The sequence below is a fragment of the bacterium genome (assembly GCA_031082185.1).
Lineage (GTDB): Bacteria > Sysuimicrobiota > Sysuimicrobiia > Sysuimicrobiales > Humicultoraceae > VGFA01.
In genome coordinates this window covers 1-48,854 of sequence record JAVHLI010000018.1, presented here as the reverse complement: position 1 = coordinate 48,854, position 48,854 = coordinate 1, and the positions used below count along the sequence as shown (strand labels likewise).

At 66.8% G+C, this 48,854-nt stretch carries 39 protein-coding genes, 1 tRNA gene, 1 other RNA gene and 1 pseudogene; 9 read left to right on the top strand and 33 right to left on the bottom strand.

The window, feature by feature from the left end; translation table 11 throughout:
• The 24 genes and pseudogenes from RDU83_12990 to RDU83_12875 all read right to left on the bottom strand — a co-directional run.
• Nucleotides 1-3,154, bottom strand: a 3,154-nt coding sequence (locus RDU83_12990; GenBank protein ID MDQ7841917.1) for an LAGLIDADG family homing endonuclease, incomplete at its 3' end; no start/stop codon positions are given.
• A 27-nt stretch (nucleotides 3,155-3,181) separates the two neighbouring features.
• Entirely contained in the window at nucleotides 3,182-3,703 is a 522-nt protein-coding gene (gene nrdR / locus RDU83_12985) for a transcriptional regulator NrdR (GenBank protein ID MDQ7841916.1), read from the bottom strand.
• A 125-nt stretch (nucleotides 3,704-3,828) separates the two neighbouring features.
• On the bottom strand, nucleotides 3,829-5,046 hold the full coding sequence (locus tag RDU83_12980; GenBank protein MDQ7841915.1) for an ABC transporter permease subunit: 1,218 nt from the start codon (nucleotides 5,044-5,046) through the stop codon (nucleotides 3,829-3,831).
• Between the two features lie 9 nt (nucleotides 5,047-5,055).
• Complete coding sequence (locus RDU83_12975) at nucleotides 5,056-6,147, bottom strand: site-2 protease family protein (protein MDQ7841914.1); 1,092 nt, start codon at nucleotides 6,145-6,147, stop codon at nucleotides 5,056-5,058.
• Nucleotides 6,148-6,159: 12 nt separating this feature from the next.
• Nucleotides 6,160-7,215 carry a cell division protein FtsZ gene (gene ftsZ, locus RDU83_12970; GenBank protein MDQ7841913.1) on the bottom strand — a complete coding sequence of 352 codons (1,056 nt, stop codon included), beginning with the start codon at nucleotides 7,213-7,215 and terminating at the stop codon, nucleotides 6,160-6,162.
• A gap of 42 nt (nucleotides 7,216-7,257) precedes the next feature.
• Nucleotides 7,258-8,496, bottom strand: a complete 1,239-nt coding sequence (ftsA, locus tag RDU83_12965; GenBank protein ID MDQ7841912.1) for a cell division protein FtsA — start codon at nucleotides 8,494-8,496, stop codon at nucleotides 7,258-7,260.
• Between the two features lie 60 nt (nucleotides 8,497-8,556).
• Nucleotides 8,557-9,321, bottom strand: a complete 765-nt coding sequence (locus RDU83_12960; protein MDQ7841911.1) for an FtsQ-type POTRA domain-containing protein — start codon at nucleotides 9,319-9,321, stop codon at nucleotides 8,557-8,559.
• 15 nt (nucleotides 9,322-9,336) lie between these two features.
• A complete protein-coding gene (gene murB / locus RDU83_12955; protein MDQ7841910.1) occupies nucleotides 9,337-10,257 on the bottom strand; it encodes a UDP-N-acetylmuramate dehydrogenase in 921 nt (306 codons plus the stop codon).
• Nucleotides 10,254-11,633 carry a UDP-N-acetylmuramate--L-alanine ligase gene (gene murC, locus RDU83_12950; GenBank protein ID MDQ7841909.1) on the bottom strand — a complete coding sequence of 460 codons (1,380 nt, stop codon included), beginning with the start codon at nucleotides 11,631-11,633 and terminating at the stop codon, nucleotides 10,254-10,256. The genes murB and murC overlap by 4 nt, the downstream gene beginning before the upstream one ends.
• Entirely contained in the window at nucleotides 11,630-12,784 is a 1,155-nt protein-coding gene (murG, locus tag RDU83_12945) for an undecaprenyldiphospho-muramoylpentapeptide beta-N-acetylglucosaminyltransferase (GenBank protein MDQ7841908.1), read from the bottom strand. Before murG ends, murC begins: the two co-directional genes overlap by 4 nt.
• Nucleotides 12,781-13,905, bottom strand: coding sequence for a putative lipid II flippase FtsW (gene ftsW / locus RDU83_12940; protein ID MDQ7841907.1), 1,125 nt, complete (start codon nucleotides 13,903-13,905; stop codon nucleotides 12,781-12,783). The genes murG and ftsW overlap by 4 nt, the downstream gene beginning before the upstream one ends.
• A gap of 2 nt (nucleotides 13,906-13,907) precedes the next feature.
• Nucleotides 13,908-15,398, bottom strand: a complete 1,491-nt coding sequence (murD, locus tag RDU83_12935) for a UDP-N-acetylmuramoyl-L-alanine--D-glutamate ligase (protein MDQ7841906.1) — start codon at nucleotides 15,396-15,398, stop codon at nucleotides 13,908-13,910.
• The gene (gene mraY, locus RDU83_12930; GenBank protein MDQ7841905.1) at nucleotides 15,395-16,378 is read right to left on the bottom strand and encodes a phospho-N-acetylmuramoyl-pentapeptide-transferase; all 984 of its coding nucleotides are present in this window, start codon (nucleotides 16,376-16,378) and stop codon (nucleotides 15,395-15,397) included. Before mraY ends, murD begins: the two co-directional genes overlap by 4 nt.
• Complete coding sequence (murF, locus tag RDU83_12925; protein ID MDQ7841904.1) at nucleotides 16,375-17,808, bottom strand: UDP-N-acetylmuramoyl-tripeptide--D-alanyl-D-alanine ligase; 1,434 nt, start codon at nucleotides 17,806-17,808, stop codon at nucleotides 16,375-16,377. Before murF ends, mraY begins: the two co-directional genes overlap by 4 nt.
• Entirely contained in the window at nucleotides 17,792-19,264 is a 1,473-nt protein-coding gene (locus tag RDU83_12920; protein ID MDQ7841903.1) for a UDP-N-acetylmuramoyl-L-alanyl-D-glutamate--2,6-diaminopimelate ligase, read from the bottom strand. Before RDU83_12920 ends, murF begins: the two co-directional genes overlap by 17 nt.
• Before the next feature lie 50 nt (nucleotides 19,265-19,314).
• Nucleotides 19,315-21,132, bottom strand: coding sequence for a penicillin-binding protein 2 (locus RDU83_12915; protein MDQ7841902.1), 1,818 nt, complete (start codon nucleotides 21,130-21,132; stop codon nucleotides 19,315-19,317).
• Nucleotides 21,129-21,596: a hypothetical protein gene (locus RDU83_12910; protein ID MDQ7841901.1), complete on the bottom strand. Its 468-nt coding sequence runs from the start codon at nucleotides 21,594-21,596 to the stop codon at nucleotides 21,129-21,131. Before RDU83_12910 ends, RDU83_12915 begins: the two co-directional genes overlap by 4 nt.
• 143 nt (nucleotides 21,597-21,739) lie before the next feature.
• Nucleotides 21,740-22,678: pseudogene (rsmH, locus tag RDU83_12905) on the bottom strand (16S rRNA (cytosine(1402)-N(4))-methyltransferase RsmH).
• Complete coding sequence (gene mraZ / locus RDU83_12900; protein MDQ7841900.1) at nucleotides 22,675-23,097, bottom strand: division/cell wall cluster transcriptional repressor MraZ; 423 nt, start codon at nucleotides 23,095-23,097, stop codon at nucleotides 22,675-22,677. Before mraZ ends, rsmH begins: the two are co-directional and overlap by 4 nt.
• Nucleotides 23,098-23,318: 221 nt before the next feature.
• Nucleotides 23,319-24,047, bottom strand: a complete 729-nt coding sequence (locus RDU83_12895) for a hypothetical protein (protein MDQ7841899.1) — start codon at nucleotides 24,045-24,047, stop codon at nucleotides 23,319-23,321.
• Nucleotides 24,048-24,123: 76 nt separating this feature from the next.
• Nucleotides 24,124-27,696, bottom strand: a complete 3,573-nt coding sequence (locus RDU83_12890) for an AAA family ATPase (GenBank protein ID MDQ7841898.1) — start codon at nucleotides 27,694-27,696, stop codon at nucleotides 24,124-24,126.
• 95 nt (nucleotides 27,697-27,791) lie between these two features.
• The gene (locus RDU83_12885; protein MDQ7841897.1) at nucleotides 27,792-29,030 is read right to left on the bottom strand and encodes an HD-GYP domain-containing protein; all 1,239 of its coding nucleotides are present in this window, start codon (nucleotides 29,028-29,030) and stop codon (nucleotides 27,792-27,794) included.
• Complete coding sequence (locus RDU83_12880; protein MDQ7841896.1) at nucleotides 29,027-30,331, bottom strand: HD domain-containing protein; 1,305 nt, start codon at nucleotides 30,329-30,331, stop codon at nucleotides 29,027-29,029. Before RDU83_12880 ends, RDU83_12885 begins: the two co-directional genes overlap by 4 nt.
• Before the next feature lie 300 nt (nucleotides 30,332-30,631).
• A complete protein-coding gene (locus tag RDU83_12875; protein ID MDQ7841895.1) occupies nucleotides 30,632-32,209 on the bottom strand; it encodes an MFS transporter in 1,578 nt (525 codons plus the stop codon).
• 104 nt (nucleotides 32,210-32,313) lie between these two features.
• Here RDU83_12875 and RDU83_12870 point away from each other — a divergent pair, with 104 nt between their 5' ends.
• The gene (locus RDU83_12870) at nucleotides 32,314-33,528 is read left to right on the top strand and encodes a DUF1343 domain-containing protein (protein MDQ7841894.1); all 1,215 of its coding nucleotides are present in this window, start codon (nucleotides 32,314-32,316) and stop codon (nucleotides 33,526-33,528) included.
• 1 nt (nucleotide 33,529) lies between these two features.
• On the opposite strand, the gene rnpB is transcribed toward RDU83_12870, so the two are convergent.
• Nucleotides 33,530-33,898: RNase P RNA component class A (gene rnpB / locus RDU83_12865), an RNA gene on the bottom strand.
• Between the two features lie 520 nt (nucleotides 33,899-34,418).
• On the opposite strand from rnpB, the gene RDU83_12860 reads away from it, so the two are divergent.
• The 3 genes from RDU83_12860 to ggt all read left to right on the top strand — a co-directional run bounded on the left by RDU83_12860 (nucleotide 34,419) and on the right by ggt (nucleotide 37,578).
• On the top strand, nucleotides 34,419-35,144 hold the full coding sequence (locus tag RDU83_12860) for a 4Fe-4S binding protein (protein MDQ7841893.1): 726 nt from the start codon (nucleotides 34,419-34,421) through the stop codon (nucleotides 35,142-35,144).
• Nucleotides 35,145-35,213: 69 nt separating this feature from the next.
• Entirely contained in the window at nucleotides 35,214-35,831 is a 618-nt protein-coding gene (locus tag RDU83_12855) for a hypothetical protein (protein ID MDQ7841892.1), read from the top strand.
• A 34-nt stretch (nucleotides 35,832-35,865) separates the two neighbouring features.
• Complete coding sequence (gene ggt, locus RDU83_12850) at nucleotides 35,866-37,578, top strand: gamma-glutamyltransferase (GenBank protein ID MDQ7841891.1); 1,713 nt, start codon at nucleotides 35,866-35,868, stop codon at nucleotides 37,576-37,578.
• A 15-nt stretch (nucleotides 37,579-37,593) separates the two neighbouring features.
• On the opposite strand, the gene RDU83_12845 is transcribed toward ggt, so the two are convergent.
• From RDU83_12845 to RDU83_12810, 8 genes are all read right to left on the bottom strand, one after another.
• Nucleotides 37,594-38,898, bottom strand: coding sequence for a M20 family metallopeptidase (locus RDU83_12845; GenBank protein ID MDQ7841890.1), 1,305 nt, complete (start codon nucleotides 38,896-38,898; stop codon nucleotides 37,594-37,596).
• Between the two features lie 46 nt (nucleotides 38,899-38,944).
• The gene (locus tag RDU83_12840; GenBank protein ID MDQ7841889.1) at nucleotides 38,945-39,787 is read right to left on the bottom strand and encodes an ABC transporter permease; all 843 of its coding nucleotides are present in this window, start codon (nucleotides 39,785-39,787) and stop codon (nucleotides 38,945-38,947) included.
• Nucleotides 39,788-39,819: 32 nt separating this feature from the next.
• Complete coding sequence (locus tag RDU83_12835; GenBank protein MDQ7841888.1) at nucleotides 39,820-40,761, bottom strand: ABC transporter permease; 942 nt, start codon at nucleotides 40,759-40,761, stop codon at nucleotides 39,820-39,822.
• Nucleotides 40,762-40,764: 3 nt separating this feature from the next.
• Complete coding sequence (locus tag RDU83_12830) at nucleotides 40,765-42,264, bottom strand: ABC transporter substrate-binding protein (protein ID MDQ7841887.1); 1,500 nt, start codon at nucleotides 42,262-42,264, stop codon at nucleotides 40,765-40,767.
• Nucleotides 42,265-42,419: 155 nt separating this feature from the next.
• Complete coding sequence (locus RDU83_12825; protein ID MDQ7841886.1) at nucleotides 42,420-43,532, bottom strand: transposase; 1,113 nt, start codon at nucleotides 43,530-43,532, stop codon at nucleotides 42,420-42,422.
• A gap of 104 nt (nucleotides 43,533-43,636) precedes the next feature.
• Entirely contained in the window at nucleotides 43,637-44,944 is a 1,308-nt protein-coding gene (locus RDU83_12820) for a serine hydrolase (GenBank protein ID MDQ7841885.1), read from the bottom strand.
• The gene (locus RDU83_12815) at nucleotides 44,944-45,657 is read right to left on the bottom strand and encodes a hypothetical protein (protein ID MDQ7841884.1); all 714 of its coding nucleotides are present in this window, start codon (nucleotides 45,655-45,657) and stop codon (nucleotides 44,944-44,946) included. The genes RDU83_12820 and RDU83_12815 overlap by 1 nt, the downstream gene beginning before the upstream one ends.
• 4 nt (nucleotides 45,658-45,661) lie before the next feature.
• Nucleotides 45,662-46,372: a hypothetical protein gene (locus tag RDU83_12810; GenBank protein MDQ7841883.1), complete on the bottom strand. Its 711-nt coding sequence runs from the start codon at nucleotides 46,370-46,372 to the stop codon at nucleotides 45,662-45,664.
• Nucleotides 46,373-46,644: 272 nt separating this feature from the next.
• Between RDU83_12810 and RDU83_12805 the strand changes: the two genes are divergently transcribed.
• The 5 genes from RDU83_12805 to RDU83_12785 form a co-directional block, all read left to right on the top strand.
• A tRNA-Val gene (locus tag RDU83_12805) sits at nucleotides 46,645-46,719 on the top strand.
• Between the two features lie 403 nt (nucleotides 46,720-47,122).
• Nucleotides 47,123-47,722: a hypothetical protein gene (locus RDU83_12800; GenBank protein ID MDQ7841882.1), complete on the top strand. Its 600-nt coding sequence runs from the start codon at nucleotides 47,123-47,125 to the stop codon at nucleotides 47,720-47,722.
• Between the two features lie 157 nt (nucleotides 47,723-47,879).
• Nucleotides 47,880-48,401 (top strand): hypothetical protein, encoded by a 522-nt coding sequence (locus RDU83_12795; GenBank protein ID MDQ7841881.1) that lies wholly within the window; start codon nucleotides 47,880-47,882, stop codon nucleotides 48,399-48,401.
• A 47-nt stretch (nucleotides 48,402-48,448) separates the two neighbouring features.
• A complete protein-coding gene (locus RDU83_12790; GenBank protein MDQ7841880.1) occupies nucleotides 48,449-48,613 on the top strand; it encodes a transposase in 165 nt (54 codons plus the stop codon).
• Between the two features lie 100 nt (nucleotides 48,614-48,713).
• Nucleotides 48,714-48,854, top strand: a 141-nt coding sequence (locus tag RDU83_12785) for an SDR family NAD(P)-dependent oxidoreductase (GenBank protein MDQ7841879.1), incomplete at its 3' end; no start/stop codon positions are given.

Genomic DNA, 48,854 nt, shown 5'->3' with positions numbered 1-48,854 from the left:
TGGAGTCGCTCCCCAGGTAGAGAACCTGCTCCCTCTTGCTGCCGTAGCGGTAGACGGTGATGCCCTTGCACCCCGACTTCCAGGCCATGAAGTAGACCTTTTCAACGTCCTCGTGCGCCGCGTCCTGCGGCAGATTGACCGTGGACGAGATCGCGTGGTCAATGTGGCGCTGGATCGCGGCCTGCATCCGGACGCGCATCTCGGGGCGGATCTGGTGTGCGGTAACGAACCAGTCGGGCAGGTCGCTCTGGCGCTCGATTCCGAAGCGGTCCATGAACTCCCGGACGAGCGTGTGGTAAACGGTAAAGAACTCCTGCGAGAGGGACTCCGACCGCCGGACGTACGAAAGGTCGAAGATGGGTTCGATGCCGCTGGTGACGCCTGCCAGCGCCGCCCCGCTTCCCACGGGGGGAACGGTCAGCAGCGCCACGTTGCGCAGCCCGTGGCCGTGGATTCGCTCCTGGACCTTGGGGCAGAGCATCCGAACGAACGCCTGGCTCGTGTGGGATCCCGCGTCGTACCCCGGAAACTGGCCTTTCTCGACGGCCAGGTTGACGCTTTCGTCGTAGACGACGTTCTTGATCCGATCAAAGATCCCGTCCGCGAAGGCGATCGCGGGCTCGGAATCATACCTCAGGCGCAGCATCACCAGCATGTCGCCCAACCCGGTGAAGCCCACGCCGATGCGGCGCGAGTATAGACTCGCCTCCCGGTGCTGGGGCAGGGGATGCCTCTCGGCGTTGTAGTCGAGCACGTTGTCGAGAAAGCGCACGGCATAACGCAACGCCCGATCCAGTTGCTCCCAGTCCACGCGCGCCGATGAGTTGAACTCGTCCCGCACGAAGCGGGCGAGGTTGATGCTGCCCAGGCAGCAGTTCCCGTAGGGTTCGAGGGGTATCTCGCTATTTGACACAATGAGCCCGTTGGCGATAAACGACTTGGTGTCGAGCACGGTGAGATCGTAGACGGGTTCAGAAACGCCCTCGTCCACGACACGCGCGACTCGCGTCACGCTGGTCACCCTGCGAAGTGCCATCTTGGGCGAAGTCCGCAGGGCCTCCAGCATCTGCTGCTTCCGCGGCAGGGCGCTACCGATGCACTCCGCAAATCGCTCGATGGATGGGAATCCCCCGATGCACAGCTTGTAGCTATCGTGCACGCTCTGATACTCGCGCCGCTCGCCGCCCTTGGTGACGTAGGTAAGCCCGGAGGTGCGGGTCGCGTTCTTCACATCCGCGCGGTATGTAGTGATTGTTGAGAACACCCCGAATTGAAGGAGCAGCAACTGCACCTGCTGGATCAGCGTTCGGGATGTGGAAGAGAGCGATACCATCGGCTGCTCTCCGGGATGGGAGACGGTCCCGTCGGCGTCGAACAGGCCGCGCAGGAAGCCGGCCGTCGCTTCCTTTGGGGCGGTCAGGATGGATTCGGGCACCATCTTCTCGTGCGCGACGGCGGGCCTCAACCCGAGCGCCCCCAACATGCGCAGAAACGCCGCAGAATGCACAGACACCCACGCGTGGTTCGTCCCTTCCCGCACCTGGAGGGGGTAGTCGATCTCCGCCACCACCGTCCCGCCACCTGCAGGCACGCGCTCGCGTCGGTATCGCAGGCAGCTAGCGGTCACGCGGTCGATGATCGGCTTCACATGCGGGGCGTCCTTGACGTGCATGTGGACGTCCAGCCGGTTCGCGCTCTCGGCGCGGCTGGAATGCCTGGTGTACGATCCGTCGCCGACCGCGTACCCCAGCAGGTAGGCCAGGTCGTCGTCCCAGACCTCCGGGATGTCAACGAGGCGGTAGTGCGCGTCACGCCGGCGAGGCTGGATCCGCTCGGCGTCGAGGTGGAGATATGGGGAGCGATCACGGAAGACCGTCTCGACCAGCGACGGGTCGTTCAGGTCCATAACCGCAAGTACATCCCCGGAACGCAGCTCGTCGATGCGCTTCCATCCTGTAGATCCATGCTCCGGGTCGTGGGTGTCATCGTTGAGCACTTTGACCTTGTGGTCCCCCGTGCCGCGGACCCCAAAGCCGCTGCTCGTCTCGACCCGATAGATCCGCTTGACCCCTGTGAACGCCAGTGCATCCGCCTTGACCGCGGCCAGGCCCTGATTGTCGGCCGCACGCCGGTCAATCACGACCTCGGGGTTCACGCGGTCGGTAACCGCCTGGCTCACGAGGGCATCCAGCCGGTGAATGCCGCTTGGAGTCATCACATATGTGGACCCAACCAGCGAGCAGGGGTTCGTGGTTATCACGCCCATGCCGTTGTACTCGGAGGTGGACCAGCGCTTGACCGCGTCCCAGAAGATCACGCCGGGCTCCGCGAAATCGCGGGCCCCGCTGACCAGGTCCCGCCATACCTCCCGGGCCTTCACGGTTCGCCGCATGGTGGCGCGCTCGTTCTCAAAAACGAGGTCGTGGGTGCCGTCATCCTCGACCGCGCGCATGAACGCATCGGAGATCCGGACGCTGAGGTTGGCGTACCGAACCTTCTCCAGATTGCGCTTCACCTTGATGAAGTCCAGCACATCGGGGTGGTTGTCGGCGATGGTAATCATGAGCGCCCCGCGCCGTCCCGACTGCCCGATCGTACCCGTGGTCAGCGAGAAGAGCTCCATGAACGATACCGATCCCGTGCTGCTGCGGGCGGCGTTGTTCACCGACGCGCCGCGCGGCCGCAGCACGGAGATGTCGGTGCCCACACCGCCGCCCAGGCTGTAGGTGCGGGCCGCCTGCTTCATCCAGTCGAAGATGGACTCGATCGAGTCGTCCTTGACGGGGATGACATAGCAGTTGAGCGCGGTTACGCGCCGCGAGTTGCCCGCGGCGTGCATGATCCGACCGCCGGGTATGAAGCGGAACCCGCCCATCAGCCAGTTGAAGTTCTCCGTCCACTCCGCCCGGCGGTCCGGGTGCTCAACCGATGCGATCTCCCGCGCAATGCGGTGCCACATCTGGTCAGGCGTGCGCTCCACGACGTTTCCGTCGCGGTCCCGCAAGGCATACTTGTCATGGAAGACGCGGGCGCGTAGCTCGTCACCCCCAAAAGCGGAAAGCGTCTCGGCGGAGATGTCTGATGCTGCGGTCGGCCCCGGAAGATCGCCTGACAGGGCCGGGGGCTGGGTCGAAGAGAACGATGCGCCTTCCATGCAGGTCACCCCCGGGGGAGCGTAGTGTCATCGAGCGATTTGTGAGTCGGTGAGCGTGATAAGGGGAACCTGATCGCGAAGAGCGTCCTCCCGGCGCTTGCGTTCCTTGAGGGTCTCTATCTCCTCCGCTATCGAGTCCACGTCGCGGAACCGACGGTACTCAGAGGCGAACCGGACATAGGCGACATCGTCTAGTCCGCGTAGGCGTTCCATTACGAGGTCTCCGATCGTGGCGGTCGCCACCTCGGGGTTGCCGGGCCGGCGGACCTCGCGTTCCACCTCTTCCACCAGCGCATCCATCGCCTCCACCGAAACAGGCCTCTTCCCGCAGGCGCGTATGACGCCACCCAGCACCTTGGACCGATCAAAGGGCTCGCGCCGTCCGTCGCGCTTCACGACCATCAGGGGAGAAGGGTCGGCCCGTTCGTAGGTGGTGAACCTCCTGCTGCAGTCCAGACACTCCCGCCTCCGGCGTATAGATCGCCCATCCAGCATGGGTCGGGAGTCAAGGACCTTACTCTCTTCGTGGCCACAGAGCGGGCAGCGCATTACGACACCACCGGTAGAGGCAGGGTGATTCTAGAATCCCACATCTTGCGTGTCAATGTCCGCGGCAGCCGCCTTGCTCGCGCGCACGCTCCCGGACGGCCGCTTGCTCTCCCGCGGGTGCCCGATCATCGAATCCGTCCTTCAGGGCCGACCAGCGCCCGGGTCCCCAGGCACAGGACCGGCACGGTCAGGACCGCCAGCGAGCCGGCGGTCCAGGCCAGGGCAGAGAGTGGGGTCGCGCCCACCAGAATGCCCCGGAAGACCACCACGGCGTTCACCACGGGCACGAACACCACCCATGGCTGGGAGACCTCCCCCAGGAGGGGAATCAGCATCACGGGCAGGGCAACCACCAGGTAGAGGGCGGTGAATCCCTGCTGGGCCTCGCGCAGCGACCTGGCCCGGAGGCTGACCCAGAGCTGGCAGGCCGACAGGAACCCTCCCAGCATGGTCGCCACGAGCAGGAGCTTGAGCGCGGTCCCGGCCGGGAGAGAGACCTCAACCGGGTTGGTTGTGAGCAGGACGGAACCGAACCGTAGCGTGGCGACGCCTGCGGCCAGCATGAGACCCACCGCCATCACAGCCGGTGCCAGCACGGCCAAGAACTTCCCGGCAACGACCGCCGATCGCGGCGCCGGTGTGGTCAGCAGGGCGTCCATGCTGCCCCGTTCCCTCTCCCCCACGCCCATGTCGAGGGCGGCATACTGCCCGCCCAGGAGCAGCCATACCGCCAGGAAGAACGGCAGGGCCGCGGCCAGCAGCGCGCCTCCCATCCGCTGCGGCGAGGCCGCATTCCGGGGCTCGATCACTACCGGCACGAGCGCCGCCGGGTCCACGCCCCGCTCCTGCGCCGCGGACTCCAGATCGCGCAGCACGAGCTTGGCCGCCACCTGGGCAACGCGCTGGACCGCGGCGCGGGAGGCGGGCCTGGATTCGTCGTACCACACGGCCACGACCCGGGGGCTGCCGCCGGCCGGCGCCCGGTCAACCAAGACCGCCTCGATCTCGCCCTGGAGCAGCGCCGCCTGCGGCTCGGGCACCGACATCAGGCGGAAAGCCCCCTCCCTGGAACCGAGCGCGGCCAGCCCGCCGGCATCCCCCCCTTGCAGGACGATGCGCACCGGCCGGTCGCGCAGGGCCTCCTGCTGGCGCGCCGCCAGGACCGGCATCACCAGCACCACCAGGGGCATGGTCAGTACAGGAAGCAGCACCGCGGCCACCAGGGTCCGGCGGTCGCGCAGCGTCTCGGCCGCCTCCCTACAGAAGACGGCCGTGGCGGCGCGCCGCCACAGGCCGGGGCGGCCGGCGGAAGATCGGGAAGGCGAGTCGCCGGGGGTGCCCATGGGCCGGCGCTAGAAGGGCGGCGGGAAGACGACGGCGCTCAGCAGGAAGACGGCGATCAGGACCGCACCGACCAGCCGGCGGGAGGAACTCAACGGGGACAGGTCATCCAGCGGTCCCACGTGCCCCCGGCGCATCAGCAGCGCTATGAGTATTGCCATCGGATAGAACCCCATCAGCACGGCAACGGCCACGCCCGCGTACGAAAGCAGGGCGTGAGCGCGGGGGCCGAACGCCGCCCGCACCGCGTGCCCTCCGTCGAGCATCCCGGCCGGCAGCAGGTTGATGCTGGTCACGACCAATCCAATCCACCCGGCGAACAGCACCGGATGCCCCAGCACGGCATGGCCGGATGGTGGGTCGAGAATCAGGCGGATCATGGCTTGAATCAGCAGCGGATCAGGGATGGAGACCATAGCCCCAAGGCGCTCGGGGTGCACGATGAACGATCGGCTGACCCCGTAGAGCAGCACCGGGACGGCAACCAGGAACCCGGCGATGGGACCCGAGGCGCCCAGGTCCATCAGGCCGTCCCTGTTGGGCGCCGGGGTGCGCGTCACGATGACGGCGCCCATTGTGCCTATCGGGGGAGCCATTGGAAGGAAGTACGGCAGGCTGGCATCAATGCCGCGGCGGACGGCCACGAGCTTGTGACCCATCTCGTGGGCTCCCAGGATCACCAGGACGGATAGCGAGAACGCGGCCCCACCCGCCACCGCGCTGTCCAGAAAACCGGCCCTAACCAGCGCCGCCGACTGCAGGTAGCCTGCGTAGAAGGTTGTGGCAACGGTGGCGAGCAGGAGCAGTAGACTTGTTTGCCAGGCCCACCGGCCCGGCGGGGGAGTGGGCACGAGCAAGAGCGCCGGGCGGCCGGAGTGAGTGCGCAGCATCGGCGTCAGGCCCAGCGGCGCCAGCCGGCCCCGCAGGGCCATGAACCGCTCCCCCAGCCCCGTGCCTGTCGCAAGCAGGTAGAGCGGCTGCGGCCCTTCGGCCGCCATCGCCCCGGGTAGAAGCGTCTCGACATGCCGCCTGGCAAGATCCAGCCGCGCGTCGAGGTCGGCCGGCTCCTGCTGCGATGCCCCCGGCAGGCCGTTGTATCCCACGCGGGGGACGCCCTACCGTCTCCGGAGGAACGCAGGAATGTCGAGGTCGTCAATCAGCCTGACCGGTTCCTTGGTCCGGTCGTCCTGCGTCGCCTCCACCATCTCGACACGGCGCGCAGCCTCGAATCCGGTTGCGATCACCGTGATGCGGACCTCGTCGTGCACCTTCTCGTCAATCACGGCGCCGAAGAAGATGTTGGCGTCCGGATCGGCCGCGTCGCGCACGATCTGGGCAGCCTCGCTCACCTCCAGCAGGCCCAGGTCGAGCCCACCGGTGATGTTGATGAGCACCCCGCGCGCGCCTTCCATTGAGGTCTCCAGGAGCGGGCTGTTGATAGCGGACTGCGCCGCGCGGGTCGCCCGATCCTCACCCGAGGCAACCCCGATTCCGATGAGCGCGCTGCCGGCCTCGGCCATGATGGTCCGAACATCGGCGAAGTCCAGGTTGATCAACCCGGGAATCGTGATGAGATCGGCAATCCCCTGCACGCCCTGGCGCAGCACGTCGTCGGCCGTGCGGAACGCCTCCACCACGGTGGCCTGCCGGTCAATGATCTGCAGCAGCCGGTCGTTGGGAATCGTTATCAGGGTGTTGACCTTCTGCTTGAGCGTGCGGACCCCTTCGTCGGCGGTGGCGGCGCGCCGCTTGCCTTCAAACCCAAACGGACGCGTCACAACGCCGACGGTCAGCGCACCCAGCTCGCGTGCCACCTCGGCAATCACCGGCGCGCCTCCGGTACCGGTCCCGCCGCCCATGCCGGCGGTGATGAAGACCATGTCCGCGCCGACCAGGGCCTCGCGGAGCTCCTCCTTGTTCTCCTCGGCGGCCGCCCGGCCCACCGTGGGGTCACCGCCGGCGCCCAACCCCTTGGTGGTTTTCGCGCCGACGTGGATCTTCTTATCGGCGGAAGACAGGGCCAGCGCCTGGACGTCGGTGTTGACCGTTATGAACTCCACACCACGCAGCCCGGCGGAGATCATGCGGTTGACGGCGTTGTTGCCCCCGCCTCCCATCCCGATGACCTTTATCGCCGCATAACGCTGAAGGTCCCGCTCCATGTTGGCCATCACCGCTCCTCCCCACCTAGCGTGGTATGCCCGGCTCCCGCCTCACCCACCCGCCAGCAGATCGCGAATCCACGCGCGGGTCCGATCCCATAAGGAACTCGTGCCGTCCCGGTGGGCGGCGCCCGCCCTCGTCCGGCCGCGCGCTCCGAACAGCGCGAGCCCGACGCCCGTGCTGAAGGCCGGGCTCCGAACCGTCTCCACCAAGCCGGTGATCTGGTCGGGCGCACCGAGGCGGGCAGGAAGCCCAAGCCGAACCTCGGCGTGCTCTATCAGTCCATCGAGAAGTGCGGTCCCACCGGTCACCACCACGCCCGCCGGCACGCGGTGCGTGTAGCCGCTGCGGCGGATCTGGACCTGAACGAGCGAGAATATTTCATCCAACCGCGGCTCGATGAACTCCGCCAGGATCCGGCGTGGGATCACGCGCGGCTGGCGGCCTCCCACGTTGAACACCTCGATCATCTCGCCCTCGGATACGGCCGCCGGCGATGCCGCGCCCCAGCGGACCTTCAGCTTCTCCGCCTCGGCCATCGGGGTCCGCATCCCCACCGCGATGTCGCTGGTAATGTGGGCGCCGGCCACAGGGAGAATCGCCACGTGGCACAGGCCGCCGTTGGCGAATACCCCTATGCTCGTCGTGCCGCCGCCTATGTCCACCAGGATCACGCCGATGTCGCGCTCCGACGGCGTGAGCACGGCCTCCGCCGAAGCCAGCGGCTCCAGCACCATCTCCGCGACCTCCACGCCTGCCAACTGCGCGCACTTGGCCACGTTGGCCAGCGCCGTGGCCACGCCCGTAACGATGTGGGCCTCGACCTCCAGGCGGGTGCCGTACATCCCCACCGGCCGCTTGACGCCGTCCTGACCGTCCACGACGAAGTCGCGCGGGAGAAGATGGATGATCTCGCGGTCGGATGCCGGCAGCGCCGCCATCCGGGCGGCGTCCACGACCCGCGTTACGTCCGCTTCCGCGATCTCGTGATCCCCGCGCGCCACCGCCACCACGCCCCGGCTGTCGGACGAGGTGATGTGCTCCCCGGAAACCGCCACGAAGGCCGTGGTAATGCTGGTCCCGGCCATGCGCTCGGCGCGGTCGGTGGCCTCCTCGATCGCGCGGGCCGTGGAATTAAGGTCCACAACCACCCCGCGGCGCATGCCGGAAGAAGGCACGCTACCGGCGCCGGTGATGTGGACATCGCCGTCCTCGTCCACCTCGCCGACAACGGCACAAACCTTGGTCGTGCCTATGTCCAGGCCCGCGACCGAGCCTCGGCGCACCATACGCTACCTGTAGTGGGTCATGGGTTTATTTTTGCTATATCTTGTTGGGCCATTCCACACCTATCGTCCATCTCCTGCTCCAGACGGTCTAACCACCACGGATCCCCCATACCTCAGGTCCAGCGACAGGGGCGTGACGCCCTTTGCCCGCAGGGCGTCCAGGATCCGCGGCACCTGATCCAGCCGCTCCGATAACCCCACCAGACCCCCGGCACGAATCTCCAGGCCCGAGCGGGTGACGAGGGTCAGGTCCAGACCCGTTGCTACCACGATGCGCTTCAGGTCGCCTGCCAGATGCGCCGGAACCGCGTCCAGGGCCGCGAGCGCGGCTCGCACTCCCTCGGAGGCCACGGAATGGCCTGGGCGGAACAACGCATTTGGTCTGGTGCGGTCCTCGATCTCGGGCAGCCCCCCTGAATCCGAGGCGATCGCCACCACCACATTATCATCGGCCACCCTTGCGAACCCAGCACCGGCGACCAATGCCGCCACCGGGCGGCGCTCGGTGATCCTGATGAGCACGATCCTGGGCGGTCGCACAAGCACCGCTGCCTCCCTGATGCGAGGGTCGGCCCGGAGTTTCCGCAGCACTGCGGCGGCGTCCACGGAGAACAGGCGCTCGGCGCGCCTCAAGCCGGAGAGCTCGACAACCTCGGCTGCGGGAATCGTCTCGGCCCCGTCTACCTCGATGCGCTCCACGGTGAAGAACGCCGACTGCGGGAAGGTGGCCAGAGCGAGCAGCGTAGCCATTATCATCGCAAAGCGCGGCAGAGTCTCCCTCAGGGATGCGGCGTTGGGGCGCGTTGTAGGGTCGGTCGTGTCCACTGTGGATGCCCAGGTTCAGAACTCGCCCAGTAGCTTGACCTCCAATTCCAGGGTGATCCCCAAGCGCTCCTGCAGGCGGGCGCGCACCTGCGCCGCAAGAGCCAGCACGTCGGCGGCGGTGGCCCCTCCCTCGTTGACGATGTAGTTCGCGTGGATATGTGAGACGCGGGCGCCCCCTACGGCCAGACCCTTGCCGCCCACCGACTCGATGATCCGTCCCGCGTGTTCGCCGGGGGGATTGCGGAAGAAGCAGCCTGCGCTCATCCGGCCGATCGGCTGCGTCGCGCCCCGGCGCTCCAGCCACCCCTCCAGGCGGGACCGCACCAGGGCCGGGGAGTCGGGGCGCAGCGCGAGCGTGACCGAAGCAATCACCCAGGGTCGCGCCTGGATGGCCGTGGTCCGGTACCCGAAGCCCATCGCCTCGGGTCCCAGGCAGATAGGACCGTCCGGGGTCAGCACGTCGGCCGCCTCGAAGACCTCTCCCATCGAGTGGCCGTAGGCGCCCGCGTTCATCACCACCGCGCCGCCCACAGACCCGGGAATGCCGGCTGCGAACTCAAGCCCGGCAAGTCCCTTCCGCGCCGTGCGCAGCGCCAGCGCCGGGAGTCCGGCGCCGGCCTCTGCGACGACCTTCGCGCCCTTGATGCTGACGCGACCCACGCCCCTGCCGATCTTCACGACGGTCCCGCGAATTCCCCGGTCCCCTATGAGCACGTTGGATCCGTTGCCCAGGATGACGGGCCGGTGGCCCTCTTCGAACAGCACGGATGCGGCCGCCCGCAACTCATCGGAACTCCTCGGGATCACCAGCAGATCCGCCGGGCCCCCGATGCGGAACAGCACATGATGGGACATCGGCTCGTCCCGGCGCACGTCTGCGACGACCTCGCGCAGCCGCCTTTCCAGACGGGAGGGCGCGGTCGGGGAGACCTTCATCGGGCAACCACCGACAGCCGTTGAAGCAGGGCATCTGCCGCTGCGCCGATGTCCCCTGCCCCCAGCGTGAGCACGATCGTGCCCGGGGAGGCGATCTGTTGCAGGAGGTCCACTGCGGCCTCCGTGGTCGCCCTGAAGCGAACTGGTCGGTGTGGGGCCACCGCATCCACGATCAACTGGGCCGTCACGCCCGGCTGCGCCGGCTCGCCCGCGGGGTAGATCTCGGTCACCACCACCTCGTCTGCGGCATCGAACGCCCGGCCGTACTCGGCGTGGGTGGTGCGCGTGCGCGAATAGCGGTGTGGCTGGAACAAGGCGATCACCCGACGATCGGGCCAGCCCTCGCGCGCCGCGCGGAGCACCGCGTCTATCTTGACCGGATTGTGCGCGTAGTCGTCCACGACGAGCACGCCACCGGCCTCGCCGCGGATCGCGAATCGGCGGGCGGCGCCCCGAAAGCCGGCCAGCGCCTCCAGGACCGCATCGGCCGGCACGCCTATCGCTACCGCGGCGGCGATTGCGCCCAGCGCATTGCTGACGTTGTGCCGACCGGGCACACGCAGCACCATCTCGCCGGACAACCTGCCGGCGATCCACAGTTCGGTCCGGGTCTCCTCCCCGCGAATCACGCGGATCTCTCCCCGAACCGACGCGGCTCGGTCAAAGCCGTAGGTCAGGAAGGACCGGTCGAGGCCGCGGGCAAGCGCGGTCGCACCCGCGTGGTCAAGGCAGACCGCGATGAAGCCCTCCTGGGGAACCGCGCCCAGGAACCGCTCGAACGTTTGCTCGAGATGGCCGGGCGCCGTGTAGTAGTCGCGGTGGTCGGTCGCATCCAGACTGGTCAGCACCGCGGCGAACGGGCGCACGTGCAGGAGCGAACCGTCGCTCTCGTCCACCTCGGCCACGATCCAGGATCCGCGCCCGGTACGCGCACCGCCGCCGTATTCCTCGACATCGGCGCCGATCAACCCGATCGGGTCCAGGCCTGCCGACGCCAGCACGCGCGTGAGCATCGCGGCCGTGGTCGTCTTGCCGTGCGTCCCGACCACCGCCACGCCGCGGCCGAACGCCATCACCTGCGCCAGCAGCTCGGCCCGATGGAGAACCGGCAGGCCAAGAGCTCGCGCGGCGCCGATCTCGTGGTTCTCGTCCGGGACCGCCCTCGAGTAGACCACCACGTCCACATCGGCCAGGTGGTCAGGACTGTGGCCGACTTGGGTTGCCCCGCCGAGCGCGCTGATCCGCCGGAGGGAGGCGGAGTCGCGCAGATCGCACCCCGACACGCGCACTCCCCGGTACAGCAGCACTTCGGCCAGCGCGCTCATCCCTGCGCCGCCTATCCCCACGAAGTGCACCCGTGACGAGCGCTGGATCACGCGCGGACCTCCGTCTCTCCGTGAGGTGTACCGCCAAGTGTGCCGCCGGGCGCGACGAGGCCGAGCACTAGATCGGCCACCACGCCGGATGCGTCCGGGCGCCCCAACACCCGGCTGGCATCCGCCATACCTTTCCGCCGGGGCGGATCGGCCATGAGGGCCTGCACCGCCTCGACCAGCGCCGTGCCGCCGAGGTCGGCGTCGGGCACGAGGATGGCCGCGCCGGCGCGCACCAGGACCTTGGCGTTGTCCTCCTGGTGTCCCTCCGCGGCACTGGGATAGGGGACCAGGATCGAGGGCAGCCCCCACGCGGTCAGCTCGGCCAGCGTGCAGGCGCCGGCCCGGCTGAGCACGAGATCGGCGCAGGCATAGGCGTCGGCGATGTCGTCGAGAAACGGCACCGCAACGTGGCGCAACGCGGGCGGACCGATGTGCTCGCGGTGGCCGATCTCGCGCGCCACCCAATGCGCATGCTCGGTTCCGGTTTGGTGCAGGATCTGCAGCCCCGGCTCAAACATAAGGAGATCGCCCAGCCGGCAGACGGCCCGGTTCAAGCTCAGGGCGCCCTGGCTGCCGCCCAACACGAGCAGGGTAAGCCTGCCCGGGTCAAGACCCCACCTGCCCAGACCCTGCTCCCGATCGCCCTCCATCGCCCGGCGGCGTAATGGGATGCCCGTGACCTCGGTGCGGCGCGCCCTCAGACGTTCAGCCGCCTCGGGATGGGGAATCGAGACCCATCTGGCCCAGCGTGCGATCAGGCGGGTCGCCAGGCCTGGACGCAGGTTCTGCTCCTGCACTCCCAGCGGTACGCCCAGCAGCGCGGCGGCGCATCCGACGGGCACGCACACGTAGCCGCCGGTGGCCACGACCGCGTCCGGCCGCCACCGCCTCAGGAGCCGCAGCGCCTGGAGCGTTCCCACCGCGGTGATCGCCAGCGCCGATGCGGCCGCCAGGCCCGCTCTCCGCGGCAGGCCACGAGCGCGGATCCGCGCAAACGGCCAGCCCTCCGCGGGCACGACGCGGGCTTCGATGCGGTCGCCGCCGACGAAGAGGATCTCCACCTCGGGCCGCCGGCTCCGGAGCGCCTCGGCGATCGCCAGCGCCGGGAAGAGGTGGCCGCCGGTGCCGCCGCCAGTGATAATGATTCTCACTTTCCCTCCCCGGCGGCGTACTGCGAGATGTTGAGCAGGATGCCGATCTGTATCATCGTCATCACCAGCGACGAGCCGCCGAAGCTGACCAGCGGCAGCGGCACGCCCTTGACGGGCAGCAGTCCGGTGGCAACGCCCATGTTCATCAATGCCTGGCCCACGATGGCCGCGGTGATCCCCCCGGCCAGCAGCGACCCGAACCGGTCGGGCGCTGCCCGGCTGATGAGATAGCCGCGGTAGGCCAGGAACGCAAATAGGACCAGCACCCCCACGGTGCCCAGCAATCCAATCTCCTCGCCAACGATAGCGTAGATGAAGTCGGTGTGCCGCTCGGGCAGGTAGAAGAACTTCTGGCGGCTCTCCCCCAGTCCGACCCCGATGAGACCGCCGGACCCAAATGCCAGCAGCGACTGGATGATGTGAAACCCGCTGCCCTGAGGGTCGCTCCAGGGGTCCAGGAAGGACAGGAAACGCCGGAGTCTGTAGGGCGCCGCTGCCACTGCCAGGGCCGCAGCCGGAAGCGCCGCGAGAACCACGAGTCCCAGGTGCGCGATCCGGGCGCCGGAGAGAAATAGGATCGTCATCGTAATCACTACCAGCACAACCGCGGATCCCATGTCGGGCTGCAGAAGGACGAGGCCTGCGAGAACCCCGGTGACAAAGAGCGGTGGTACCACGCCGCGGCGCAAGTCGCGCATGTCGGCGCCGCGCCGAACCGCGAACTGCGCGACATAGAGGGGCAGCGCCAGCTTGGCCAGCTCCACGGGCTGGAAGCCGGCAGGCCCGGCGACGATCCACCGCCGGGCGCCGCCGGCGACCCTGCCGATCCCGGGAATCAGCACGGCGGCGAGCAGGACCGCGGTGGCGAGCAGCAGCGGCACGGCGTAAGCCCGGAGCCGCGGGTAGTGGACGCGGCTGGCGATCCACATAGCGACCAGGCCGATCCCGATCCACGTTGCCTGCCGTCGCAGAAAGTACGCGCTGTCGGCCAGGCGGTCGAATGCGACTATGCTGCTCGCGCTGTAGACCATTACCAGCCCGAACCCGAGCAGGGCCAGCACGCAGATGAACAGGTACAGGTCGCCGGACCGGCGGTGCAGGGCGGGCGGGGGCGCGGTCACGATCACACCTGCCTGCCCGCGCGCGCCGGAAGCGCATCAATCAACCGGCAAAACCGGTCGCCGCGCTGCCGGTAGTCGGCGAACTGGTCAAAGCTCTCGCACCCCGGGGAGAGCAGGATCGCATCCCCGGGCGATGCGGCGTCCCAGGCCGCCGCAATCGCGGCCTCCAGGGTTCCTGCCTGCGAGACGCGCGGGGGTACGGCCATCCCGCCGATCGCATCGGCCAGCAGGGCCGCGGTCGAGCCGATCAGATAGACCGCTCTGACAGGCGCGTCCTCCAGCGCGCGCACCATGGGGTGGAAGTCGTCTGCACGGGCGTCCCTGCGCAGCCCTCCGGCGATGAGGCGAAACGGCCTGACCATGCTCCTGATGGCCGCGGCGGCGGCGGCAGGATTGGTTGCAAGCGAGTCCTCGTAGAACGCAACGCCCTCGCGCTCCGCGGCCAGTCGGAACCGGTAGGGCAGGCCGCGGAACGCGCGCAGCACCGACGCGATCGTCCCGGGCCCGACCCCGACAAGCGCAGCAGCCGCGGCGGCCGCCAGGGCGTTCTCCTGCATGTGGGCGCCGGGCACGGCAAGATCCCCCACCTCCAGCACCGGGCGGGGAGGCACGCCGGCCAGCACGATCCGCCCGCCGTCGAGGTGCGCTCCGGTCGCAACGGGTCGGTGCCGGCTGAACCAGCGCACCGAAGACGCGGCGCCGTCGGCCATTCCCTCCACGAGGGGATCGTCGGCGTTGAGCACCGCGATGTCTGCCGTGCCCTGGTGGCGGACGATCGTGCGTTTCGCCTCGACATAGGCCTCCAGCGATCCGTGGTCGTCCAGGTGGTTAGGTGAGATGTTGGTCACCACCGCGATGTGGGGACTGTAGGGCAGGCCGAGGAGCTGGCGGTTGCTGATCTCCAGAACCAACCACGTCGTATCATCCGCGCCGTCGAGGGAGTACAGCGCAGGCACGTGCGTACGGTCGTTCCCCGATACTACGAGAGGCACTCCGGCGGCCTCCATCATCGCGGCTATCAGCGTGACGACCGTGAACTTGCCGTTCGTACCGGTGACGCCCAGAGTCGGCCCGGGCCAGACCTCGAAGAACAGGTGCGTCATGCTCGACAGCCGAACGCCGCGGGAGGCGGCCGCGCGCACTGGCGCGTTCTCCGGGTGCCGGAACCAGGATTGGGGGACGAAGATGACCCCGGCGTCCTCGATTCCCTCGAGATATCGGTCGCCCTGCCGCCAGGCGATGGGCGCTGCCCGCAGCCGGGCGGCCAGGCGGGCCTGCCCCTCGGAATCCAGCCAGCAGTGCGTGCGCCGCAGCGTCTCGTCGAAGCGCGCTGGCGGCTCCAGATCGTGCACCGTTATCTCCCGGATGCCGTGGTTCAGGAGGAACTCGGTCACGGCGGAGCCCTCGGTGCCGGAGGGGCCCAGAACGTGTATCCGCCGACCCTGGAGCTGCTCCAGGACGGCCCTGACCCGCGCGGGCGGGCGAACGGTCACCAGCCGGCGACCAGCAGGCCGATCAGGAGACAGACCCAACCGGCCAGGTAGAACCGGCGCACGATGACCGGTTCCGACCAGCCCACCAGCTCGAAGTGATGGTGCAGTGGGCTCATGCGGAAGATCCGCCGGCCGCCGGTGAGCTTGAAGTACGCGACCTGCATCATGACGGACGCGGCTTCGGCGACGAACACGCCGCCGATGAAGAGGAACGCGATCTCCGACTTCGTGATGATGGCGAGCGCGGCCAGCACCCCGCCCAGGGCATTGGATCCAACGTCTCCCATGAAGATCCGCGCGGGGTGGGTGTTGTGCTTGAGGAACCCTGCGCAGGCCCCGACCACGGCCGCACCCAGCACCGCGGCAGAGGAAAGCAGCGCTGTCAGCGCCACCACGACGAGCCCGAACGCGGCCACCGCGACCAGCCCGGCGGCCAGACCGTCCAAGCCGTCGCTGAGGTTGACCGCATTGGTGAACCCCACGTAGAGCAGCGCCGCGAAGATCACGTATCCCCACCCGAGGTCGAGCGGGCCCACCCAAGGCACGATGATTTCGGTTCCAAGCCAGGACTGACGGGCGGCCAGGTATCCCAGGGCCAGGCCCAGGATGATCTGCATCGCCAGCCGCTCGCGCGCGCGAAATCCAAGGTTCCGGTTGTGCTGGATCGCCAGGAGATCGTCCAGCAGTCCCACGGCGCCAAAGGCGCCCATCACGGCGAGCCCAAACAGCACGCGGCGGTCAGGGCCTGCCACCAGCAGCGCGGCGGCGGCGATGGCAGCCATGAGCAGCAGTCCGCCCATGGTCGGAGTACCGGTCTTCGCCTGGTGCCGGGCCGGCGCGTCCTCGCGGATGCGCTGTTGCTGTCCCCACGCGGCGAGCGCCGCTATGGTCCGGGGGCCCGCGAGCACGACGATGCCGGCCGCCAGCACGCCGGCGGCGACCACCTGAACCAACAGGGGTATCGCAATGAACGCGTTCACGGCGGCGTTGCCTCCATTCCGGCCCGCAGGCCCTCCAGCACCCTCTCCATCTCGATACCACGCGAACCCTTGATCAGCACGACATCGCCGGGCCGCACCGCCCGGCGCAGCAACGGGATCGCCTCTTCCGTGGTCCCGGCCCAGGCAGCGGCGCCGGGTGCGAGACCGGCGTCGGCGGCTCCCTCCAGGTACCAGCGGGCGTTGGGTCCCACCGCGAGCAGCAGCGCCGGCTGCAGCTCCGCCGCCTGCCGGCCCACCCGGCGGTGGAACTCCGGCGAGTCCGGGCCGAGTTCGAGCATCTCGCCCAACGCGAGCACGCGCCGCCGAGCCGGCCCTGCGAGGACAACCACGTCGAAGGCGGCCTGCATGGACTGCGGGCTGGCATTGTACGTATCGTCTACGACAAGCATCTCGCCGAGGAGGATGATCTCCTGCCGCATCTTCGCCTGGCGTGCGCGGGCAAGCCCTGCTGCGATCTCGTGCAACCCCAGCCCGAACGCGTGGCCCACGGCCGCGGCTACCAGCGCGTTGCGCACCTGGTGAGTGCCCGGGAGCGACAGGGTCACGTCTCCCTGCTGCCCTCCGAGCTGCCCTCCGATGTCGAGCACGAAGGCGCAGCCGTCAGGGGTGCACCTTATATCGGTGGCGCGCACGTCTGCCTCCGGAGAGAGGCCGACCCGGACGACGGGACACCGAACATCCCGCACCAGCCGCTCGGTCAGGGGCTCGTCGGCGTTGACGATCGCGGTGCCGTCCGCGGGTAATCCCTCCAGCAGCTCGGCCTTGGCCGCGGCGATGTTCTCGCGCGTGCCCAGCAGTTCTAGATGGGTGTCGCCTATGGTGGTGACCGCGCCGATGCGGGGAAGCGCCATCTCGACGAGCTCCCTGATCTGTCCCAGGCCGCGCATCGCCATCTCGATGACCGCGACCTCGACTCCCCGGTCCAGTCCCAACAGCGCGAGGGCCACGCCCAGCTCCGCGTTCCAGGACTCCGCGGAGCGGGCCGCGTTGAAGCGCACGGCCAGGACCTCTGCGCAGAGACCGACCGTCGTGGTCTTGCCCACGCTGCCGGTAATGCCGACCACGGTGGTAGGCAGCGTGCGCCGGTGCAGGGCGGCGATCGCGCCCAGCGCGCGCAGCGGGTCTTCCACCACGAGCACCGGGCCGGATGCTACAGGACCTGATGCTGCAGGGCCGGCTCCCGCCGACGCGGCGGCGACCACGCACAGCACGGCGCCGCGCGCTAACGCATCCTCCACGAACTGGTGCCCGTCGGTACTGGGGCCCCGCAGCGCGACGAAGAGATGCCCGGGCGCCACCTTCCGGCTGTCGGTCGTAACCCCGCCGACCGCCGTGGGCGCAGCCACCCCCGGCGGCAGCACGAGACGGCCGCCGGTGGCCGAGACGATGTCACTAACGGCCAGATGCACTCAGGACCTCCCGAACTACCTCCCGGTCGTCAAACGGATGCCTCACGCCGGCGATCTCCTGGTAGGTCTCGTGGCCCTTGCCCGCAATCAGCACTAGGTCGCCTGGGCGCGCCTCCGCCACTGCCGCGGCAATCGCGCGGCGCCGGTCGGGTTCGATCTGCACGCGCACGCCGCGGCGGGTCGCGGCGGCCTCGACGCCCGGACGTATCTCGTCAATGATCGAGCGGGGATCCTCGGTGCGCGGATTGTCGGAGGTCACCACCACGTGGTCGGCCCAACTCGCCGCGATCTTGCCCATCACCGGGCGCTTGGGCCGGTCGCGATCCCCGCCGCAGCCGAAGACCACGATCAGCCGGCCGCCGGTCACCTCGCGGGCGCTGCGCAGCACGTTTTCAAGGCCGTCGGGCGTGTGGGCGTAGTCCACGACCACCGCAAAGGGCTGTCCCTCCTCGATGCTCTCAAAGCGACCCGGGATACCGGGCATCGCGGCCAGGGCTTCGGCCATCACCGCCAGAGGCAGTTCCGCCGTGATGCCCACGGCCAGCGCTGCGAGCGCGTTTGCGACGTTGAAGCCGCCGGCCAGCCGCAGCTCGACCGGAATGCTACCCGCCGGCGTTTCAGCGGTGAACGTTGATCCGCGCAGGTGCAGCCGGAGGTCGCGTCCGCGCACATCGGCGGGCTCGCGCACGCCGTAGGTCACCACCGGCGCCGGGCTGACCGCACGCATGATCCGCGACGTGGGGTCGTCGGCGTTTAGGACCGCCCACCCGTCGCCGGGGAGCATCGCGAACAACCGCGCCTTGGCTGCGCGGTAGGCCTCCATGCTCTTGTGGAAGTCCAGATGGTCCCGCGTGAGGTTGGTGAACACCCCGACCTTGAACCGGCACCCGGCAACCCGCTCCAGCGCCAGCGCGTGGGACGCGACCTCGACCGCAGCGTACTGCATACCCGCACTCACCATGGACGCCAGCGCCCGATGCAGGTCTGGCGCCTCAGGGGTCGTGCGCGCCGACGGCAGCACCCCTCCGTCAATGACAATCCCCATCGTCCCGATGATGCCGCACGGCCGTCCGGCCGCGCGCAGGATCGCTTCGATCAGGTAGGTGGTGGCGCCCTTGCCGTTGGTCCCGGTGACGCCGATCACGCTCAGGCGGCGCGAGGGATGCCCATGGTACGCTGCGCTGATCTGCGCGAGCGCGCGGCGGGTGTCGGAGGTCCGCACCACCGCAACGCCTGGAGGCGCGGCGACCGCGCGATCCACCAGGATCGCGGACGCGCCGCGGGTGACGGCCTCTCCGATGAAGGCGTGCCCGTCGTGGACCGTGCCGCGGAGCGCGGCAAACAGAAACCCGGGACCACACTCCCGGGAGTCGTAAGCGAGCCCGCGAATCTCCACGCCGGGGTCGCCCACCACCGACGGCGCGTCGAGCTCCGTCAGCAGCGCGCGCAGATGCATCCACCCACCTCCGCGGAATCTGCGTTCATTATAGCAGGCACCCGAGCGCCCTACGGCGCGGTGCGCGACGGCAGGCGGCCCAGGGCCGCCGGCTCGGATGGAGGCAGACGCAGGTGCCAGAGAACCTGCGTGGCAACGGCCTGGAAGACCGGCGCGGCGACCGTGCCCCCGTACTGCTCGCCCTTCACGCCGTCGAGAATCACCAGCACCGCAAGGCGCGGGTTGTCCGCGGGCACCAGGCCGACAAACGAAGCCACGAACGCGTCCGTCATGTAGCCGCCGCCCGGCGCCGGCTTCTGGGCCGTGCCCGTCTTGCCGGCGATCCGGTATCCCTCGACCCGGGCCAGCGTCCCGGTTCCCTTGTTCACGGCCTCTTCCAACATCGCGAATACCGCTCGGGCAACCTCCGGCGAGGTCGCCCGGCGTCCCGGCTCCGGTACCGCCACCCTGACCAGGCGGCCTTCGGAATCGCGCGCGGCGCGCAACACGTGCGGGCGGACGAGTTGGCCACCGTTGCCCAGGGCCGATGCGGCCACCAGCATCTGCAGGGGCGTCACCGAGATCCCCTGACCGAAGCCGATGGTCTCGAGTCCAGGGCCCAGCCACTGCGCAGGCGGCGGCACCAATCCGGAGAGCTCCCCGGGCAGATCAACTCCGGTGGGCGTGCCGAACCCGAAGCGGCGGATCGCTTCGTGATACCGCTCCTTGCCCAGCCGGGCCGCCACCATGGCCGCACCCACATTCGACGACTGGCGGACGATGTCGCCCAGCGTCTGCCTGGGAAACCTGCGCCCGCGGGCCTCCCGAATGACGTAGCCGCCGGCAACCCGAAGTTCGCCGGTGCTCGCAAACACCTCGCGCGTGGTCACGGCGCCGGCTTCCAGCGCGGCCGCCGCCAGGATGATCTTGAACGTGGATCCCGGTTCGTAGACCGCGGAGATGGCGCGATTGGCCAGCACGGAGTCTTGCGCGCGACCCACGGCGTTGGGATCGTAGCGCGGATGGGCGGCCATCGCCAGCAGCTCGCCCGACCTGGGATCCATGACCAGGACGGTGCCCGAGGTTGCGCCCGTGGAGACCGCCGCCCGATCGAGCTCGCGCTCGGCGATGTGCTGGATCACCTGGTCTATGGTAAGCATCACGTCGGCGCCGGGAGCCGGCTCGCGCACCACGGCGCGCGTATCGAACCGCGGGCGGCCCATGGCGTCCCGCTCGATGCGGGCGGACCCGGGCCGGCCCCGCAGCATCTCCTCAAACGCCAGTTCCGCGCCCTCCAGGCCCTGGTTGTCAACGCCGGCAAAGCCGATCACATGGGAAGCCAGCGTTCCGTTGGGATAGCTGCGTTTGGTTTCGGTGAGGAAGCCGATCTGGTCGCCGAGCCGCATCGCGCGGAGCGCCGCCGTAACCTCGGGCGCGGCACGCCGGGCCAGCCAGGCGAAGTGCCTGTCCGGAGCCAGCTTCCGTGCGAGTTCCGCGGGTCGCTGCCCGACTACCGGCGCGACGGCGCGGATGAATGCCTTGTGGTCCTCGATCTTGGACGGCGTAGCGAAGACCGACTCGGCCGCAACGTTCACGGCCAGCGGCCTGCCCAGGCGGTCCAGCAGGCGGCCGCGGCCGGCCTCGATCTGCACGGTGCCGAGCTGCTGGCGCTCCGCGATCCTGCCCAGTTCAGGGGCCTCCACGATGTGGAGCATGACGAGGCGAAAGCCGACCCCGGCCAGCGCGGTCCACAGCACCGCAAAGAGCACTACCGTGCGCAGCCGGATCATCCGGAGGTGGTCGAGTTCGGCCTCAGCCGCGCGGAGAAAAGACCGCCGCCCGGGGGGTTGACCCCGCCCGGGCGGGCGGCGACGACGCGGGAGGGTCATCTCGGTCGCTCTCGGGCCTCGGCCTCGCTCCTCCCAAGCCACGCCGTGAGCTGGCGCAGGACTCCACGGCGCTCGGCAGGCACCTGGACCTCTGCGATGGCCGGCCCGGCGGTGATGGCGGCGAGCTGGTGATGGCGGGGCGGCGCCATGCCCAGCTCCGTTGTGGCGTAGTGCTCGATACGCTGCGGCGATTTCAGGACCGATGCATACGAGGATAGGCGCGCTTGCTCCGCGCGCAGGTGGGTGAGCTCGCGCTGCAGCCGCAGGATCGTGTACCCCGCCTCTGCGCGGTGCGTGAGCTGCGAAACATATAGCAGAGCGGGCAGGGTAAGAAGAACCGCCACCACCATCGCGCCGGCCATCGGGTGCAACCGAGAGCGACGACGGACCACGGGCTCCCCGCGGGACGACCGCTCAGGGAGCCACACCGGAAAGACTTTCGTGCGTCGGTCGGCGGCGATCATGTGCGCGGCCTCGCCGCAGAACTGGAAGAAGATCGGCGCCGGAAGCCGGGTGCCGGAGGGAGGACGTCAGGCACGACGGAGGGGAGGGTGGTATCAGCGCTGGATTGCCCGGCTCCCGACGCACGCTCGGTCTGGTCGTCTGCGCGCTCTGCCACGCGCATCTTGGCGCTGCGCGAACGGGGGTTGGCCGTAATCTCGCGCAGCGATGGGGTAAGAGGCCGCCGCGTCAGAACGCGCACGAGGCGACGGCCGTCGCAGACGCATTGGGGGCTCCCGGGAGGACAGGTGCAGTCACGGGAGAGGCGGAGATAGGTGTGCTTGACGATGCGGTCTTCCAGGGAGTGGAAGGTGATGACGCAGAGTCGCCCACCCCCCCGGAGAGCCCCCACTGCTTCTGGTAGTGCCTGCTCGAGTGCTTCCAGCTCGCGGTTGGTGGCGATGCGCAGCGCCTGGAAGGTGCGTGTCGCCGGGTGTATGCCCCGAGGCCAGGCGCGTCGCGGTACGGCCGCGCCTACCACGGAGACGAGTTCGTCGGTGGTGCCAAGTGGGCGGCGCTGCACGATCGCCCGCGCGATCCGGCGCGCCCATCGCTCCTCGCCGTACGTCCAAATAATCCCCCGCAGTTCGTCCTCGGGCAGGGAGTTGACCAGATCGGCGGCGCTGCGCGGCTGTGTCCGGTCCATCCGCATGTCGAGGGGACCCGGATGGGTGAAGCTGAACCCGCGGAGGGGTTCTTCCAGTTGCAGCGACGAGGCTCCCAGGTCCATCACGATGCCGTCTACCGCCTCGAGTCCGGCTTCCGCCACGACAGCGCGGATCGCCGAGTAGTTCGCGTGCCGCAGTACAACCGAATCTCCGTACCGAGCCAGCCGCCGTTCCGCAACCGCCAGCGCCTCGGCGTCGCGGTCTATCCCTATCAGCCGCCCAGAGGGGGCGATCCGCTCCAGAATCGCCTCCGCGTGCCCGCCGGCGCCCACCGTGGCGTCAACGTACGTGCCGCCGGGCCGTGGTTCCAACCAGGCCAACACCTCGTCGAGCATCACCGGGATGTGCCCGGCGGCTTCTTCCTGGGATCCGGCTATATTCGCAGCTCCTCGATCTGCTCCGCGATCTGCGGAGCCGACAGCTTCGCCTTCTCGATGTACGACTGCCAGCCGGCGTAGTTCCATATCTCGATCCGGCTGATCAGACCCACCACCACCACCTCGCGCTCGATCCCGGCATGCTGCCGCAGGTGAAGCGGCAGGGTTATCCTGCCCTGGCGGTCAAGATCTATGTCCACGGCGCCGGCAAGCAGATAGCGCATCACGTCGCGCTGCTTGGTGGAAAGCTTCAGCAAAGCGTCCGCGACCTTGGACCATTCCGCGGGCGAGTACACGCTGATGCAGGGATCCAATCCGCGGGTGGCTACGACCTGATCGCCCAGGACGCGCCGGAATCTGGGGGGGATGACAACCCTCCCCTTCTCGTCCAGCGCGTACTGGAACTCACCCTTGAGCATCCCCACAACTCCCCACTCTGACCCACGCTATTCTCCATGTTCCCACAAACTCCTTCTTGTAGACCTGCAATTTGGAAAAGATTTTGGGAGGCCGGCGGCCAGAAGCCCCACGGGGTGCGGTCTCTGGCTTTCACTGCCGGCGAGGGGGACAGATATGGTGGCGGGGAGCCGCCGATCCCCCACATCTTGTGGGAAGGCGGCCAGATGCGCGAGGTCCGGGACTACGGCCGTGGCGAGGGAGGTTTCCGCCTTACGCGTGGAGTGCGCGCAAGAACGCCTCGGTCCAGCACCTTATCGCCCAAGACCGCGCCCAGGCAGTCGCGTAGGTCCAGGGCCTCTTCGATTTGCCGTCGCAAGGACCGCGCCCCAGGCTCAGCCGCGAGATCAGGCGATGCGTGCGTGACCAGCATCATGCCGCCATCCGGCAGGATCTCGACGATGAACGCCATTGAAGTAAGCAGGCGGGCAGGACCGAGCCGGGCCACGATCTCGGGACCGAAGAAGTTGGCCCAACCCAGGTAGGTTAGATCAGGAGGATCATCCACTCCTGCCGTGCCCCACGGAGCTTCCAGGAACAGATAGAGACCCTTGCACACGCCGAGTACCTGCTCGATATCCTTGCTCGTCACCAACGCCTCGCGCGGCATTGTCAGCGTGACCATGCTGGGGCGAGATCTGGGAACCTCGCTCACTGAGAGGGTCAGCACCGGCCGCATGAGCCCTTCGGAGACACGCAGGAACGTGCTCTGGGTGCCCCCCTCCTCCGCGTCGTCCAGCAGCCGGACCGGCCTTGCGGGTATGATCCGCCGCAGGCTGTCTTCCGGCAGGCGGCGCACAAGATGAGGCTCATAGGCCCCTCCCTGAGCCACGAGCGTGTCCAGAATCGCCCTCACGGTCCCCGACCGGAAAGGATGGTCTACCAGGAAGCGCGCGACAACCTGCCCTTCCATGTTCCTCACCCCTGTGTTTGAGTCGCCGCCACTCAGGATGAGTCGGATGGTAAGGGGAGCCTCTCTCGCCGGGCTCTCACGAGGCGAGCGTGGGGGCGGGCGGCTCGCAGGCATGCCCGTGGCGCTCCCAGGCCTCCTGGATCTCCCGGTTGAGGGGGACATCCCTTCTGAGACGCACCTGCTGGGCCGGCGAAAGCGTCGCGGCCTGGGCGTCTATGAACTCCACGGCCCTGCGCAGGAACGGCAGCCGAAGTTCAAGGTTGAACTCCGCCAGGATGCGGAAGTGGTGCCAGAAGATGCGCTGGGGCTGGAGATTGGCGTGGCCAATCTCGGCAAGGAGCCCAAGCGCCTCGTTGGAGGTGGCAATCGCGCGGTCAGCATCTCTGAGCCCGGCATAGGCCAGCGCGAGATAGCTGAGGGTGTCCGGAAGCATGAGCCGCTCGCCGACGCGGGCCTGAATGTCTCGCGCCTGCTCCAGACCTGCAACGGCCTGTGCGTGGTTTCCGCGGTGGAGCGCGATGATGCCGCGCTTGGCAAGGGACTCGAGGAAGGGGCCGTAGGGGTCTCCTGAATGACCCTCGAGATCGAAGAGCCGTAGAACCTCGTTCACCAAGCCAGCCGCCGCATCCGCGTTGTGGTGATCTAGGTGCAGTTGGGCCTGCGAATCCTTGCAGACGGCGATCAGGAGACGGTTACCCGCGGTAATGGACAGTTCCAGCGCCCTCTTGGAAGCGTCCCATGCCCAGCGGTAGTTCCCTATCAGGCGCCCTACGCTGTTGGCGATTTCGTTGCGGCAGGCCATGACGGTGCGGGAGTGTCCGGTGGTCTGACCGGATACGCGTGCTTTCCTAAGTCTCCGGACAGCATTGCCCAGACTCGCCTCCAAGGCATCCAGGGTAGCGAGCTGCAACGTGACCCTGGCGGCGGTAGTGGGGTCATGGATCTCCTCCGCGAACCGTAGGCCTTCGAGCAGGTTCGCGCGCGACGCGGTTAAGTTCCCAGTCCACTTGAGAACAACTGCCTCCGTCATCGAGACAAATCGGGCCTCGCTGCTATCGCCCGATTCAGCCGAAATGCTCCTTGCAGACTGAAGGCACGCAGAGGCAGACGCGTAGTTCCCGGTCTTCGCGTGGACGGTCGCCGCCTGCCTCAGGATTGCAATCCGGAGCGGGGCATTGGCATTGCCCGTCCGCCTCAGGGCCAGTTGGGAGACTGCGAGCGACCGCCTGTGACGCCCGGCCCTGTTCAGCATCCAAGCCAGGACGCGAAGCGCCTGTGCCTCATCGCCCGTGTCGCGCGCAGCGCGCGAATTGACCCATGCCCGACGCGCAAGACCGGCCGCCAGGTCGAACCTGCCGAAGTGCTCCTGGAGTTGTGCACTGCGCGTCAGCCAAACCGACAGAAGCCTGGGGTTAGGATGCCTGCGGCAAAGCGCACCCATTCGACCCAGAAGCACCACCCGATCCTCAGGCCTTCCCAGCATTTCGAGGACCTCATCGGTCTTGGCCAGGAGCAGTGCCTCGTCAAGGATCTTCTCCCCAGAACCCCTGGTGATATCCCTACGAACGCATGCAATGGAAGCCTTGTAGGCCTGAACGGCCTCCTCGTACGCGTAGAAACCCCTCGCCCGGTCGCCGGCCTGAACCCAGGATGCCGCCGCGGAGTTCCACTGACCGGCGGAATGCTGGTGCCACGCGAGGCGATGCATCGGAATATCGGGCCATTGCATCAATACCGTCGCCGCCCGGCTGTGGTACATGCGTCGCAGGTGGGCGGGAAGGCTCTCATAGCAAATCGCGCGTATCTTGTCGTGTGAGAAGTGGTAGCCTGTGTTCTCACGCTGGAAGATCCCGTGTTTCAGCAGACACCCAACGCTTCTTGACAGCCGGTTCCTGCTGCCCTTGTTGACCATGGCAAGGAGTTCCTCATCGAAACTCCTCCCCAGAACAGATGCCATCTCTGCTACCTGGCGAGCCGTGGGGTCAAGAAGGATCAGCCGCTGCTGAATCGCGGTGCGTACACCGTCGGGAATCGCCATCTCAGTCCTTAAGGGGCTTTCGGGCTCTAGCCCTGGAAAACGGCCTGGAAGTGGTTCACGCGGTTGCTGCTGGAGCAGCCGGAGTGTCTCAATCACGAACAAGGGGTTCCCTTCAGACTCGGCAAAGATGCGCGCCACCAGGTCCGCTGACAGGGAGTGCCCTTCGAGCAGTGCCCGAATGAGTTCCCCTGTCTCCACCTCCGACAGTGGGCCCAAGCGGAGCATTGCTGTACAGTGACGCGCGAGTCTTTCCAAGATCGAGTCGTGCACCGGACGGGTTCCCACAGGACGAGCGGTCAGGAGAGCGACTATCCGCATGTGCTTGATACGCTCCAGTAGATGCGCGAGGAAGTCCACCGTTCCTGTGTCGGCCCATTGAAGGTCCTCGATCATAACCAGCACAGGGCGCTTCCGACTTGCCTCCTCCAGTGGGGCCTGAAGCCAGTTGAACAGCCGAAGCTTGCCATGAGGCCCGGGGGATGGATCGCCCGTGCTTCCTGCCGGATCATCAAAGGATGATGTGGGACGCACACTGCCGTCTCGGCCAACAAACCGCGAAACGTCGTCGCTATCGAGAAATGCGCTGAGCGCGTCGAGTACCGGCTGGTACGGAACCGGCTCATTGAACTCGATGCTGCGCCCTCGAAGGGCAGCCCCGCCTCGCGCGGCCCACTCCTCCGCCACCCATTCGGCGAACCTGGACTTCCCTATGCCTGCCTCGCCTGCAAGCAGGAGCCCTCCTCCACTGCCGGCTACTGCGGCATCTAGGAGGGCAGCGGCGACCTGGCGTTCGTCACTCCTGCCCATCAGGGGCGCTCTGTCAGGCTGAATGGCCGGCGCTGCCGGAATCCGCGCATCGCCACCGATGCCGACATGCGTGGGGCGCCTCATCTCTTCAAGCAGCGATATCGTTTCCGCATCTGGCTCCACGCCCAGTTCAGATCTGGCAAGGCGGGCGAAGCGCCTGAACTGGCTTGCAGCAGCCGGCTTGTCGCCGGCCCGAATGAGAAGCTTCATGAGGCTGCGCTGTGCCGGCTCGTTGAACGGGTCGGCCTCTGCGGCCCGGCGCGCGTACTCAACCGCAAGGTCCTGCCGCCCCCGACGGGCAAACCCCTCGGCCAAAGCCTGAAGCGAGGAAACAAGGCACTGCTTCAGGCTCTCTCTTTCAAGCTGGCACCACTCGACATCCCAATCCTCCAGCAGGTCCCCTTTGTAGTGCCGGAGGGCGTCGATCGTTCGGGAAAGGTGCTCCAGCCCGGCTTCGGTCTGACCGGGTCGCAGCACACCTTGTCGGAACTGCTCGACATCTATGTCGCACAAGTCCATGTTGAGCCCCACTGACGTGGCCGTCGCCACGAGCACGTCTGTTGGAAGGCCATGAGATCCCAGTACGCCCCTGAGGCGCCATGCCACCGTGCTGAGATTGGCTCTGGCCCGTTCCTCTGGCAGATCCGGCCAAAGGGCGCCGGCTGCGCGCGTTCTGGGGATGGCCCGTCCACCCGTAAGTGCAAGGTAGGCGAGCAACTGGGCGGGTCTGGCTTTGAGATCAACTGGGCCTGTCTTCGAGACGACCGCGAAGCGGCCCAGGAGGTGGATCTCCAGCTTCGCCATGAGTCACCATCCTGCCATGTGCGGATCTCCGGACCGATTTGCAGGCGTTGCTGGTTGAGACCGCGTGAAGTGGGGTGTGATGAGCGCCGTGATGTCTACAGAAGAGCCACTATTCGCCGCAACGCGTCTACAGCGGTTCGGTCGAACTGCGTACCAGCGTTCTGCTGCAGTATGGCGACGGTTTCGGCCCGACCGACGCCCTTCCGATACGGCCTGTCCGTGGTCAGCGCATCGAATGCATCGGCGACAAGGATGATCCGGGAGCCCACCGGAATCTGTTCTCCTGCCAGTCCGTCGGGATACCCGGCCCCGTCCCATCGCTCATGATGGTGGCGCACCATCTCCGCCGACTCGCCTAGGATGTTCAGAGACTCGATGATGTTCGCGCTCACGGATGAATGATGCATCATGGTTACGTGCTCGTCGGGCGTGAGCTTCCCCGGCTTCCTGATGATGCGCCCGCTGATACCGATCTTCCCAATGTCGTGCATGAGCGCACCAATCCGGACGCGCTCAACCTCAGCCTCCGGCAGATCCATCTCCCTCGCGATGCGGACCGCATACCGCGCCACGTTCTGGGAGTGGTTTGACGTGTACGGATCCTTGAGGTCAACGGCCTGCGCCATCACCTGCAGGCTTGTGAGCAGAACGCCGCCCTGGTCTCCCAGGAGCTTCCACGGATAGTAGGCTTCGATGAGAACAATGGAGGCGATGCCCATGACGACCAGGCCGAAACTCGCCTGGATGTAGCTCAGGAAGATGGCCGCGACGGACAGCGACATCACGTGCGTCCACCCGTTCCGGAGCAAGTGTCGAAGAACCGACCTGAATCGCATGCCTTCCCTGAGGTTGAGGTCAAGCGCTTGAAGAGGGATCTGCATGCACCAGAAGGTGAGTATGCTACCGACGCGCGCAGCCAGTTCGACGGTCTCAGTGTGACCCCACTGCCGTCCCAATCCCCATCCGAGGCCTGCGTAGGCCAGATACCCGACCCAGAAGCCAAGTGCTTCCCCCCCGGCCTGAGACAGGGCACCGCCCACCGGGAGTCTTCGCGCAGGAACCGCCACCAGCAGGATGGGCAGCAATCCCGCAAGCATGAGAAGGGCCGGCCCACCTATCCACAGTCCCACAAAGGCCGCGACCGGCCTCAGCGTGAACACACCCTGAGGACCGAGCCGCACGGCGAGCCACTCACCGACACCCGCCATCAAGACGAGAACGATCATCGGCAGCAGGTCGGACCGGTGAACCGTTGAGAAACCAAGGCCCAGAGAGAAAGCTGCGACCAGCACCAGTGCTGACCTGATACCAATCAATCGGCCGGTGGTCCTCATCTGACCGGGGTCTCCCCTAGCCGTGGCGCTTCCTGCGCGAACTGGTCGCCCAAGCCTACGTCGCTAAAGGAGAAAAGGCCCTTCTCGACGAGCCGGATGAAGGCGTCTGCAACCTCAGGGTCAAAGGCGGCTCCCTTTTCTCTCTCGACACTGAGCGTAATTGCGTCCAGGGGAGCAGTCCCTACAAACGGATGGATCCCGGACGCCATGCTGTCAACCACCTCGGCCAGGGCGATGATTCGAGCGCCCAGGGGAATCGCCTCGCCCTGCAGGCCCCTGGGGTATCCTGCGCCGTCGAATCTCTCGTGGTGGCAGAGGATCATCGTGGCGATCTCTCTGCGGGGCAGCTCTTTCGCCACCTGAGCGCCGATCAGCACGTGGTCCCGCAGGCCCTCGGCGTCCTCAGGGGCCAGAACGGGCCGGTCCAGCAACTCGTCCTTGCCGATCATGCCAACGTCGTGCATGAGGGCCGCGAACTGGACCGACTCTACCGCGGTCTCACTCAGCCGCATCTCGCGCGCGATAGAGACGGCGAGTTCGGCCACCCGTTTGGCATGGCCTCTACCGAGAGGGAAGTTCACGTCCGTTGCTACGACGAGGCCGTCAACGATCTGGGCGTAGAGCTGGCGGCGCTTGACGTAGAGGCCGATAGCCAGTCGCTGTAGAGGAAACAGCGCAAGGTACACCAGGACAACTGCATAGTGAACCTCGCTGTAGAGAATGGCCAGGAGAATCGCCGTAGGAATGCTCAGAAGATTCGGCCAGAAGAGATCACGCGTGTTGCTAAACCATGTACTGAGGAAAGGTGTTCCTCTCCACCTACTCAAGCCATATGCCACGAAGAAGTTGTTCGCGACTTGGTGAGCCAGAGGAGCTGCCGCCAGGGCCAGATAGGTTGAGGCCAGTTCGATCTTCCCGGGCTCGCCACCCAACAGCCGGAACACGTACGCCCCCGCAGCAACGCTAAGGGCGATCTGGCAGCCGTTGAAGATAGCGCGCCACGGAATCCAGCCTCGCGACAGGGAGTAAGCTATGGTCCTTCCCACTCCTACAACAAGAACCGCCGTTGGGGGGTTGAACACGTATACTGCGAGGTAGGATAGTACTATGCTTGGTGTGAGTGAGCCCCCGCGTGGGTCCGGAATGCGGACCGAAAAGGCAAAGATCATCAGACCGAGAAACAGGAGCAGGCGTGGCCAGTCATCCCACGGGACCTGATCGGCAAGCAGAACCACCACTGCCGTCGCCGAGGCAATGACTATCGGCACGAAGAGCCGAACCTCTCGGGTTATCGTCTGCATAGGGTCCGGGAAATGAAGAACCAGACCGACAGCTTACAGTTCCCTATCAGCGCCGAGCAACAGTCCCCGAGCAATCGCATTGCCAATTGCGCGAACGAACTTCACCTGGTCTCCTAAGTAGCACTGCTGCGCCGCGCTCTGCTGCCCTCGGAGAAAGACAGGTGGCCCTCTGCCTGCAGTCTGCAAGGCTTCAGTGAGGGCTCAGTATTCGCTTTGCGACGTGGAGTGTCGCGCTTGCTATGCTGTCGGTCCGGTAGACGCTTCTATTCGCCTCCTTCCCTGGTTTTCCTTCTGCCCCGTCTAGGAAGCCGGCCCTGACCCCCGGCGCTCCCGCTCCTCCATCATTGGCTTCAGACGCTGTGCGGCGGCGCGCACCAGGCCGGCCCCACCGATGGCCCCGGCAACGGCGGCCGCGATCCCCAGCGCCTGGACGGGCATGGTGACCAGCAGCGCGACCCACCCCACGCCGATAATGAGCAGAGACGCTGCGTTCAGCCACCGCTGCTCCGCGACCACGAACTCGGAGTCGGTGTGGGCTTCGAGGTAGTGCATGACGAGTCCGGGGGGGCCGGCGGTGGCGGGCCGGCGGACGACGACGCCTTCCCCTGGAGGCGGCGCTGTCGGGGACCGATACCGCCACAGCTCCGGGAACTTAATGGTGGCCGCCAGGGTGCCTACAAAGGAGACACCGGCCATCATCAGGATCGCCAGCCTCACGCCGATCACATCCGCCAGCCACCCGAATCCCAGGAGGGCTATTAACCGTATGAGCGCCACCATGACCTGCCGCGTGGTGATCACGCGTCCGATCTTGTCTGGTGGCGTGTGCTCCATCAAGATGGTCGAAACGTTCACGAAGAGCAGCATGTTGGCGAAGCCGACCCAGAACCCAGTCACGAGGAGCACTCCATAGTTGGGGCTCAGTCCCATCACGCCGGCGGCCGCCGCCCACAGGAGATAAGCGAACACGATCGCGTAACCTTTGGGGAACCGGCCGCCGTACCAGCCCATCAGCAGCGCCGATCCGATGAAACCGACCCCCCAGATGCTTTGGAACCAGCCAAACTGGTCGTCGGTGATGCCGAGCACGCCCTTGGCCAGCGGTGTCTGAAGCGAATTCAATCCGGCGACCCAGAACCCGGCCAGGAGAAACCCCAGCAGGGCAACCTGCACCCGGTCTCCCCGGATGTACCTCAGGCCCTCCCGGATGGACCGCAGCGTTCCCGGACGGCCTGCGGTCCGCGCATCGCCCGCGCTCGGCTGCGGCCTTGGAAGTGACAGCCCCGAAACGAACAGGGCCGACACGAGAAAGGTAGCCGCATCTATGTACATGGCCGAGGCGTACCCGAACTTCGCCACCACCAGCCCGGCCAGCGCAGGCCCGAACACCTCTGTGCTCGAGTCCATGGAGGCAAAGAAGGCGTTCGCCTGCAGCAGCCGCGGCTTGGGCACCGACTGGGGGATCGCGGCGAACATCGCCGGCCTGAAGAACGCGGACGCCGCCGAGATAAGGAACAGGTCGAGGTACACCCAAGTCATTCCCTGCTGCATGAGCCATGGAATGGCGGCAACAAGGCCGGCGCGCACCAGGTCGGCCGCGATCAGGATCCTGCGACGGTCATAACGATCAACCACGGTTCCGGCATAGAACCCGACCAGCGCCGGCGCGACCAATAGCGCGGTGATCGCGTAGGAGACCGAGAGCGCCGATCCTGTCTGCGCGTATACCCAGAGGGAAATGGCCACCCAGTGGAACCGGTCTCCCACCTGGGAGATGAGCTGACCGGTCCACAGCAGCCCGTAGTTGCGGTGGCGTATGAGCGCCAGGAACCCGCCCCGGGACTCCTCGCTGCTAGGGGGTGCCGTGGTCGTGGACAAAGGTCCGCCCCTGAGGTGGCGGACTGCCGGCACAGCCCACCGGTGTTGGGTCGGGTGGCCGTCGCCAAGGAATCGGCTCCCCGGACCCGAACTCTAGGACGACCATGCGCAAACACGCGGCCGTCCTCTTGATCCTGCTGCTCCTACCAGTCGCTCCCTACTACACCGGGCGCACCGAAGCGCAGCCGGGGGGCCTGACGCGGCCCGGCGTGGATGTTCTCCTGGAGGCGCCGGGGCTCCTGCAGGGACGCCGCATCGGACTCGTAACGCACGCCGCCGGCCTGACAAGCAGCGGAGAGACGACCTCGAGCGCGATCCTGCGGGACCCGCGTTTTGTCGTCGGCGCCCTGTTCGCCCCGGAGCACGGGGTCTCCGGAACGATTCCGGCCGGCCACTCGGTCCCGGACCTTGCCGGCCGCGTGCCGGTCTACAGTCTCTACAACGCCACGCGCCGGCCCACGCCCGAGATGATGGCAGTCATAGATACCTTCGTGATTGATCTTCAAGATGTCGGAGCGCGCGCCTACACCTACGCCTCCACGATGGCGTTGGTGCTGCAGGCGGCGCGTGAAGCGGGCAAGCCGGTGGTGGTCCTCGACCGGCCTAATCCACAGGGAGGCCTGCAGCTCGACGGGCCGGTGCTGGAGCCCGCCTACAGGTCGTTCATCGGCATGTACCCGATACCGCTGGTGCACGGCATGACGATGGGAGAGTTGGCCCAACTCTTCAACTGGATGTTCGAGATCAACGCGCAGCTCACCGTGGTGCCGATGCGCGGCTGGTCGCGCCGCACGGTCTGGGGAGAGACCGGATTGCCCTGGGTGCGGCCGTCGCCCAATATCCCGACGATGACAACCCCGTTCTACTACGGGGCCACTGGCGTTCTGGACGGCACGAACCTATCCGCCGGCATCGGCACCCCGCACCCCTTTGAGGTCGTGATCAGCCCCTGGCTGAATGCCGGACGGCTGGCAGCGCGGCTGAACGCCGTTGGGTTGAGCGGTGTCGTGTTTGAACCCTATGAGTTCGTGCGGGGCGAGAGCGCGCTCCGGGGGGTACGCCTGGTGCTGACCGATCCGCTCCGCTTCAAGCCGGCGACCACCGCGGTCCACATCCTCTACGAGATCCGGCGGCTCCACGGCCCGACGCTACAGTTCATCCCGCGGGGCGGCCGGTACATGTTCGACTTCGTATGGGGAACCAGCAGCGTGCGCAAGGCCATCCTGAGGGGTGCTCCGGCGACGGCGATCGCCGCGCGCTGGGAGCCTGAGCTGCGACGGTTCCAAATGCTGCGGAGCCCGTACCTAATCTATCCTTAGTCGAGGGAGCAGGCCTGTAAGCCGGGTTCTGTGCGCCGGGATACCTCGCGGTACCTCGGCGCGGCTGTCATCTCTCTGGGATCACCGGTTACCCGGGACCTCAAGCGGCCTACCCGGGGATCAGCGGGCCGCCTCATCTCCCCCTATATGGCCTTGCTCCGGGTGGGGTTTGCCTGGCCGACCTGTTACCAGGCCGCCGGCGGGCTCTTGCCCCGCCGTTTCACCCTTACCCGACGGATGTAGCCGTCAGGCGGTATGTTTCTGTGGCACTATCCCTGGGGTCGCCCCCGCCGGGGATTACCCGGCACCCTGCCCTGCGGAGCCCGGACTTTCCTCGACGCTCACGCGCCGCGACCGCCCGGCCTGCTCCCGGCTCGATGGTAGCACCGGGCCGGGGAGAGGGTCAAATCGGTGCGGCGCGCTGAGACTGTCAAGCCCAGGGTAGCACTTCCCTTGGCCTATGATGTTGGTGTTCGACTCGTTAGCCTCCCTTGGTGATCATCGGCGTGTGCCTAGCCTCACACTGCAGGGGCCGGCTCGCCTGGCCCCTGCTCACGTCCAGCCTCCTCTCAGGCGGGCCGTGCCACTGCTTGAACGCCATCGTGATTCCTCCTAATCCGTCGTGGTCAGCTGCCCAGCTGAGGTCAACTCCGAACCTGCTTTCCTAGACTTCTTCGGGGCGGCCCGCAGGCCTCCAACCAGCCAGCAACAGGGTGAGTCCTGAGCAAGGGTTGAGCCACTCATTGGAGAGGACATCAAGGAATCCTGCGACAGATGTGGCGGTGGTAGAACTGCGCGTCGTGAAGGAGATTTGCGCGTCGCTGGCGTAAACTCCCTGGCACGAGTTGTGTCCGCAATCATTCCCAGCGAGGTTGGAGGCATACCCATTCATGCTGGTTTCCCGGGAACTCTGCAACGGCTGCGAGGCGTGCATCCCCTATTGCCCCGTGGGAGCGGTTTCCCTTGATCGGGAGGGGTTGGCTGCCATCGACCAGGACGCGTGCGTGGAGTGCGGCATCTGCTATCGCTCCGGCGTGTGCCCCGTGGACGCGCTGGTGATGCAGGAACTTGAGTGGCCCCGCATACTTCGCTCGCAGTTCTCAGACCCCGTCGTGGAGCATCCAGGAACCGGGATACTGGGCCGGGGCACAGAGGAGATCAAGACCAACGAGGTCACGGGGCGGTTCCGCCGGGGACGCGTCGGCATGGCGGTTGAGATGGGCCGCCCCGGGGTTGGCTCCTCGTTTCGTGAGGTAGAGATTGTGACCATCGCACTCGCCAGGGAGGGTGCGTGCTTCGAGCCCATGAACCCGGTCACCCAGCTCATGAAGGACGCCTCCACCGGGAAGCTGCGCGACGACATCCTGGACGAGCGGGTGCTCTCGGCCATCATAGAGATGGAGATGCCCCAGGATAGGCTGCCCCAGGTGCTGAGGGCGGCGAGAGAGGCGGCCGCAGGGCTGGAGACGGTGTTCAGCCTTGGCGTAGCGCTGCGGGTGAGACCGGAGAACTTGGAGTGGGTGCTGGCCACCTGTGGGGCGATGGGCTTCAATGTGCTTCCAAACGGCAAGACCAACGTAGGCCTGGGCTTTCCACTATTCCCTGAGGAGGATTGAACGACGACACACTCGCTGCACCGACAAGGAAGCCCGGAGAGCCTGGCGTCCGACTACACTGTGCTCGTCATGCCGGCCAAGGGAATAACCGATGACGGCGCTGCATCCCGCCTGAAGCTGTGCCTGGAGGTCCTGATCAGGCACGAGCCGGTGAACTGGGGCGACTGCCGCATCGGGAACAAGTTCTCCACGACGCGCGACAGGCTGGAGGCCGGCCTCAAGAACAACTCCCTGGTGCACGCCGTCTACGACGACCCCGAGAAGGTGGTCCGGGTGCTGGAAGAGCTACAGCGGCTCGGCACAGGCCTCTCCGTGGTGGTTTCGGGGCTGTTCGACAGGGTGCGCGACTGCGCCCGCCGGGCCGGTGCCGATCAGCACACGGTGAACATGTCCCTGGGTATACACGGCAACACGACCCGCCTCCCACGGAACCCCCTGGTGATGGCCATCAACACCATGTGCGGACACGCGATGATCTCCTTCAACCTCATCAGCGCGCTTGCCGATCGAGTGGCAGGCGGCCTGATGGCCGCCGAGGAGGCTGCCGTCACGATGGCCCGCAACTGCCACTGCGGCATCTTCAACACCCGGCGGGCAGCAGTCCTGATCGGGGCGCTGGCAGCGGGGCGCAAGGCATGCGCATGTGGATGTGACTGCGCCGGGTCGGAAGGACCCGCGGTTGGGTAGCGCTGTGCCCGGAGACCAAGAGGCGCTGCAGTCCATGAGCCCCCCCTTCGTCAACAGCCCCGCGAACGACGCGCTGAGCGCTGGCGGCTTCTGCAGCTCGTCGCATCCCTGGGCGACGGCAGCGGGAGTGGAGATGCTGGCGCGCGGCGGAAACGCCACGGATGCGGCCATCGCCACTGCTTTTGCCCTGGCCGTGTGCGAGCCGGCCATGTCTCACCTCGGGGGCCAGGGGAACATGCTGGTGCACATGGCCGGCGAGGGAGAGACCGTGGGCATAGACTTCTATGCCTGCGCCCCCGGCGCCGCCCGCGCGGGCATGTACCGGTGGATCGAGCACCCGACCCAGGGTGACTACCGGTTCCTAACCGAGGGGGACCTCAACACCACCGGCGGGCTGTCGGTGTGCATTCCCGGCGCCGTCTGGGGATGGGCCTACGCGCACCGGCGGTGGGGCTCTATCCCCCTTGGGACGGTGCTGGAACCTTCCATCACCTACGCCCGAGGGGGCGTGCCCCTAGCCCGGCGCATGTCCGGGCTGGTCGCCGAAAACCGGGACCGCCTGGCGCGGTACCCGGCTTCAGCGGCCATCTTCCTCCGCCCGGACGGCTCGCCCAGGACGGAAGGTGAGGCGGTCGTGCAGCCAGAACTCGCGCAGACCCTGGAACGCATCGCCACCAGTGGGATCGAGGAGTTCTACTCCGGTGAGATCGCTCGCGCCATCGTGGACTGCGTGCGGTCCGACGGGGGTGTGCTGTCAGAGGAAGACCTGGCCCTCTATCCCGAGAAGCTGTTTCGGGTACTGCCGCCGGACGCCGTGTCCTTCCGGGGGTACACGGTGCAGTGCACGCCCCCGCAGTCCAGCGCGCTGCTCCTGCACCTGCTCTGCCTGCTCGACGGCTTCGACTTCCGCACCTGCGATCCGCTCTCGCCGGAGAAGCTCCATCTTCTGATCGAGGCCATGAAGCTCGCCTTTGCAGAGAGGGCGGTTCACATCGGCGACCACGCCTTCGTCAACGTGCCTATTGGTGGACTGTTCAATCCGGCGTACGCAGCGGAACGGCGCAGGAGCATAGACCCGCAGCGCGCGCAGTTCCCCGGGCCCGGCAACCCGTGGGCATACCAGGCGGAGCAGCCGGACCCGGCGAGCCTCACGGGCGTGATGCCCTCGTCGGCGGGGCACGCCAGCTGCACGACCCACCACTCCCACGTGGACCGCTGGGGGAACTTCGTTTCCATCTCCCAGAGCCTGGGCGATGCCTTCGGGTCGGCCATGGTGGTCCCGGGCCGCGGGTTCTTCCTGAACAACGCCATGAAACTGTTCGATCCCCGCCCGGGAACGCGCGTGGCGGCGATCGCACCGTACAAGCGCCCGCTCATGCCCTGCCCGACGCTCGTCCTGCGCGACGGCGCTCCGGTGATGGCCCTGGGCAGCCCGTCGGGCACACGGATCCCCAACGCAATCGCCCAGGTGCTGGTGAGCGTTCTCGATCACGGCACGTCCCTTCAGGCGGCAGTGGACGCGCCCCGCGTGCACTGGTCGGGGTACGAGCTCGAGGCGGAGTCCGATCTACCTGATGCCGCGAAGGCAGGGCTGTCGCGCCTGGGGCACGAGGTGCAGTACAGGAGCGCGAAATCGCCGTGGTTTGGGGCGGTGCAGGTGGTGACGCGAGACCCAAAGACAGGCCTCTGTCAAGGGGCCGCCGACCCTCGCCGGCAGGGCGCCGCCGCCGGCCTGGCAGACACCTGATATCCGCGACAGGACCTACTCCGACCTGCCCAGCCACTCCATGAACGCGACGGCGTAGACCTTCGCCATCTTGACGAGGTCGTCTGCCGCGATGTACTCGTCGTGGGCGTGATGGAGGTTGACCAGCCCGTAGCCGAACAGCACCGTGGGTATGGGAACGGTCGCCAGGAAGGAGCTGATGCCAACCGGGCAAGGCATCCCCGTAACCCTCGCCTCCTCCCCCAGCACGGCCTTCACCGCTCGGGCGAGCCCCGTTACCACAGGGTGGTCCGCAGGCGTGATCGCCGGCGGCAGGTTGCGCAGCACTTCAAGCGAGGCCGTGTTCTCAGGGTACGCCGCGTTGTGCGCCGCGACGACGGCCTTGATTTCTGCCAGCGCCGCCTCCGGATCGATGCTCTGGTGGATCTTGCGGTTGACCGTGATTTCACAGGTGCGCGACTGGTGGTGGACTGCAACTCTCTCCCCGCTGTCGATCCCGCTGATGCGCATCGCCGGATGCCCAGAGCCATCCACGGGGTCCTGATAGTCGTTGACTCGCTGCATGAGGGGGCCCAGGCGGTCGATCAGGGCCACGGCCGCCTCCGCAGCGCCCAGGTGCCGCAGCGGTGCCATGCTGTGCAGGTTGTGTCCAGTGAGCCTGATCTGGTAGGTCTGCGTCCCTGCAAGGGTGCGGATGATGTTGTTCGTGCCTAGGGCGGAGAAGTACTCACTGCCGAGCGGCGTGACGTCGCCGGTGCACGCGTACAGGGCCATGTCGAAGTCGAAAGGCATGTGCTCTGCCAGGTAGCGCATTCCGTACCGGCCACCGACCTCCTCGTCGGCGTCGTGGATGCAGACCAGGTCCCCCTCCAGTCGGCAGCTGGACGCCACCAGCGCCTCCAGGGCCATCAGGGTGGCGGCGATTGGGGACTTGTGGTCTGCCGCGCCTCGCCCGTAGATGCGGCCGTCGACGATCTCGCCCCCGAAAGGGTCCTTGGTCCAGCCCGAGGTCACCTTCCCGTCGTGGGGGTCAACCCACTCCCCGCAGTCCGGCGGTACGGTGTCCAGGTGGCAATTGACCAGCAGCCTGGGGCGGCCAATGCTTCCCTTCCAGGTCGCGACTACGTTGGGCCGGCCTGGGACCGCCTCCACGATGTCGGTGGCGATTCCCAGCGCCGCGTACCGATCGGCCACGAGCCTCGCCATGGCCGCCTCTCCCGGAGACGCCGGGTCGAAGGCGGGGTTGACGCTGCGCGTGCGAATCATGGTCTGCAACAGTGTCACCAGGTCGTCGCGGTGGCGCTCGACATACTCCAGCACGGCTTTGGACTGCTCCAGCATGTCTACGACTCCTCGATCAGATTCACCGCCAGGTCCCGCGCGGCTACTATCGGGCCCTGAGCTTCGGATCCGACAGGTCCCGCAGCCCGTCTCCCAACAGGTTGAATCCCAGCACGGTCACCATTATGAACAGGCCTGCGAACCCGGAGATCCACGGCGCGAGATCGATGTAGTGCTTGCCGTCGGTGATCATGGACCCCCAGGTGGGTGTGGGCGGCGCCACGCCCAGTCCGAGGAAGCTCAGGGAGGCCTCCACCAGGATCGCTGATCCGACGCCGAGGCTGACCATCACGACAAGAGGCGAGAGGACATTGGGGAGAACGTGGACTGCCAGGATGCGGCTGGTCGGCGCGCCCAGCGCCTCGGCCGCCTGCACGAAGTCCCGCCCCCGCACCGCCAGCACGGCGCCCCGAGTCACCCGGGCAAAGCGGGGTATGCTGGTGAGACCGATGGCGATCATGCTGTGGGTCAGCGACGGCCCCAGCGCCGCGACCACCGCCAGAGCGAGCAGGATGGTCGGAAAGGCCATCACCACGTCCAGCACGCGCCCGGTAAGCATGTCAACCCAGCCGCCGAAGTAGCCCGCCGCCAGTCCCACGACCAGGCCGGCCACGGCGCCGATACTGACTGCAACCACGCCCACCTGCAGGGAGACCCGCGTGCCGAACACCAGCCGGCTCCAAACGTCTCGGCCGAAGCCGTCGGTCCCCAGCAGGCGGCCGTCCTCGCCCGGGGGTCGGAGCCGCATGGGCAGGTCGATGGCGGTCGGGTCAGCCGGTGCCAGAACGGGAGCGGCCAGGGCCATCACCACGACGGCCAGGACGATCACCGCGCCCACCATCATCGGCGCGTGCGTGATGACCCGCCGCCACCTGGGAGTGCCGGTCACGCCTCTTCCGGCGAGATGCTGATGAGCTCCGCTCACTGGTACTGAATCCTGGGATCGAGCCAGCCGTAGACGAGATCGGTCACCAGGTTGACCGCCACGAACGAGATCGCCACGGTCAGCGTCACCCCCTGCACCACGGGGTAGTCCCGGGACAAGATGGCGTCAACAAGAAGCTTCCCGAGCCCGGGACGCGCAAAGACCGTCTCCACGAGCACCGCCCCGCCCAGCAGATAGCCGACGTTCAGACCGATGATCGTCACGATGGGGATGGCGGCGTTCTTCAGCGCGTGTCGAAAGACCACGGCCCGCTCCGTCGCCCCCTTCGCGCGGGCAGTGCGGACGTAGTCCTCGCGCAGCACCTCCAGCATGCACGACCGGGTCATGCGGGCGATGAGCGCGATCCCGGAGAGACCCAGGGTCACCGAGGGAAGCACCAGGGCATGGAGCATGGAGCCCAGGTCCCCTACGCGGCCGGCTCCGATCGTGGGAAACCAGCCTAGCCTCGTTGCAAAGAGCAGCGAGAGCAGCAGTCCGATCCAGAAGACGGGCGCCGCGATGCCTGCAGTGCTGAGGACCAGGCTGCTCAGATCGACCAGGCTGCCGCGCCGGGTGGCCGCAAGCACTCCCAGCGGGAGGCCCACGGCCACCGACACCAGCATCGCACCCGCGGCCAGCCAAAGAGTGTGCGGAAAGCGGCTCCGGATCTCACCGATGACCGGCCGCCGCGTGATGATGGACCGGCCCAGATCCAGGCGCACGTAGCGGGCAATCACCCTGGCAAACTGCACGGGCAGAGGAGCGTCCAGGCCCAGTAGGCGTCGGGTCTCTTCGACCTGCTCTGCCGTGGCCGAATCGCCCAGCATGGCGATCACAGGGTCACCCGGGATGAAATGGACCACCAGAAAGACCACGATGATGACGCCCAGGACCGTTGGTACCGTGGCTGCCAGGCGGGCCGCAAGGAGACCCCTCAACCTCTACCTCTCCACGGACACGTTGTCCAGCCGGATGCTGCGCTGCGGGTCGCCCACAAACCCCTTGACCCGCGCCTGCATGGCGAAGATGTGGTTCTCGTGATCGATGAAGAAGTAGTGCGCTTCATCCACTATGCGCTTTTGGGCGAGACTGAACAGCTCCTTGCGCCTGTCCTCGTTCAGGGTTCGCAGCGCCTCGTCCAACCACCGGTCCACCTCGGGGATGGAGATGTTCGCCCAGTTGTCCCGCGGTATCCCGCTGCTGTGGAACCAGATGTAGAGCACACGGTCGGGAGCGGGGTCCTGCCCCCGGCTCAAGGTGAACATGGGCATTCCCTCGGCCGACCGCAATCTTGCCAGGAAGGACGTTACCTCCATCACCCGGATCTCGATCTCGATGCCTACGCCCCGCAGGTGCTGCTGTATGACGGTCGCCGGCCTGGTGAAGCGATCGATGTTGGGCACGTAGAACGTCGTCCGAAAGCCGTTGGGGTACCCGGCTTCGGCCAGCAGCCGCTTTGCCCTGGAGGGATCAAACCTGTACTGCATGACGTTGGGCTCCGCATGCAGGACCCCCGGGGCTAGGATGGAGCGGGCCGGCGTGGAGACGCCACCGAAGAGGAACTGGACGATCTCGGTCCTGTTGACGGCATGGAGGACTGCCGTCCGCACCTTTATGTCGTCGAATGGCTTGTGCAGACGGTTCATGCCGAAGAACCGGGTGATCAGGCCGGGGGTCTCGACCACGGTCATCTTGGAGTTCTGCCTGTACTTCTTCAGCTTGTCCGGATCAGTAACCTGGACCAGGTGCACGTCGCCTGCCTCAAAGGCGTTGAACATGGTCGTGGAATCCGGAATCGGGACGTAGACGACGCGTGCGAGCGCCGGCCTCCCCCCCCAGTACTCGTCGAATGGGGTGAACACCGTCTCCTGCTGGGGCGCCCAGCTGGAGAACTGATAGCGGCCGGTGCCCACGGGGTCCTGGTCAAACTTGTCGCCCCTGGCCTTCACGGCCTTCTCACTTACGATGGCGCCAAAGCTCTGCGCCAGCTTGTCCAGAAACGCAGGGTCAGGCGAGTTCAGCAGGATTCGGACCGTGTGCCTGTCCAGGACCTCCACGCGCTCCAGCGAGGCCATCAGCTGAGAGTAGGGAGACTTCAGGGCCGGGGCCTGGATCCGCTCCAGGCTGAACTTCACGTCGCTGGCCTGCATCTCGCCGAATTCCTTGTGGAATCGGACGCCGCGGCGCAACTTGAAGGTCCACGTCTTCCCATCTGGAGCCATCGTCCAGCTCTCTGCCAGGGCTGGCTCTATCTTGACGGTGCCCAGCGCGTGACGGACCAACCCCTCGAACACGTTGACGGTCATCTGCTTGTCGGTCACGGCGCTCAGCACCGCGGGATCCATGGAGCCGCGGTCGTACTGCATGGCGATGCGCAGCTCGCCGCGCTGCGCCGGAACGGGGGCTCCTGCACCAGGACCCGCCCACAGGACGGCTATCACGACTAACAAACCACACAGTGTACGACTGAATCTCCTACGATCCACGCAGCCCACCCCTTTCGCAGTCTTCATTGCCCAGCTTATGGCCTCTCGAGCCGCACAGAGGAGGGTGTCCCGAGGGTAGTTGATTTTCTGGGAGCAACCCCCAGCACTCATTACGCTACCCTCGCCTCCTCCTCCTGCATGACAGCGTTCCTCAGAGCGATGCGCAACTGTGGCAACGCCCGATACCCGCGCAGCCGGCGCAGGCGAGGTTCGAGCTCCAACAGCGTGGTCGCCAGCCACCGTTGCTTCTGGTCACTCGTGGCCCAGCGATCGACTTTGCCCACCCGCTGCTCGACCAGCGCCAGGATGGACTCCAGTCCATTCGTAGTGCCCAAGCTCGTGCCCAGACGATCGGCCAGCCCCAGGCGATGGAGCGTGAGCGTTTCCTCCAGCCCTTCCGCCAGGCTCCGGGCGGCATCCTCCTTGAGCCGCCGCAGGTCTTGGTGCAACCGCTGCAGGTCGGCTTTAGCCAGGGCGTAGGTCGGCTGCCGGTACGCCCGCTGGAGTCTCGCCCGCCAGAGGGGCTGCAGGGCCTTGGGCAAGTAGGCCACGACGTTCTCCCGTTTGTGCCGGAGGGAGCGTTGCACCTGCGCCTGGTCGCCGAACACATCCCTGACCGCGCGCCGCAAACCCTTGCCGCCATCGATCACTACCAGCAGGCCCTCGGCCACCCGCAGACCACGCTCGAGGACGAAGTCATACTGGTCCAGACGGCGCTCCTGGAGGGCCTGGAGCTTGCGCGCCGTCGCCCGGATGTACCGGCGGGAGATGCTCGACCGGCTCAGCCCGAAGGCTTCCGGGACCGCCTCGGCCGCGGTCCGGTAGTCCCGGCAGCTCAGTCCATAGAGGATCCGCCGGAGCACGCCTTCATCGGCCGCGCGGGGCTGCTGAAGTCGGGTGTAGCTGTGCAGGGGGACCTCGATGCCCGCCTGCCGGTTGCGCACCCGGGGCACCGGGAGGGGCAACTTCTGGTCGGCCACGTAGACCGAGCCCCGCTGCCGGCCCCAGCGCACCAGATGCGGGGCGCCATCGCCGCGCGCATAGCGCGGGCCGGCCAGCGCCTGGACCTCCTGCTGGAGCACCTCTTCCACCGCCTGCAGGCCCAGGGGGATCAGGTCCTGGACAAGGGCGATCCTGACATCGAGGGCATCAGCCTCCGGCAGCGCCACCTGGTGAGCCATCCGGGCCTTGCCCTGTGCACCTATCCGCACTACCGTGCACATGGAGCAGCCCCCTCCCTGTGGTGTGTTGGTTTCCCACAAAGATCAGTTCACCACACTGAGGTGCTGCTCCCTCGCTCTTTCAACTACCCTTGGGACACCCTCACCTACGCGAAAACAGCGTGTACCAGCCGTCCGACCTCGGCGATAGCCGCGGCCCCGGCCTGGTCGTCCGCGAGATCGCGGGCGAAGGCGCAGACCAGCACCGGGCCGCGTGGCACGAACAGGATCCCGGCGTCGTTGCGGACCCCGGCGATCGATCCGGTCTTGTGAGCGATCTCGGTACCCGGCGGCAGGTGCAGCGGCAGCCGGTCGCGCACCTGCTGGCGTCCCATGAAGTGCAGGGCTCGCTCCCGGACGCCGGCGGAGAGCGGCCCGTCACGCACCAGCATCTCAAGCAGCCCGACCATCTCGCGGGGGGTAGTAAGGTCGTTATCGCAGTCTGCATAGGCACGGCCGGCAAACGACCGCACGCGCGCCTTGAGGATCTGCTCCACCTCGAGACGCGCCTCTGGGGTGAAGGGACCCGTCGGGCGCCCTGCCAGCTCGAAAAGCAGCTCCCGGCAGCTCATCGGCACGCGCGTCACAGAGAACCCCCACGACGCCAGCCGCCGGTTGATGGCCTCCTTGCCAACCAGATCAACCAGGATGTCGGTGGCGGTGTTGTCGCTGATGATGACCATCAGCATCGCCAGGTCCGCAACGCTGAGCGCCGGGGAAGAGGTCAGCTCCTTCAGGACACCGGAGCCCGGGGACTTCATCTCCTCGGTAACGGTCACCGTGCCATCGAGGCGGAGGCGTCCCTCCTCTACCTGCAGCAGCAGCTCGATCAGCACCGGGATCTTGAACACGCTGGCCGTCGGGAAGGGCCGGTCGGGCTCGAGGAAGATCTCTTGGCCGTCCCAGACCGTCTTGACGCCGACGCCCAGCACCCCTTCCAGCCGGCCCGAGAGGCGGGCAAGCTCCGAGCGCAGGCCGGCCCCGGCGTCGGGGGCGCCAGGGAGAGAACCCTGCGGCGGAAGACCATCAAGAGCACGGTTGGCCAGGGCATCGGCCGCGGTGTTCCGACCGCGAAGGATGTGGGTGATGTGCCATCTTCGGAAGCCCGCAAGCGCTTTGAGCGCGGCCCTGTGCAGGGGCGCCAGATTGGGACTCTTGACCTTGTAGGTGCCGGCGATCTGCCGGACCAGCAGGTCGCTGTCCGCCAGTATCTCAACCTCGTCCGCCCCGCGCGCGCGGGCTTCCTCAAGAGCACGGAGCAACGCCTCGTACTCCGCGACGTTGTTCGTGGCCTTCCCCAGGGCCTCGGCAACCTCGGCGATCACCCGGCCACGGCCGTCCTGCACCACCACGCCTATGGCCGAGGGACCAGGATTCCCCCGCGAGGCCCCGTCAATGAACAGCCGAAGCTTCATTACACCTGAAACACCCGAACCACGAGCAGCCGTCCGCAACCGTCGCAGGCCGCGAGTGCATTTGGATCCCCGGCGATCTGCTGCAACCGTCCCTCCGGAATGGCAACGTGGCAGCCATCACAGATCCCACCGGTGACCGCCACAACCGCCAGGCCCACCTTGTGCTCCCTCAACCGCTCGTATCTCTTCAGTAGGTACTCGTCAATCTGGGACGCGAGCGCCGACCTCCGGGCGGCCAGATCCGCGATCTCGCCATCAGCCGCTGCCGTCGCTGCGATGAAGGCGGCCTCTTGCTGGGCCAGCGCGGCCACAGCGGCCTCCAGCGCGGCCTCGGCTCGGCGCGCCTCGGGCTCAATCTGCTCGACCTGCTCCATCACCGACAGCGTCTCATCCTCGAGGCCGGCCTTGTGACGATCCAGCGCGCCTATCTCATCCTGTATGGCGGCCAGCTCCTTCGGATTGGCCGTGCGGCCGCTGTAGAGATCGGCATCGAACTTGGCACGTTTGTCCTCCAGGGAGCGGATTCCGAGGTCGAGCGCGCGCAGGCGGGCATGCCAGGCGTCCAACCGGCCCTGCAGGTCGGCCAGTTCCTGGGCCGCCGCGGCAACCACCGCCCGCTGCGCGGTGCCGTCATCAAGGCCCGCCCGGTGGGCAGCGGTTCGGATGATGGCCGTGTCGAGCTGTTGGAGGTCATAGAGCTGGTATACAGCCACCCGGCTATCGCTTTCTTGCGGGCGTTGCCTTGGAATGTACCTTCGGCTTGGTCTGCTGGCCCCTCTTCTCCTGGCTGACAACCTTCACCGGCCTGGAGGGGGTCTTGACCCTGAGGGTCTTGGGCTTCTCCTCCACGGCTCCGGCAGGCGCCACCGGGAGCGCAAGCTGAGGTGCGCGGCCGATTGCAGGGGCCGGCACTGCCGCGCGGGAAGGCGGGGCAGGGCGGGGAGGAGGGGCCGGCCTTGCCGGGACCGGCGGCCGTGGCTTGGCTACGAACAGGGATCGGGGAATGCCGCCCAACTCGGGCGAGCTGGGCGGAACGTTGAGCCGCTTACGCTTGGCCTCCCACCACTTCATGTACTCACGCCCGAGACGCTCGAAGTAGTCGAAGGTGTCCGGCCAGTCGAGATCCTTGCGCATGCCCTGAATCACCGGCTCAACTTTCGCCCAGGGGATGGGGAACAACTCGAAGACCGCCTCGCGGTCCACCACGCCGGCTTCCACCAGGAACCCAACGTTGTCGCAGAAGACGGCCAACCGAAGCAGGTTGTTGAAGCGGATGCTGCCCGGCGGGCACTCAATGATGAACTGATCGAAGTCCCGAAAGTCGAACTGGAACACCACATACTGCATGGCCTCGAGGTTCTGAGGGGTATCGGCCATCTGCATCAGCCGCTGAATCGCTTCGAGCTGAGCGGGCGTCTGTTTCTTCACTTGGGTTCACCTCGGCTTGGTCGGCACCGTCCGGCGAGACCCCCTTCCGGGAATCCCTTTGACCGTGTCACAGTGCTAGTTAAGGGGAATTCGCCCTGCGACCGGGTTTCCCCTGCGAACTGGGGCCTGACGGGGCTTCTCGCGGGCCGGACACTGGAGCTGCGGAGCTGACTGACCTGGTAAGGTAAGAAATATTTAACTGTACCGGAGGTCTGACGCGCGCGTACTAGCAGCTTATCCACAGGATATCCCGCATGATATACTGGCGCAGCGGGCGAGTAGCTCAGCGGGAGAGCGCCTCTCTTACACAGAGGAGGTCGGGGGTTCGAGACCCTCCTCGCCCACCACGGAAAGCCCTCGTCAGGTCAGCACTTCAGCCCTATCTCTCACCAGAAGGCCCGCAGATCAAGGATGCTAGGCGACACTATGGCGTAAGGGCCTGTGGGGCAGGCATTCTGGCCGGTGGCTTTGGGCGGGCTTCGGGGTCCTGGTGGCCCTTGTACAGCCTAACTACAGCCAATGGGACGGGATCTACCGCTACGCCATCATCGAATCGCCCGCCGCCCAGCAGCCGGCGATCCTGGGGAAACCGGCCTGAACCTTTGGCTAGATCGCAATCCTGACAAGCAGGACACACCGGTGCCGTGGGTGAATGTGCCCGGGGTAGGTTCTAGGGGGAAGGACGGAAATCGCAGGAGCACGTGCGTCACTTCGCGAACGCATGAGCGGCGATTGCCTCGGGGGTGTGACGTGATGCGATTGCTCAAATGGACCTGGACCTTGCTCGTCCTCCTGCTGGGCCTGATGCCTCCGCTCCAAGGTGTCGTCAAGGGCCAGGAGCCAGTTCCCCGTAGCGAGAAAGTCACCGTGCAGGAAGGTGAAAGAGTCAGGGTCCGAATCCTACAAGAGATCTCCTCGAAGACGGCGAATGTCGGTGATGTGTTCGATGGTGAGGCCGCCGACGATGTCGAGGTTGGCGGGAAGGTTGCAGTAGCGAAGGGGGCCAGGGTTCTCGGGACTATCACGGCTGTTCAGCGTGCCGCGTGGTTGGGCAGGCCTGGCCGTCTCGGCTTTGCCTTCGAGCACGCCAGGGCGGTCGACGGGACCAGGGTTCGGTTGCGAGCGACTACGGAGCGAGTCGGACAAGGAAACGAAGCCGCGGCATGGGGTCTTGGATTGCTGATTTTCTTCCCACTCCTGCTCATTAGGGGGCAAGAGATGGAGGTCAAGTCCGGCACGGTCTTCACCACATTCGTGGACCGGGACGCCGTGGTGACCGTCCCGCTGCCGGCTGTCACCGAAACACCGCCTGCCCCCATCCCGTCGCCTTCCCCAACTCCGAGCCCATGATTCACCTCACCTCGTGGTTGCGCGGCGAAGCCATCACGGAGGCCTGGCTGTGCCGGCGATTGCGGTGGAGGGCCGCCCTTGGGTTGTCGTGCTAGGCTGACACAGCGGGCGAGTTAGGCCGACCAGTCTAGTAGGAGTTAGGCCTGGGGGGAAACGCATGGATAGCGCCGTCCAACAACTTCAGGCGCTCCGCGAGAAGATCCTCGCCGCGATTCCGGACCCCTGGCTCTTCCCAGGGGTAGGGAAGGTTCAGGGCTTTATGGGCGTCGGCCCCGTGATGTTTGTCGCAGAGCGCCCTTCCACTGGATCCTTCCCAAGCCGCGCTGATCGCTTCCTCTATGGCCTCCTCGAAAAGTATGGGATGGAGAACAGCCATTTGACGGACATTATTAAGAGTCGAGGCCAGGTTGGAGCGCCCTACCCCGACATGACTTTGCACCGTCGGGTATTTGATCAGGAAATCGAGATTGTCCGGCCTAAACTCATTATTGCCTTCGGCCAAAAGGTATACGATCTCCTGCAGTTCGCCTTGGCGGGGACGGGAATCCGAATTCGGCAGGTCTGGCACTACGCATACACTCGGCGCGGTCGCGAGAAGCCTGAAGCTTTTGAAGGTCAGATCAAAGAGGTTTTGCAATCGGAAGGCCTAACCAGTCGCTCCAGCCGACCGGGCACTTGACCCGATAAAGTTGACACTCTGGCCTAACGCGGGCAAAGGGGGTTTTGATGGCCAGAGCAACGGGTCCAAGGAAGGTTCATCGCTACACCGCTGAATTCAAGCTCAAGGCGGTGAAGCTCAGCGAGCTCAATGGCGTCCAGGTTCAGGACGTCGCCGAGGCGCTCGACATTCATCCGTTCATGCTGTCGCGCTGGCGCAAGGAGGCGCGTTGAGAAGAAATGCAGCCCTTCTGGGATGGCTCGCCTGCTCCGCCCTTCTGCGGCAGGGCAAAGGGAGCATGAGAAAGCGTGAGTTGTAAGGAGAAGCACAGGAATGGAAATTCAAGGGAAAGTCATCATCGTTACAGGCGCGGCCTCCGGCATCGGACGGGGGTTGTGTTTGAGATTTGCCGGTGAAGGCGCGAGGGTGGTTATCGCGGCGGATGTCAATGAAGCGGGTGCTAAAGCGGTGGCC

Excerpts from the sequence above, each read along its gene's own strand:
- nrdR (MDQ7841916.1), bottom strand. The coding sequence starts at position 3,703 with ATGCGCTGCCCGCTCTGTGGCCACGAAGAGAGTAAGGTCCTTGACTCC.
- RDU83_12980 (MDQ7841915.1), bottom strand. The coding sequence starts at position 5,046 with ATGGGCACCCCCGGCGACTCGCCTTCCCGATCTTCCGCCGGCCGCCCC.
- ftsZ (MDQ7841913.1), bottom strand. The coding sequence starts at position 7,215 with ATGGCCAACATGGAGCGGGACCTTCAGCGTTATGCGGCGATAAAGGTC.
- ftsA (MDQ7841912.1), bottom strand. The coding sequence starts at position 8,496 with ATGGTGCGCCGAGGCTCGGTCGCGGGCCTGGACATAGGCACGACCAAG.
- murB (MDQ7841910.1), bottom strand. The coding sequence starts at position 10,257 with ATGAAGGTCTCCCCGACCGCGCCCTCCCGTCTGGAAAGGCGGCTGCGC.
- RDU83_12920 (MDQ7841903.1), bottom strand. The coding sequence starts at position 19,264 with ATGCATCTGCGCGCGCTGCTGACGGAGCTCGACGCGCCGTCGGTGGTG.
- RDU83_12915 (MDQ7841902.1), bottom strand. The coding sequence starts at position 21,132 with ATGACCCTCCCGCGTCGTCGCCGCCCGCCCGGGCGGGGTCAACCCCCC.
- RDU83_12910 (MDQ7841901.1), bottom strand. The coding sequence starts at position 21,596 with ATGATCGCCGCCGACCGACGCACGAAAGTCTTTCCGGTGTGGCTCCCT.
- mraZ (MDQ7841900.1), bottom strand. The coding sequence starts at position 23,097 with ATGCTCAAGGGTGAGTTCCAGTACGCGCTGGACGAGAAGGGGAGGGTT.
- RDU83_12895 (MDQ7841899.1), bottom strand. The coding sequence starts at position 24,047 with ATGGAAGGGCAGGTTGTCGCGCGCTTCCTGGTAGACCATCCTTTCCGG.
- RDU83_12890 (MDQ7841898.1), bottom strand. The coding sequence starts at position 27,696 with ATGGCGAAGCTGGAGATCCACCTCCTGGGCCGCTTCGCGGTCGTCTCG.
- RDU83_12885 (MDQ7841897.1), bottom strand. The coding sequence starts at position 29,030 with ATGAGGACCACCGGCCGATTGATTGGTATCAGGTCAGCACTGGTGCTG.
- RDU83_12880 (MDQ7841896.1), bottom strand. The coding sequence starts at position 30,331 with ATGCAGACGATAACCCGAGAGGTTCGGCTCTTCGTGCCGATAGTCATT.
- RDU83_12870 (MDQ7841894.1), top strand. The coding sequence starts at position 32,314 with ATGCGCAAACACGCGGCCGTCCTCTTGATCCTGCTGCTCCTACCAGTC.
- RDU83_12860 (MDQ7841893.1), top strand. The coding sequence starts at position 34,419 with ATGCTGGTTTCCCGGGAACTCTGCAACGGCTGCGAGGCGTGCATCCCC.
- RDU83_12855 (MDQ7841892.1), top strand. The coding sequence starts at position 35,214 with ATGCCGGCCAAGGGAATAACCGATGACGGCGCTGCATCCCGCCTGAAG.
- ggt (MDQ7841891.1), top strand. The coding sequence starts at position 35,866 with ATGAGCCCCCCCTTCGTCAACAGCCCCGCGAACGACGCGCTGAGCGCT.
- RDU83_12845 (MDQ7841890.1), bottom strand. The coding sequence starts at position 38,898 with ATGCTGGAGCAGTCCAAAGCCGTGCTGGAGTATGTCGAGCGCCACCGC.
- RDU83_12825 (MDQ7841886.1), bottom strand. The coding sequence starts at position 43,532 with ATGTGCACGGTAGTGCGGATAGGTGCACAGGGCAAGGCCCGGATGGCT.
- RDU83_12820 (MDQ7841885.1), bottom strand. The coding sequence starts at position 44,944 with ATGAAGCTTCGGCTGTTCATTGACGGGGCCTCGCGGGGGAATCCTGGT.
- RDU83_12795 (MDQ7841881.1), top strand. The coding sequence starts at position 47,880 with ATGGATAGCGCCGTCCAACAACTTCAGGCGCTCCGCGAGAAGATCCTC.
- RDU83_12790 (MDQ7841880.1), top strand. The coding sequence starts at position 48,449 with ATGGCCAGAGCAACGGGTCCAAGGAAGGTTCATCGCTACACCGCTGAA.